Below are 57,671 nucleotides of genomic sequence, written 5' to 3' on the forward strand. Positions count from 1 at the left end.
TTTTTAGGCGAAAAAAATTAGTTATTGCTTCACAATTTTTATAAATTATGACTTAATATATTTAGTGCGACAGCCCCTTTTATTATAAATTTATGTTTTATTTTCCAGAATCGCTAGAAGTTTTTTGTGAAAGAGCATCAACTGCTTTTGACAAATTACCAGTTATAGCATTCACTAAAGCATCACTTGATTTAATGCGCCATTCTTTTTTATTATCATCCTTTACTAGCTCTATATTAACCTCATTTGATGTCATAGCTACATTTTTTGCTGAAAGACTTTTAATATAGTAATCCTCGATTAATTTTTTTTCTTTCTTTTCATCTGCATTTCCACTCATAGCATCTTCAAAAATAGTTGGCATCGTATCATTGGCCATTTTATTCGTTATCTTTACTAAATCTGGTGCTGTAATGCTTGTTTTTACTTTAGCTGTATTCCCTGAAATAGTTGAAGATATAATTTTATATCTAATTTTTGGGGAAACTTTTTTGATAATTTTGCTTCCATCTTCATTGTCATAAGAAAGCTTTTTATCATTGCTATTAAAAAATGCAGCTGCAGTTTTAAGATCATTTTTATTTAATGCATCAAAAAATCCTTTTACAGCTTCATCAGGCTTTTGCCCACCGCATGCAGTTATAGAAATAAGCAAACAAAACAAAGTTAATAACCCTATAAATTTTTTTAAAAATGATTTCATCATATGTCCCCCTTATTCTTTTAAAGTATATCACTTTACTCCTTTTATTTGCAAATTAGGGAACTTTGTTATTATTTAAGTCTATATTAAATGCCTTATCATAATAAATTTCAGTGTCATTTATAGCCTTTAAATATAAACTTCCGGCGTAACATAAATACAGTGTATAGATGGAAGAGAACAATTAACAGCTAAGCTTTAGCGGCAAGCCCATTATTTATAGTTCCACGTATGGCTCATTAAAAATCATAACTTTTTCTATTTCCCGTATAAGTTCTGGAATGGCTATTTGAATCTTTTTATAATCGGCATTTGCAACGCTTACCCTAAGCATTTTACTTGTAAAAAAATCCTTTAAATAGTACTTTTCAAAATCAGACAATTTTATATTCTTCTTTAATAAATTATTTACTACTACCTTACTTCTATTTTCATTTAAAATTTCTAAACCAGCATAAAAACCGCCATTCTTTGGAACATGCCATTTTATATAAGGTGAATGGTTACTTTTTATAATATCACTTAGATATCTCATTCTTTTTAAATACACATCTCTTATCTTTTTTACATGCACATTAAACATACCGCTTTCAATATACAGTTCAAGAGCACCCTGTGAAAGCACTGGTGTATTTATATCCATCCAGGTTTTGTAGTCCAAAAAAGCGTTGCATAAAATACTTGGCAATACTGCAACTGCAATTCTTAACCCCGGAAGAATAACCTTAGAAAAAGTCTTTACATATATTACCCTAGAAGATGTATCATACGAAAATATTGGATCTGATTTAGCATTGCTTTCTATATCACCAAGATAGTCATCCTCTACAATATAGACATCGTATTTCTCTGCCAGTGAAACCAATTTTTCTTTTTCTTCCTTGGTATAACTAAGACCAAGAGGATTACTAAATCTAGAAACCGTATAAAAAAATTTAACATTACTATTTTTAAATACATTTTCAAGCCTATTGAAGTCCAGCCCATTAAAGCTCCTATTAACTCCAATTATAGTTACATTATTTTGCTTTAAGCATTTCACCATTCCATCATAAGTTGGCTGTTCAATTGCCACATTACTTTTTCCATTAGGAAATGGCATTTTCCCTAATATGTTTAGTGTCTGCTGTGAGCCTGTAGTAATAAATATATTTTCACAATTTGAGAACACCTGATTGTTTTGAAGCTGCTTTATAAATACCATTATATATTTTTTATTAATAAATAGAAAAACCTTAAAAAACAAATACAGACTGCTTTTAAACCGCAGCCTAGATAAAAATTTAGCTTTAAAGCTTATACATTTTGGACTTCCATCAGGAATGCAAACTTTTGTTGGTACAGGTTACTTTACCCTTTTACTTCTTATAATAGGAATGACAGGGAAATTTAATTTGTCCTGTGCAAACATAGCCTTTACCATAGAAAGCATGTCCGTATGGACTGTTCAAGGAATCGGAATTGCTGTAGGTATTATAGTTGGAAATGAAATTGGAGCTAGAAGAATCAATAACACAGAAAAAATCCTAAAAAAAGGACTCACATTAGGATTTTTATTTAACATTATTCTTATTATTGTATTTAATCTTTTCCCTGATGTTTTAATTTCACTCTTTAACAGCGGCAGCAATAAAAAAATTTTAGCCTACACTATTCCACTTATAAAAATCACATCAATATGGCTTGTATTTGACACTATTCAAATTATAATAAGAAATGTTTTGCAAGCTGCCGGGGATACTGTTTTTCTCATGATTATTTTCATGACTGTTCCATTTGTATTTTATCTTGCAGTGCCATATATAATATGTGTAATATCAGGCTTAAGCATATACTGGATCTGGATAAACCTATTAATCTTTACCTTTTTCATGCTATCACTGGTATCCATAAGATTTGTTAAAGGCAATTGGAAAACTATACAGGTTATTTAGCGCCTAAAATTGCGCAGGTACTGAGAAATTTTTTCTTGTACTACCCGTTGGAGAAAAGGAACAATTTAAACAAAGCTTTATAAATCTTAGACTAAGCATTGTTACTTCGCATATATAGCAAGCTTAGTTCTATCCTTTATCTCTAATTTGCTATATATGCCACTTACATAATTTCTTACTGTCCCTCTATTAAATCACTTTATCATGTATTTCTTCGTCTTCTTCTTTAGCCTTAAGCTTTTCGTTTTTTTTACTATTGTACAACCTAAAGGCTGTTATTATAACACCAAATAAACATAAGCTTCCAGCGCATATATAAACAAATTTCATTCCGTAAATAAATACATCGTCTCTACCTCTTATATAATCAGTTACTCTATGATGAACCTTAGCACTCATTCTACTATATAAAATAAGAGTTGATACAGAAGTACCTAAAACAAATCCTAAATTTCTAATTAAAGCATTAACACTTCCTGCAATTCCAAGTTTGTTTTTAGGAACTGTAGACATAACCAAGGAATTATTAGGAGATTGGAACATTCCATTTCCTATAGTCATTATTACTATATAGGCAAGTAAAAAAATTACCGATGATTTTTCATTTAAACTACTAATTAAAAATAACCCTAAGCTTGTAAGTGAAAGTCCTATAAGTGTTAATATTTCTGAACCTATTTTATCTGATAAATATCCACTAAAAGGAGCAACAACAGATAAAACTATAGGTGATACTATCATAAATATTCCAGTCATTGCTGCTGAAAATTTTAAGGTATCTTGAAAATAAAATGGTAATATTATGTTAGATGCACTAATTGCTATAAAAGATATAAATGCACAAACTATGCTTATTGAAAATAAACTATTTGAAAAAATACTTAAATCCAAAAGCGGCATTTCTATCCTCTTTTCTGCTATAATAAACAGAACAAAGGCTATAAGAGCAACAACAAAAGCTCCTATCATAATAGGATTATTATATCCTGTAGTCTGTCCCTGAACTATTGCCCCAAAGAAAGCTACTGTAGCTATCATGAATAGTACTGCTCCTCGTCCATCAACCTTTTCATTGATAACTTTATTCGACTTAGGAAATATCTTTATAGTCGCTATAAACACAGCTATACCAATTGGTACATTTATCAAAAATATATACTCCCAACTAAATGCAGAAACAATAAATCCTCCGAGTGGTGGTCCTGCCATGGCACCAAGTGCTACGAAGGTTCCTAGAACACCAAGTGCTCTTCCTCTTTCATTCGCTGGGAAAACTTGAGTTATAATTCCCTGGTTAGTTGCCATAGTAGCTGCTGCCCCTATTGCTTGTATAACTCTTGCAATGACAAGGAACAAAAGTGAATTAGTAAATCCACATAGTAGGGAACCAATGGTAAAAAGAACAACTCCAAAGCTAAATACCTTAGTCTTTCCCTTTATGTCCCCAATTCTTCCAAATATCAAAATCGTTGCAGCAACAGTTATCAAGAAGCTAGTTACAACCCATGTAACTCCTGCCATTCCAACTTTAAGATTTATAGCCATATTAGGAAGTGCTACATTTACAATACTTCCATCTAAAGTCGCCATAAAGGTAGCTGAAAGGACTGTAAATAGTATTATCCATCGCTTTTTGTATATTTCATTTTCCTTTTTATTCAACTTACTTCCTCCTTTTACAACAGGTCGCTTTATATGCCTTACCCTTTTTCAAAACATCCTCTAAAAATTTTATTGATGTTTTTACTTCATCTTCATTATTTCCTTCAACCAAAATATTAATCCACTCCTGAACTATTTTATGAATTTCAGGTATCAAACTCTTGCCTTTATCTGTTATATATAATTTGTACGCTCTTACATCTTCCTTATTTTCTTCCTTCCTTACATACCCAAGCTCTATTAGCTTCTTCACCGTCCTAGCTGACATAGCTTTGTCTACACTTAATTCTCTACTTATATCATTTTGACTTATGCCTCTGCATTGATCAAGTACAAACAAATATGGATATGTTCCCGTTGTAAGATTAATTTCACAAAGCCTTTTATCAAGATAAACCTGAGTACATCTATATATTCCATTAGTAAGCTTAATTAGAGTTGAAGTGTTGTTATCCATAGCTCTTTCTCCTTTATACATCATAAAAATATGATATCAAAATATGGTTGATTAGTCAACTATGCTTTTAAAAAAATTGCGAAATACCAATATTTTTAAATATTAAATACCGTTAATTCGCAACTTTCACTATACTAGTCCAATTTAAATTCTCTAATTAAATCTGTTAATTTTTCAGCACCTTTAAGGTTTGCTCTAGATTCATTTGATATGGCTTCACTTTGATCTCTAACTTCATTAATACTTGCAGCAATATCTGTAGATGATTTTGCTACTTCTGTTACTGAAACTGCAACTTCTTCCATAGTAATTGCTATTTGATCAACAGAAGTTGATATAGTCTCAGAAACTTCTGCAAATTTCTCTATTATACCTTTTACCATAATGCCGTCTTTTTTGTACTCATCGCTAATTCTAATTAAGCTTTCATAATCCTTAAGAACATCCTTTTCTACAAATGCCAATATGGATTTAGATGAATCAGATAACTTTTCAACCGCTCCTAGCACTGTTTCAATTTCACCCTGTATTTGTGAAACAGCATCCGATGACTCTTCAGCAAGTTTTCTAACTTCTTCAGCAACAACTGCAAAACCTTTTCCCTGTTCTCCAGCTCTAGCCGCCTCTATAGCAGCATTCAATGCTAGCAGATTTGTTTGCTCTGCAATCCCATTTATACTTTCAGCCATTTTTGATATTTTACTTACAATTTTAACTTCTTCTAGTGAGTTTTCTAGATCCACTTTAGTTTTGCTATATATTCTTTCTGCATTTTCTTTTGAGATTAAAGAGTCATTATTTATTTTATCTGCTTTATCTTCTATATTTAAAGCTATCTTTAGGCCTTCCTTTGCCTTCTCAGTTGTAATGTTTATTTCTTCTTTTACTGTCATTGTCATTGAGGCAACCTCCTCTACAGATGCAGAAGATTGCTCCATTCCTGCTGATATTTCCTCTGTAGAAGCCGATGCCTGCTCAACCTCTCCACTTACTGTTTGTAACATTTCATCTGCTGCCTCTATACTTTTAATAGTATCTTCACTTTCGGTTCTAACCAATTTCATACTATAATTAAGCTTTTCTACAGCGTCATTTAATGCATTAATAGTCTTTCCTATTTCATCATTTGATACCACCTTCATCTTAAAATCAAAGTTTCCATTAGCTAATTTCTTCGCTCCTTCATAAACTTCCTTAACCTGATTTACAATACTTTTTCTTATGAAATATGTAAATAAAATACCAAGCAAAATACTTATTATAAGTACAACTATAATTATATTTGATGCTCCAATTGTAATATCTCTAGATAGCTCTCCTTTTACTCTAACAAGATCATCTTGAGTTCTTATCATTTTATTTATACTTAACATAAGATCATTCTGCGGCTTTTTTAAATTTGAAATAATTTTATCAAAATCTTCATTAGATATATCAATTTTCATTCCATTCTTTATTGCTTCATCAAATGCTTCAAATGCTACATCATCATTTTTATCAATTTCCTTACTTATAGCTATACCCGATGACGTATAAAGCAACTTTTTAAGTTCCTTCTTATCAGAATCGTATAGTTTTTCAGCCTTTTGAAATTCCTCCTTTTGCGTTTTCATGTAAGTAACATCGCTGGATGCACATATATTTCTCACGGCTATAGACATTTGATCTACGTCGTTTTTCATTTCATAAGAAAATTTTAATTTCTTATTTTCTTTAAAGATTAGTCCTTTAACATTACTATCAATTTGATTTAACTTAATAATTGATAAAATAGATATACTTATTATTAAAGCAATCATTAGAGAAAAACCTGTTATTAATTTGTTAGATAACTTCATCTTGCTAAAGTTCATAAGATAGACTCCCCCTCAATAATTCATCCTTAGTAAGCGTTTTAAACAGTACATGATTTTCTACAATCATCATATATCTATTTAATATTAATGTAGATTATATCATAAACTTATTTATAAATATATTAATATTTTTAAATTTATCCATGGGATATATTACTTTTAATTACATTTTATAATAAAGCCGTCTAAAAATGCGGTATAAATTAAGACGTCTTAATTCTAAACCGCATTCTCAACTGTAACCTTTTCTTTTATTAGGCTAAATATTGAACATTATTACCGTTGTCATCAACATAACTTATTAAAGTTTTATTTGTTTTCAAATCTATAAATAAACTGCAATTTTTATTATCTTTATTCCAAGCAAGTCTAATTTCATCATCAAGTGAGTCTATAACTTTGAAATCTCCGTTAAATGCATCATATTCATTTCTAAATCTAATAAGCTTTAATAATCTTTGAACTACTTCTCTTTCAACGGACTTTTCTATTTCTTCCATAGTATAATTATGACGATTAATTTCACGTCCTTCACCAGTTGCTTTTGCCTGCTCATAATCATTTGCTCCTGCAAGTAATCCTACATAATATATCTGAGGTACTCCAGGTACAAAAAGCTGAATAGCTCTTGCAGCTATGTAAGCATCATCATCACAATTTAAAGCAGAATAATATGAACATAATATCTGATGAACGTCAAAACCATCCTTATCCTTGTACTCATCTGTTAAAATACGACTTACACTTGCCCCTCTTTCTATACATATATCAACCACTTTCTTTGCCCTCTTGCTGTCAATAAGATCATCCATATCAGGCTTTACTGGAATGCCATCATGACAATCAAGTGTTGTAAACTGATTTTTAGGACGGTTCTTCAAATACTTGCAAAGATCTCTGCTTGATTTGTTTATTAAAGTGTCCAGAACCGTATATGGCAAAATAAAATCATAAATCCAGAAACCATGCTCAGCAAGTTTATACTGAGTCTCATACTGTGAATGAACCTCAGGTAAAAGTTCAATTCCTAAAGACTTTGCAAGCTCCATAATCCAATCCATGAATTTATATATTTCTGGTTCTACAAAGAAACAGCTTGTTCCAAGTTTTTTTATAACATATCCTACGGCATCTAACCTTACTATCTTAATATTATGTTTACTAAAATTAACAAAGAACTCCTTAAGTAACTGCTTTACTTTTTCAGCTTTTACATCTAAATCTATCTGTTCTGACTGTTCTCCATGTCCAAAGGTTGTCCATACCTTTTCTTCCTTGCCAGTCTCCTCTATTTTAAAAGTAGAATATGGTTGTTTTCTGCGAAGGAACATTTTATCTATATCTTCTTTAACAGGCTCTCCATCCTTCCAAACCTTATCCAAAGTAATAAATAGGTCCACATACTGAGATTTCCTGCCTTTCTTTAAAAAGTCTTGAAAATACTCTGATTGTCTAGATATATGGTTAACCATTAAATCAACTAGCACATCAAATTTTTCACCTATTGCGCTTATATCCTCCCATGTACCAAATTTAGGTTCTATTTCAAGGTAAGTTAACGGAGCAAATCCCCTGTCTCCAGATGATGGGAATGGAGGCAAAATGTGAACACCCCCACTGCAAATATCTGAAAAATACTTTGATAAAACATAATTAAGTTTTTTTAGATTCCCACCTAAAGAATCTGCATAAGTAATAAGCTGCACTTTATTTTTTACTGACATGTAATGCACCCTCCCCTTTGTAATTTGTATATTATTTTAATTGGTTAAGCCTTATTTCAATCTAAATACTTTATATTAACGGCTTGATACTTTACTTTATTCAATTATTATTTTACATCGTTTACAGATATGTGTCAACCGGTTTCATATGTAATAATCTTTGTAAAAAGTTCAAAAAAAATTTTAGATAAATGTAAAAAGTAACATTTATCTAAAACTTCTGTTATATACGTATCCCTTTTTTTATATTCATTAATATGCTAGGTTTATCCGTTATAATACCATCTACATTTAATTTAAGCATGCTGTCCATATATTTAGGTTTATCAACTGTCCAGGAATATATCCTTCTATTTGATTTATGGATTTCTATAACCAATTTTCTTGTTATAATTCTCTGCTGTACACTATAGAAATCAACCTTTAATAGTGCTAAATCTTTTCTTGGTCTACAGGCTATATATCCAGTTTTAATTCTAGGATTTAATCTCTTTACATTTAATAAAATTTTATAGTTCATTGAATGAATCATACATTGATTTTCAAAATTATTCTTTTCTATTATACTAACAACCTTCTTAGTTAAATCATTAGTATCTCCATAAGGCTTAATTTCTATAATTAGCTTTAACTTCCCCTTTGATTTCTTTACTGCCTCATCCAAGGTTGGAATCCTTTCCTCCTTATGCTGAGAAGAATAACGAGGAGCTATATTTAACTTTTCAATTTGATTAAAGTCTACAACTCCAACCGATTCATTTAATCCAGTCATCCTCTTTAAGTTCTTATCATGCATTAAAACAACTATTCCATCCTTTGTCTCCTGAACATCTATTTCTGCATAATCTACTTTATATTTTATTGAATCCTCAATGGCATGAATAGAATTTTCAGGTTCACCAAAATACCTTGCTCTATGGGAGATAACTTTTACTCTTCTTACATCAACGTTGTTATCTAAATACTTATAGGTATTGCCTGCATAATTGCTGTTTTTCTTTGCTTCAATAATCCCATATCTATTCATAACATAAAAAAATGTAATGCACATGAAAGCAGCAATAATCAAATGTATTATCTTAAATCTTTTAATTTTATCATTAATCATATTAACTATCACTCCTTCCCTCAAATATATTATTAACATTATATCTAAAAAAATAATGTTAATTATTACAATTGCATTACATTTCTTATACAAATAAGTACCCGAAAAGGGAAAAATGAAAGTTTTAATTTTATAGTCATTGTTAATACATTCTTCTATTTACAAAGCAAAAATTTCAAAATTCATAAAAATATATTGCAATGAAATACTGCTTTTAGGAAAATATGATTGTAGTACGCGTACAAATATGATAGAATATAGTTAAATTTTTTTAAATTACAAGATTATCATTGGCTATATAAAAGGTTTTTCCAAAAATTTGTACATACGTATGTGCGTTGTAAGCATACAAAATGTAAGTTTTTTCAATATTATTAAATTGTCAATAAAATTTAATTTTTCAAAAGGAGCCATCCTAATATAAATTAATTATTTGTACTAAGCGAGGAAAGTATATTATGGAATTAGACTTAGAAAGAATTAAAAAAGCTCAGCAAAATATTAAGAAAGTAGTAAGAAAAACTCCTATGTTTTATACAAGTACCTTTTCAAAAAAATGCAATTGTAATATATACTTAAAATGTGAAAACAAACAAAAAACTGGTGCTTTTAAACTAAGGGGAGCCTATAACAAATTAGTTAATCTAACAGAAGAAGAAAAAGAAAGAGGTGTTATAGCTTCTTCAGCAGGAAATCATGCTCAGGGAGTTGCCTATGCCGCAACTGTATTTAACGTTAAATCTACTATAATTATGCCATTAACTGCACCTCAAGCAAAAGTGGACGCAACAAGAGGATATGGTGCAGAAGTTATTCAAGCTGGTCAAGTATATGATGAATGCCATAATAAAGCCGTAGAAATACAAAAAGAAACAGGGGCAACCTTTTTAGAACCCTTTAACGACATAGATGTAATGGCAGGTCAAGGAACTATAGCCCTTGAAATATTAGAAGATTTACCTGATACCGATGTTATAGTAGTTCCAATTGGTGGAGGCGGTTTAATATCTGGCATTGCTGTAGCAGCAAAATCAATAAAGCCTTCCATAAGAATAATAGGTGTTGAACCAGAAATAGTACCTTCCGCTAAAACTTCTATAGAAAATAGAAAAATCACCACTGTCCCAGGTGCAAAATCTTTGGCTGACGGCATATCAGTTAGCACAATAGGAGATAAATGCTTTAAATACATTGAGAAATATGTAGATGAAATAGTTACAATAAGTGAAAATGAAATAGCCCATGCTATGTTTCAATTGATGGAAATAAGCAAACTCGTAGCTGAAGGTTCAGGTGCAGCACCCTTAGCCGCTTTATTAGCGCAAAAAATTAAAGGCATAGAAGGCAAAAAAGTTGTCCTTTTAGTTAGCGGTGGAAATGTAGATATAGCAACTACAGCAAAAATAATAGAAAGAGAATTAGTTTTAGAAAAAAGAACAATAAGATTTGAAGTAGAACTTCAAGATAAAACAGGAGCCTTAGGTTCTTTAGTATCTAAAATAGGAAACATGGGCGGAAACGTCGTTACAATAAGACAAAATAGTAACTGGAACAAAAAAGGACTTGAATATGCCGATGTATCCTTTGAAATCACAGTTCAATCTAAAAAACACGGTGAAAGTATACTAAATTGTTTAGAAAAAGACGGTTATGTAGTAAAATTAATATAAATTAAAATATTGGAGGCGTAATTTTATGGAAAAGAAAATAATAAGCACAAAAAATGCTCCAGGAGCAGTAGGACCATATTCACAAGCTATTAAGGCTGGAAACTTCGTATTTGCATCAGGTCAAATTCCATTAGATCCATCAACTGGTGAACTTATTGGTGGAGATGTAAAAAAAGCAACTGAAAGATCACTAGAAAATGTAAAAGCTATTCTTGAAGCAGCTGGAACCTCACTTGACAAGGTTGTTAAAACAACTGTATTTGTAAAAAACATGAGTGATTTTGCTGCTGTTAATGAAGTTTATGCAAAATACTTTGATAAGGATATGCCTGCAAGATCATGTGTAGAAGTAAAACTCCCTAAAGATGCTTTAGTTGAAATAGAAGTAATAGCATTAGCAGAGTAGAGAGTAGAGTAAAGGATGATTTTCTGCTACCGCAGAAAATCCTTCAATGCTTGAACAAATTCTTCTGGTCTCTCCTTTTGAGACCAATGTTTACATCCTTTCATCACATGCAGCCTACTATTTTTAATAACCTTACTTGCTGCTATTGCATATTTTACAGGAACCCCAGGATCTTTTTCACCATTTACTATTAAAACTGGCATTGCTAGGTCGCTTAAATGCGCTGCCAAATCTGTAGTCATTCCTTCCTTACCTAGCTCATAACATTGGAAAGACTCCCAGGCTTTATTACAATTAGGTTCATGAACAAGCTTATATAAATCATCAACTAACTTATCAGAAATTTTATTTTTATCTCCAAACAAGGATGAATTTATTGTCCACTTTACCAATGCTCTGCTTTTTCCAATCCATTCATATGATTTAGCATTAAACCTTGAATTTACAAACCACCTATTAAACCTATGAAATGGCATTCTGGAATACAAACCTAATGATCCTATTATAGTAAGCTTATCTACAAGCTCAGGATATTTCAAAGAAAATGCTATACTAATGCCTCCCCCCATGGATAGTCCAACTAAATTAGTCTTTTCTATATTTAGCTGCCTTAGCACATCGTATAAAAACTCCACATACATAGGGATAGAATACTGAATATCTGGCTTATCACTTTCACCAAAACCAAGCATGTCTACAGCATAAATATCATACTTATTCCCCATTAATTCAATTACTTCTTTCCAGGACATCATTGCATTATCTAGTGCTCCTCCATGAACAAATACTATTTTTTCACTTGTATCCCCCTCTTTATGATAGACTGTTATTCCGTAGGATTTATAGGTTAATTTAATTTTCTCCACTTAAAACACCTCCTTTATAAAATCCATGTTTCAATATTTTCATATACTCATAAATTTCATCTTGAAGCTCCTTCAAGTCCATCTTGCCTTCTGCCATTTTTTCCTTTATAAATCCTCCACCGATCCAAACTAACATTTTAATTGCTCTATTGATACCTTCTTTATTTTTAAACTTGGTTACATCAATGTTTTCATTTAATTTAACATAGGCATCCTTTAGAATTCTTTCATTAATTGCTTTTATTTCCTTCGAAACTGCAATATCTGTTTCATAGTATGCTCTGAGAGAAAATTCAAAAATGTGTGGACACTTCAGCATTATATTTACTCTTGCCTCTACTATTTTGGCATTCCGTTCAAAAAAATCATTTTCTTTAAGTGCTTCCAGTTCATCTATCTTTTCATATATTTTTTTGCAGCTGTACTCATACAAATAGCAATATAAATCTCTTTTATTCTTAAAATAATAAAACAAAGATCCTTTTGATATGCCAGAAGCAGCTGCTATATCCGCTGTTGAAGCTTTTTTATATGGGCTTTCAGAAAATATTTTCATAGCTGCATTTATAATTCTCATTTGTTTTTCTTTATCTATGGCATAAAAACTATCATACATTATTTTCCCTCCACTCTGACCGAATTGGTCAACCATAATTTATATTGTAGTTAATTGACCAGAATTTACAAGGCCATATAAAAAAGATGATAGATTTTTCTATCACCTAAATACATTTATTTTTAACAGCAATTCAATCCTTGCTCCAGTTGCAATTTTGCCTTATGAAGCTTTTTCTCAAATACTTCTTTAGGTGAAAGTTCCGTTATGTACTGTACAACATGAATGTCACTTTTATCCAACTCTAAAAGTTTCATAAAAAGAATTTCTAATATAACTATCCTACTTACTCAATATTCTTCTCATAGCAATAAAATTCCCCTTTTCTAAAATTTACACTTCCTACTTTTTCATATCCATTCTTTTCATACAGCCTCAAAGCTCTTTCATTTTGGGCAAATGCATCTAATCTTATAGCTTCATATCCACCCTTTACTGCAAAATCATCTGCATATTTAAGTAAATTCCTTGCAATTCCAACACCTTGAGTCCTTGGATCAACGCACAATCTATGAATGACAAGCTGTTTTCCAAAATTATATTTCCACTTTAAATCTCTGTATTCCTCTGCCTGATCTTCATTTAAAACAACAATTGCATTTATACTTCCATTCTCTACATTAGTATATAACTCACTATTAATTATATCTTCACTTATAACCTCTTCATTTGGATAAATATTATCCCATTGATGTATGTTTTTCAATTCCATATCTTTTATTGCTGATTTGATTATATTCATTATTAAAGTAATATCATGTATTTGAGCTTTTCTTATCATACTAAATTTCTCCTTTAACATAAAAAATCTATTATAATATATAATAATAAACAAAGCTGCACTTTAATTTAAGATACAGCCAATTTAACGATATTTGATTAAACTTTATTTTAAACGATCAAACTTTGTTACAAACTTACAAAAACCGCACACTCTCACAAATGTTGAGAATGCGCGGCTTACTTTATCGTTCTATATAATTTTGTCTTATACTACACATCTCGCGTATAGTATCTTTATCTCTTGAATTCTTATTGAAATTTTATTTTAGAATATCAGACTTTGTTTCAAAGTATCATACTTTATTTCAAACCAACAAATCTTCAAAACGCTTATCCAATTTTATTCAACAGTTACTGATTTGGCTAAATTTCTTGGCTTGTCAACGTCGCAGCCTTTTTCTACCGAAACATAATATGCCAATAATTGAAGTTGTATAACTGAAAGTACAGGTAAAAGTATGTCATTTACTTTTGGCACATATATCACTGAATCAACAACTTGTTCCATTCCTGTTCTACCTTCAACTGTAATTCCAAGAACTTTAGCTCCTCTTGTAGTTACTTCTTTTATATTACTAACCATTTTTTCATATAAATCATTTTGAGTTGCAAGTGCTACTACAACTGTTCCATCTTCTATTAAAGCTATAGTTCCATGCTTTAATTCTCCACCAGCATAAGCCTCAGAATGAATATATGAGATTTCTTTAAGCTTTAATGCACCTTCCATAGCTACAGCATAATCAATGCCTCTGCCTAAATAGAACATATCTTTATGCATATAGGTGTTTGCCGCAAATTTTTGAACTTTTTCTTTATTATCTAGTACTTCTTTTGCTTTTTCTGGAAGTTTCAGCATATCGGCTTTTATTTTTTCTATTTCTTCAGTAGTTAGAGTATTTTTATTTTGTGCAAAGAATAATGCCAATATATACATAGTTATAAGCTGCGTAGTATATGCTTTTGTAGATGCAACTGCAATTTCTGGTCCTGCCCAAGTATATAAAATATCATCGGCTTCTCTAGAAACTGAACTTCCAACAACATTTGTTATAGCGATAACTCTTGCTCCAAGTGACTTTGCCTCTCTTAATGCAGCCAAAGTATCGGCTGTCTCTCCTGATTGACTTAAAACTATCATTAAAGTATTCTTTGTAATTATTGGATCTCTATATCTAAATTCAGATGCTATATCTACTTCAACAGGTATTCTTGCAAATTTTTCTATAACATATTTTCCAACTATTCCAGCATGATATGCAGTTCCACAAGCTACTATATATATTTTTTCAATATTTTCTATTTGTTCTTTTGTTATATTTATATCATCTAATTTTATAGGCTGACCTTCTATAATTCTAGAAGTCATAGTATCTCTTATAGCTTTAGGTTGTTCATAAATTTCTTTTAACATGAAATGCTCATAACCACCTTTTTCAGCTGCGTTAGCATCCCACTCTATATGATTAAGCTCTTTTTCTATTTTTTCTCCTTCATTTGAGTAAAATTCCACTCCCTCAGAAGTTAAAACAGCAAACTCTTTATCTTTTAAATAATATATATCTCTAGTATGATTTAATATAGCAGGAACATCTGATGCTATAAAATTTTCATCTTTTCCAGCGCCGACTATAAGAGGACTATCTTTTCTTACTGCAACTATTTTATTAGGTTCATTTGAACAAACTACACCAAGTGCATAACTTCCTTCTACTTTTGATATAGCCTTCATAACCGCATCTAATAAATCTCCATTATAAAAATAGTCTATAAGATTAGGAATAACCTCTGTATCAGTTTCTGAAATAAATTTATATCCTTTTGATTTAAGCCATGACTTTAACTCCATATAGTTTTCTATTATACCATTATGCACTACACTTATTGTATTATCATTATTATTATGAGGATGTGCATTCACATCTGACGGCTCACCGTGTGTAGCCCATCTAGTATGTCCAATTCCTACATTTCCTTTAAGTGGACTACTCTTTAATTTATTTTCAAGATTTACAAGTCTTCCTTTACATTTTGAAACATTTATTTTTCCATCATCTAGTATAGCAACTCCTGCTGAATCGTATCCTCTATACTCAAGTTTACTTAATCCCTCAACTAAAATTGAAGAAGCCTCATTCTTACCACTATAACCTACTATTCCGCACATAAAAAATCTTCCTTTCTCATTTTTAATTCAACACTAATAACACCTAAAATAACTTCATTTTTTAAGAGATTCTAGGCATGTTAATAATTATTAAGGTTTTAACACCGGATTGATTTTGTAACAAAAATCACTTTCTGCTTTTATCAATCGTTAACGGTAGTGCGTTTACCGTGGGGCATCCGCCGAAGATTTCGATACTCCCCATCCTCGTCAACTAAAATAATTATATTATTCTAGTTCGGGCGCTTTAACTATAACTAACAATTTTTGTTTCTTTCATTCCCCCCTATACTTTATTTAATATTTATACATTGCCATTATACTATTGCTTTTATTTAACTGTCAACAAATATAAAAAAGCATTTATTGGATTTTTTACTTTTTATATAAATATATTATGCGTATCCCTGCTTTAAGTTTAATAAAGTTGGGAAAATATTTTAAATTAATATTTATTTAAAAATGCCAAACAGTAAATTTGCATTCAATATACATATGAATTAAATTTAAAATATTTTCCTCAGCTAAATTTTTTTAATATCACTATATTAATTCATAATATTATGAATATTCTGAATTTTATAGTTGCCTTTTTAGCTCTTCATACTTATTCATTATCATATTGTTCAAATATTCTCCTTCTTTTATTTGAGATATATTTGAAATGGCCTTGCTAATTCCATCATTTTCTATTATCTTCTGAATCTCTTGGGCCTTTTCATCATCTTTATAATTAAACAAGTATCCCGCTGCAACACCACATAAAATGTCTTTAAAATCTATTTTCAAATCACAGCAAAGTTTCAATGGAGTTATTAATCTGTCATTTGATGATAATTTTCTTATAGGATCACGCCCTACACGCGTCACATCATCTTTAAGATATTTATTTTCAAATCTTTTCAGAAGCTTATTTGAATATTCCTTCAAAATATTTATATCTATTTTGTGCTTAATACTAAGAGCTTGTACTGCCTCTTTATGAAAACCAACTATAACTTTTTTAATATACTCATTTTTTATAGCTTCATGTATAAACTTATAATTTTTAAGATACCCTAAGTATGCAATTGTTGCATGTGCACCATTTAAGAGGAACAATTTTCTCTCAAGATAAGGATCTAACTTTTCAACATACTCTGCACCTTTTATATTGTTATTAATTTTTATCTTATTCTTTTCTATATCCCATTCATAGAAGTCTTCTACAGCTACATCTATAGGTAATTCCTTTTCTATATTTACATTTGGTACAATTCTGTCAACTGCACAATTTGGAAAGCCTGCATACTTTTCTAAATATTCTTGAAATTTTTTATCTGCTCCATCAAATATAACTTTCTTTAATACATCAGTTGCAAACAATGCATTCTCACAAGCTATTATATCAAGCGGCTTTTTACTAACTTCTGATCTCTTTTTTAAAAAGCCTCGTAATAATTCTCCTGTGCTTTTCAAATTATTTAACCCTAGTGATGTGGTAATTAAATCTGCTTGTAAAACTTCTTTTTCAAGAGAATCGCTATCTTTTAGATTAACTGCCCTAACATTTTCAACCCCCTCTTTATTTTGAGAAGTATTTAAAGTTATTACAGTATATTTCTTATACTTATTTATATCATCCACCACTTTGCCGAATATATCGACAAAAGTGATGTCATAACCAGATTTATATAATAAATATCCAATAAATCCTCTTCCTATATTTCCTGCGCCAAAATGAACTGCTTTCATATCAGTCATCGCCTTCCTCTATTATTTTAATAATTTCTTCATTACTTTTGGCATTTTTAAGCCTTTCAACATTTTCTTCATATTGAACAGTAAGTGCTATTTTGGATAGTATAGCCATATGTTCCTCGCCTCTACCAGCAATTCCTATTACTATATAGGCTACATTACCTTCTCCAAAATCCACTCCTTCAGGGTATTGAGCTATAACTATACCAGAATTTATAATTTCCTTTTTATATTCATTCATTCCATGAGGTATAGCAACACCATTTCCCATATATGTTGTAACCTCTTCTTCTCTAGCCTTCATTCCACTTATATAATTTTTATTGACATATCCTTGAGAAACTAAAAGTCTTCCTACCCTTTCTATAGCCTCATTTTTGGATTCCGACTTTAAATTTAATAAAATATTATTCTCTTCTAAAATTTTTTTACTCATCAGTAGCTTCCTCCTTGTTTGCAATATCTATTAAACAGCTCCTAATTTTCCTGACATTACCTGTTTTCAAAGTTTCAACAAATCCTTTTCTTTCAATTAGTGAAATACTTATCTTCCCTAAAAACTGCAATATATAATTGCTTTCATTATTTCGTGCTAAAAGTACTAAAAAAGTGTTTACATTTTCTGTAGAAAAGCCTTCACTTGACATTGGAAAAGATTTATCAATATAATATACACCCACAAATGGGATAATCATTTCATCACTTCTAGTATGAAGGAGTGCCATTCCACTTTTAGGAACTACAACATTACCTTTTTCTTCTCTTTTTAATATTAATCTTTTTATTTCTTCCTTACTTTTACTTATATTATTTTTATAAATATCATCCGCAATATAGTCTATTAACTCATTAAAGGTACCAACTTTAACTTTTCTTAATTTTAAATTTTTCAAAATCTCATTAATAATCTCATATTCTTTACTTGTTGCATTAAAATTTAAACTATCTGAAGATTTCACAGTTACACTTTGATTTGCCACCTTAATTCTAAAGATAAAATTTTTTACTTCATCTATGTTTTCTTTTGTCATAAATGGCGAGACAATAATTACATTGTCTATGCCTAAATTAATTGGTACTGTTGACAAAATCAAATCATATTTATTTTTTAATAATTTGTCATAAACATCATGTATAGGACTAATATCTGTACCACCTATATCTGAGAAAAGAGCTTTTACCTTGTTATTCAATATTTTCGCAGTGCTTATCCCACTTGGGCAAACAATAAGTACATCTAATTTTCTTCCAAACATCTGCTTCCCTTGTATAGCAACCTCAATGTGCATTATAATATATCCAATTTCCTCTTCAGGTATTTTAATATTATATCTGGAAAAAATTAATTTGCATTCATTGTTTATTATGTCAAATAATTGACAATAATGTTCTTTTATTTCGTTTACTAGAGGATTTATAATATCAAGTCCTAAATTAAGCATATGAAACGTCTGTTTTAAATGATTTGATAAGTCCTTAAGCAATTTTTTGTCTTTAGTAATATCTATTCCTATTTTTTTTGACACACCAGTTATTAACTCGCTGCTAATACCCTCATAGTTAATATCTGATTCAACAATATTTCCATTATAGCTATTATAATATTTATAATCATTTAAATACAAGCATAAGTAAACTAGTTCCTCTTCCGGTAATATTATGTTGCTTTCATATAATTCATCTTGCAATAGTTTTATTTTTTCATATATTTTGCTACTTTGCATATCTCGTTTGATTTTTTCTGGTAAAGATATATTACTTTCATCCTTCGTTTTCTTTATAGCAAGAAGTGTGAGAATAAATAAATTAAAATACTGGACATCATTAACTTTAATATCTCCAAAGTCTAATTGATGAAAAGCTTTTTTAACAATATCAATTGTCGTAACTTCAAATATATCCTTAAAAAAAGCCTCTACGGTCTCATCTATCTCTTCTCCATAAAGAAATGAAAATAAATATTCAAAAGGTTTAAAGTTAAAAAACAATTCAATAAAAACATTTCTTTTATTCCATTCTGATCCATCTATTTTTATACCATAAGTTCTTTTTCTTATTAAATATAAGTTTTTAGTTAAAAGCATTTTTTCAATACTGTCTAGGTCTTGGCTTATACTTCCCATAACTACATTAAATTTATAGCTAAAATAAGGCGCCTTTAAATACCCTTTTTCTAGCAATAACTTACATACAATTGCTATCTTTCTTTGTTCCTTATTGTATAACCACAGAATAGGAATGGAATTTATTGAATTTTCCAAATATTTTACATTTTCCCTTTCTCCTGATATAATTAAATTCATATTTTCATAGTACAAAATAGTAAGTTTATACTTTTTTAAAACTTTATTTATAGATGCAATCTCTCTCAATATAGTTCTTACACTTACGGCAAGTTCATTATGAAGAGCATTAGCATTACAAGATTTTTTATTTATTAATTCGTTTAATATAAATTGCTGTCTAGGAGTTAAAGTATTCATATTGCTCACCTAGTTATCAGTTATTTTTTATCTTTTCCATAAATTCTACATATTTGGAACGATCTAAGAAATTTTTTACAGTTATTATATTAGCTTCAGGTACACACTTTCTTGCTCTTTCACTTAAACTTTCCTGTACAAACACTACATCTGCCGTTTTAGGAATACTGTCAACTGAATAATGCTCAACTTTTATACCTTGAATATTTGCATTTTTTAGTTCTTTCTTTAATATGGACTCTCCCATTGCCGACGATCCCATCCCTGCATCACAAGCAAAAACTATCAAATTAATATTTGAGATTTCTTTTGCTTCACTGTTTTGATCATTTGCAGCATTAACAACTTGATTTTTACTTTCTTTTTTCATTTCTTTCATCTTACTTTGAGCTTCTTGAAAATCATCTGTTGTTTCTTTATTAGCCTTGTCTCTCTTAAGAATAACTGATGCTACTAAAAATGATGCTACTGCTCCAATGGCAACTCCAGCTAATACAGGTAGTTCTGCACCTTTAGGGCACATTGCCATTAATGCTATTATACTTCCTGGTGAAGCTGCTGCAACTAACCCTGCATGTAATAAAACAAAAGTTAAGTCTGCACAAATTCCTCCAGTTATTACTGCTAAAAGTAAAAGAGGTTTCATCAAAACGTAAGGGAAATAAATTTCATGTATTCCACCAAGGAATTGTATTATTACTGCTCCTGGAGCAGAACTCTTAGCTGACCCTTTACCATATAGGCAATATGCTAAAAGGATTCCAAGTCCGGGACCTGGGTCTGCCTCAAGTAAGAAAAATATTGATTTTCCAAGGCTCTGCACTTGTTGAATTCCAAGAGGTGTAAATACACCATGATTAACTGCATTATTTAAAAACAATATTTTTGCTGGTTCTACGACTAATGCTATTAACGGAAGTAATCCTTTTTTAGTTATTGCTAAAGCTATTGATCCTAATCCACTTGATGCCCCAGCAACTACAGGACCAACTACCAGATATGCAATTACAGCAAGTATCCCTCCCAAAATTCCAGCTGAAAAGTTATTTACAAGCATTTCAAAACCTGTTGGAATTTTTCCTTCAACTAATTTATCGAATTTTTTTATTAGGTATCCACCTAAAGGTCCCATTATCATTGCTCCAAGAAACATTGGTATTGAAGTTCCAACTATCATACCCATAGTGGCTATTACTCCTACTACACCACCTCTGATATCATAAACAAGTTTACCACCTTGATATGCTATAAGCATTGGAAGCATATAATCAACCATAGGATTTACAAGTTTTGAAAGATTGTCATTAGGTATCCATCCAGTTTTAATAAATAATGCTGTTATCAAACCCCAAGCAATAAACGCTCCAATATTTGGCATAACCATTCCACTTAAGAAACTACCAAAACTTTGAACTGCTTTTTTTAATGAAGACGATCTTAAATTTTGTTTATCATTTTCAATTGTTTCCATACTATATCCCCCACATCATTGTAATTATTTCCTTCAAGTAAAATGATAAGGCAAAATACTATCGTTTTCAATTTATGCAAGTTCATTTTTGGTATACGTTTTCAATGACAATTTTAAAAATAAGGTATTTCTAGAATTTATATTTCATGTATATACATTTTAAATAGGCAAGAATTTACATTGAAAAAATACATCTCATATACTTTAAGAAATGAAAATAATAGCCATGATAAAATATTATCATGGCTATTATAGGTTAAGCAATTATCTCTAGGAGATATGTCTTTAAAATGCTTTTATATATATATCTTTAATTTCATTTATAAGTGGGTATCTAGGATTAGCTGTAGTACACTGATCATCATAAGCAAGCTCTGACATTTCATCTAACGTAAGATAAAAATCCTTTTTGTCTATTCCAGCTGCACTTATATTTTTAGGAATACCTAACTCCTTTTTTAACTGTGAAATGGCTTCTATTAATGCTTTAACTTTCTCATCATCATTGCTGCCCTTTAAATTTAAATAGTCTGCGATTTCAGCATATTTTTCCTTTGCATTAGGATATTTATATTGAGGAAATGCTGTTTGTTTTATTGGACAATCTGTTGCATTATATTTAATAACTTCTTCTATTAATACTGCACATGCAACCCCATGAGCAACATGATGCATTGCTCCAAGCTTATGAGCCATTGAATGACATATACCTAAGAAAGAATTTGCAAAAGCCATCCCTGCGATATTAGATGCATGTGCCATTTTTTCTCTAGCTTCTGTATCTTCTTTTCCATTTCTATAAGCTCTAGGCAAATATTTAAATATCATTTTTATAGCCCTTAAGGCTAATCCATCAGTATAGTCAGTAGCCATAACTGAAACATATGCCTCTACAGCATGAACTAATGCATCTATTCCAGTTACTGCTGTTAATCCTTTAGGCATATTCATCATTAATTCAGTATCTATTATAGCCATATTTGGTGTTAATTCATAAGAAGTCAAAGGATATTTCATTCCCGTTTCGTTATCAGTTATAACTGCAAAAGGTGTTACTTCCGAACCGGTACCAGCAGTCGTAGGTATTGCTACTGAAATTGCCTTTTTACCTAATTTAGGGAAATCACATATTCTCTTTCTTATATCCATAAATCTTATAGCCAAATTTTCAATTTCTGCCTCTGGATACTCATACAATAAGTGCATAATCTTCGCTGCATCCATTGCAGAACCACCACCGATAGATATTATAGTATCAGGTTCAAAACTAAGCATTTCTTTAGCACCTTTTTTTACCGAATCAATGGTTGGATCAGATTTAATATCTGAAAATACACTATATTCAACATTTATTTCATCTAGTACGCTTGTGATTTTATTAACATATCCAAGTTTAAAAAGATCTTTATCTGTTACTATAAATGCTCTTTTCCTATTCATATCTTTTAATTCCTTTAATGCAAATCCAAGGCAACCGTATTTAAAATATATTTTTTGTGGAACTTTGAACCAAAGCATATTCTCCCTTCTTTCAGCAACACTCTTAATATTTAATAGTTGTCTAGGCTCTACATTTTGTGATACAGAATTTCCTCCCCAAGTACCGCATCCTAACGTAAATGAGGGTGCTATTGCAAAATTGTATAAATCACCACTTGCTCCTTGCGAAGAAGGCATATTAATAAACGTTCTTGCAGTTTTCATTGTTAATCCAAATTTTTTAACCTTGTCTTTATTACTTTGTGAATTTATATATAAAGATGATGTATGTCCATTTCCTCCTAAGTGTATAAGTCTTTGTGCCTTTTCAAGAGCTTCATCAAAATCTTTAACTTTATACATAGCTAATACTGGTGATAACTTTTCATGTGAAAATAACTCGTCTCTTTCAACAGATTGTATTTCACCTATTAATATCTTTGTTGTTTCAGGAACTTTTATTCCTGCCATTTTAGCAATTGTATAAGCCGCTTTTCCCACTATACCTGCATTAATATTTCCATCCTTAAACATGATTTCTTTTACTTTAACCATCTCATTTTTATTAAGTATATATGCTCCACGCTTTATAAACTCCTCTTTGACTTTCTCGTATATTGAATTTGGAATTAACACTGATTGCTCAGAAGCGCATATTACACCATTATCATAAGTTTTTGATAAAATTATAGAACTTACTGCCATTTCTATATCTGCGCTTTCATCAATTATTGCTGGCGTGTTTCCAGCTCCAACTCCAATTGCAGGTTTTCCCGATGAGTATGCTGCTTTAACCATTGATGGTCCTCCTGTGGCCAATACTATATCCGCTTCACTCATTAATTCTTGAGAAAGTTCTATTGATGGTTCATCTATCCAACCTATTATATTTTTAGGAGCCCCAGCTTTAACAGCTGCATCTAAAATCAATTTTGCTGCAGTAATAGTTGATTTTTTTGCACGTGGATGAGGTGAAAATAAAATTGCATTCCTTGTTTTTAAAGAAATTAATGATTTAAAAATTGTTGTAGATGTTGGATTGGTAGTAGGAATTATAGCTGCAACGATACCAATTGGCTCAGCAACTTTTGCTATACCTAATGCTTCATCATGTTCTATTATTCCACAGGTTTTTTCATCTTTATATTTGTTATATATATACTCCGCTGCAAAATGATTTTTTATAATTTTATCCTCTACAAAACCTATTGCTGTTTCTTCTACTGCCAGCTTGGATAATTTTATTCTCTCCTTAGCTGCTGCTATAGCGCACTGCTTAAAAATTTTATCAACTTGTTCCTGAGTATATGTTGCAAACTTTTTTTGTGCCTCCCTTAATTCATTTAACTTTTGTTTTAGCTCTTTTGAATTTGTGACTTTCATTGATATACACCCCTTCTATGAAATTCATAATTAGTTTGATATTTAACAAACTATTGTAAGCAAAACTCATTGTATTATATAACACATCTTAGTAACTTATAAATTGTGAAATGCAACTTACTTATGTTTTACCCTGTAAAAATTGCAAATCGTTTATATTCCTATATCTCCGGCATTTTTTCTTCCACAATATGGTCATAGAACAATTTTATTATTATAGAGCTATTATATAACAGCATTTTATTATTGTCAAATATTTAACAATCTTAATTACTTGAAATTACAAAAAGTAACTTTGTCTTAAATAAACGTTGATTTTTACACTTATTTAAGACAAGACTAAAAAAAAGACCCAAAGGTCTTTTTAAGCTTCTTTTTTTATTTTCTGAAATAAATTTTTGTAAAGATAATTTATTATATCGCTTCTCTTTATTATCCCTATAAATACATTATTGTCATCTGTTACAGGTACAAAATTTTGATTTACAGCCATGGACACTAAATCCTCTATATCAGAATCTATGTGCACCGCCTTATTTATAATATGTCTTGGAATATCACCTATTAAAACCTTGTTTGTGTTTTTAAAATCAAGTCCAGGTGTATTTTTCATCATCCAAAGCAAATCACCTTCAGTTAATGTACCTACATATCCACCTTTGTCATCCAATATTGGAATTGCTGTATATCTATGATACTCCATTCTTTCAAGAGCTTGTCTCATCGTTGAAGTTATCTGCTCACAAATCACTTCATTCTTTGGAGTTAAAAAAAATGCTATATTCATAAGTCTATTGGCCCCTTTTCATTCTTAACTATTATTTAGTGAAACTAGCGCAACTGCAAACTATATGTGCACCATAATCCCTTGAAGATTGGTATTTTGGTACATAAATAGTTTAATTTGGCGGTGTTTTCACTTCAGAAATAAACCACCTGAAATTAGCATTTAATAATAAACATTCTTTGTTTTCCAAATGGCATTTCTTTGTGCCCTCATAAATATTATATAATTTCTTTTTTTCAATGCCATTAACTAACTTTTAACTTTCTGTAAATTACATAGTTCTTATTGAGTAAACGTATACAGACACATTATACATGTTTTTTTTTAATTAATCAATTTATTATTTCAAATTTAAAATTTTAGTGTATAATAAAAAACAAGGGCTATCCACATTATGTTAGGGGTTTAGGTAGTTAAAGAAACTACAAATTAAAATTTTCCATGAGTTTACAAATAAAGTTTACAAATAAAATTTACAAATTACTAGCCTGTGCTTTTTGGATAGCCCTCAACTGGGTATTTATAAATTTAATAATGTTCATCAAGTTTTTTTATTAAATTTATATTACAATTTGATTTTATCATTATTATGTTAAAAATCAATACTTATTTTAAAAAAATAATTATTTTTACTTAAGTCCCTCCAATTTATGTGTTAATTTTAAGTTTTCACTATAATCAACGCAGCAATCAATAACACTTGGCACCTCTTGCTTAAATGCTTCCTCTAAAGTTGGAAGTAATTCCTTAGCTTTAGTAATTCTGTATCCTTTAAGCCCCATACTTTCTGCTAACATCTTAAAGTCAGGATTAGTAAAATCTACACATGCGCTTTCTCCATATCTTTCTTCTTGCTTCCACTTTATAAGCCCGTAGCTGCTGTCATTAAATATTAAAGTTACAAATGGAGTTCCCACTCTTCTTGCAGTTTCAAGTTCCTGTGAGTTCATCATAAATCCACCATCTCCTGTAACTGCAATAACCTTCTTATCAGGATTTATAAGCTTTGCAGCAAGAGCTCCTGGTATTGCTATACCCATAGATGCAAAACCATTGGATATTATACATGTATTTGGCTTCAAGCAGTGATAATGTCTTGCTATCCACATTTTATGTGCACCAACATCTGAAATAACAATATCATCCTCGCCCATTACTTTTCTCAAATCAAATAAGATTTTTTGAGGTTTCATTGGGAATGCATCATCATTAGCATATTCTTCATAATCCTTTTTCATATCTTCCCTAACTTTTAATACCTGCTTAGGAGTTTCTAGTCTAGTTGAACGCCTTACTATTTCATATACTGAATCTGAAATATCACCTATAACCTCAACTTCTGGAATATAGCATCTATTAATTTCAGATTTCTCCTCGCTTATGTGAATTATCTTTATATCACCTTTTGCATTCCACTTTTTAGGTGAATATTCTATAATATCATAACCTATAGTTATTACTAAATCGGTCTTTTCAAATATACGGTTAACATAATCCTTTTGAGCTAAACCCATACTCCATATTGATAATGGATTTGTATATGGTATTATTCCTTTTCCCATAAAAGTATTTGCTACTGGAATATTTAATCTTTCTGCCATCTCAAGCACAGCTCTGCTTGCATTAGAACGTATTGCACCATTTCCCGCAAGTATTAAAGGATTTTTTGCTCTTGATATTGCCACGGAGGCCTTTTCTATGCTGCTGTAAGACGCAAAACTTTTTTCACATGATACATGTCTTAATGGCTTAGCATCTGCTGGCATACTTGCAATATTTTGAGGCAAATCTATATGGCAAGCTCCTGGTTTTTCTGTTGTTGCTGTTTTAAATGCTTTTCTAACGATTTCTGCTGCTGTATCTGGTCTTACAATTTGCTTGTTCCACTTTGTAACTGGAGCGAACATTGCAACCAAATCCAAGTTTTGATGTGATTCTATGTGCATTCTATCTGTTCCTACTTGTCCAGTTATTGCTACTAGTGGCGCTCCATCAAGATTTGCATCAGCAACACCTGTCATTAAATTTGTTGCACCTGGTCCTAATGTAGATAAGCAAACTCCTGGCTTTCCTGTAAGTCTTCCATATACGTCAGCCATAAATGCAGCCCCCTGCTCATGACGAGTAGTTATAAACTTAATAGAAGATTTTTTAAGAGCGTTTACTAACGCTAAATTTTCTTCTCCTGGTATTCCAAATATGTACTTTACACCTTCGTTTTCAAGGCATTCAACTACAAGTTCTGCTGTAGTTACAACTTTAGAAGCTTCACCTTCTATATTTTGTTCACTCTTAACTGTCATGTCTTTATTCATTTAACTTCCTCCTAAAAAATGATAATTATATTTTTTCCCCTAAATTTATAATAGTATTTTATATAATAGATTACAATAAAAAATGAATAATTTCTAGTCATTTCTGCAAATTTTACGAAGAAAATAAATCACTTTTTCTAATAATTTCTTTCATTTTTACACAAATTTTATCTGTTTTTGCATAATTTTAGTTTTAGACTTTCATATTGTTTATATGTATGCATAATTATTTTCATGTATTTCATCAAGAGTATAAAAAAATAGGATTTAGTCTTAAATTCAAATATATTTTCTAACTAAATCCCATAGTTTTGCAAGTATTTAAAACTCAGTTGCATTTAATTCTTTTTTTATGCTATTTTTATATTATTTAATTCTGTAATTTTATTTTAAATAAGTTACCTTATTTACACTTATTTAAAACGTAAATTATCCATTCTTTATAATATCTATTGGATTTAACTTTGAAGAATTTCTAGCTGGTACTATTGCTGCGATTGATCCTGATATTATGTCAACTAAAGCTGAAAATGCTATGAATTTGTAGCTTATGTACAATGGTATTAAAGGCGTGCCATCAGGGTTAAGCGCAAATTTTGTAAAAAAGTACGTCCAGCACAAACCAAGAAAAATACCCACTGTAGTTCCCATAACTCCAAGCAGCATCCCTTCAAATAGGAATATAAAACTTGAAGTTCCATCCTTTATTCCCATTGCCTTAAGTATTCCTATTTGTTTTGATTTCTGAATTACTGTTATAGCAAGTGTACTAGTTATTCCTAAAATTACTGATATCAGCACAAATACTTGAATCATTATACTAGAAGCATTATGTCCACTAAGAGCACTTAGTAAGGATGAGTTTGCTTCTTTCCAATTTGTAATTTTAAGGCTATTATCTTTTAATTTGTATTTTACATCCATTAAAATATTATCAACCTTAAAAGCATCCTTTACCTGCATTTCAATTGAAGTTGCTTTATCTCCAAAATTAAAAACATTTTGGGCTGTTTTCATATTTGTTAATATCCAGGACTTATTAATACTCGCTGATTTCAAATCATAAAATCCTGTTATTATAACATCTTTTTTAACACCTTGAGGTGTAAATATAGTAATGCAGTCTCCCAGTTTAGCGTCTGTTTCCTTCTGTAAATCAGTTCCCATAAGCACCTCATTATCAAACTCAGGTTCCTTCCCATCAATTAAATTATCATTAACCTTATAAATGAGATCTGCATTTTTAAAATTAAAACCTCTTAATAAAATTGGATATGTCTTAGTCCTACCATATATCTTAACAAAGGCCGAAAAGTCAATTACAGCTGAAACATTCTTAACCTCATCATGAATTTCTTTAATTTTTGCAACTTTATTCTCCCACGAGGCTATTGCTTTATCATCATTTTTTGAAGTTATTGTTATTTGAGAAGAACTTCCTATAGTCTTATTTACAAGATTATTTTGAACCCCTCTAATTAATGTGCCTATAAATACTTGAACAGACACACCTATAGCAATTCCTAAAATAATTAACATAGTCTGAACTTTACTGTATTTTAAAAATCTCATTGCAATCTTAAACGCTAATCTCATTTTCTTCCCCCCAATTAAGCTCATATTTAAATTTATTGCTGCTTAATGGCAAGTATACTTACTTTAAGTTTATGAAAATAAAAAAATGCTGCACTAATTTTCTTAGTACAACATTTAATATACTCTCTATACGCTTGTTTCTATTCTTTTTACGCTTGCTACAATGAAGAATAAAATTATAAATATAACTATGATTCCCATTTCCTTGCCCACATTCATAATTGAATTTCCACTTATAATTTTGCCTGCAGCTTCCATCGCCCAGGTTGTTGGCACAAAATCGCCTATTCTTTGAACTATAGTTGGTGTAATTTCTCTGGGCCAATAACATCCACCAAGCATTAACATAGGAGTACTTACAAGCATTACTAATGTATTTGCCTGTTTTAAATTTTTTGATCTGTTAGAAATTGCAACACCTAATGCCACACAGCAAATTCCAAATATGAAGAGTACAATAAATAAATTAAGCATTGACGGTCCTAAATAAATATTTAATGCATATTTCATTATTAATAATATTGCTGCTATTTGTATAAAGGCTACTGTAATAAAACTTAATATACACTGCCCCATATACCTAAAAGATCTTACTCCAGAAGCAAACATTCTTTTATAAACACCATATTTTTTATCTTCAAGAATAAGTGTAGTTACCATAGTACTTAAATATACAACTCCCATTATCAAAAACCCAACTAAAGTCGAGGACGTTTCCTCCTTACTTTTTTGATCACTCGTATATTTAACTTCTGATGAAAAATTTCCTTTTTGATATTCCTTAATTCCTGCATAAAATTTATCACTGTCACCGTTAACTGTCTTTCCTATATTTTTTGCAGCATTTGTAAAACTATTGATATAATATTTTACATAAGAATCATTAGTCACTCTACTTATTCCGTACATTTGAATCTTTGCATCACTAGAATTATTCATTGCATTCTCTGCAAAATCCTTTGGAATAACAATTGCGGTATCAATTTTCTTATTTATAATATCATCTTTGATTTCGCTTTTCGAAATGATTTTAATTTCGTCTTTATCAGCTTTAAGTTTATTTTTTATAATTGAAGTAAGCTTTGAGTTATCATTGTCAACTAAACCTATAGTAATTCCAAAACTTGATGAACTACTTAAAAGACTTCCTATACCTACAATGAAGGCTATAGGCAGCACAAACATAACTACTAAATTAGCTTTTTTTCTAAATATTCTCTTTATATTATTAAAAAATATTGTCATGCTAGTTTCCTCCTTGCAAAGAATGAAGATGCAGCCAAAATCACTGCTGCCATTATAAGAATTATTGCTACTGATTGCCACGCATCAGATGTGGAACCTCCATAAACTGAATTAAATAAAGCCGATTGTGCAAGCCCATTTGGAATACATTTTGCAATTACACCATCTGAAAGTCCTGGTATTTTAAAATATCCACCTGATATAACTGTAAGTATAGGAGTTACAACGCCTATAAGTGCCGTAGCTTTTTTATCATCTCCTGTGAAGGCCATAAACAAAATTCCCATAGCAGTTGAGAATATTGACATTGCTGCCATTACCCCTATTATAATAAGTGGATTATCTCCCCAATTTGCCCCGTAGACATACTTTGTGAATAGTACAAGAACTAAGGCTTGAATTAGTAAAGTAAAAACAACCCCCAAAACAACTCCAACTAAATGCTCAAAGGTTTTTGTGCCTGTACTTTTAATTCTTTTTCCAATATGATCATAGAATAGATTTTGAATTTCTGTAGCTCCATAGTTAGCTCCATACATTAATATGAGTACAAGCATTGTTACTGAATAATAATCTATGGCCCTTGGACTTTTTCCTTCTACACTTATATAATTTTCATTTACATTATTGCTTTCTACATAACTTGTTCTTCCTTTTGTTAACTTTGCTGTGGTCATAATAGTGTTGGCTGCATCATTATAGCTGTCTATTACACTTTTTACAATTCCATTTCTTACAGTGCTTTTTTCATTTTGATAAATTTTAATTTTGCTCTTTTTATTGTTTTTATAATTCTCTGTATAACTATCATCAATATATATCATTGCTGTAACCTTATCATCATTTACAAGTTTTTTGCCTTCACTGTATGTCTTTACATTTTTCACTTCTAATATCTTTTTTATTTCTTTGTTTTTTAAAAATTCATCAAAACTTTTAGAAGCCTCTTTGTTGTCACTATTTAAATAACATACTGTAGTCTTACCTAAGTCTTTAACCGAAAAGGAACTTTTAAGTGCACTTCCCAAAATGAGTATTAAAATCATTGGAAAAAGCATCATGGATAAAAGAACTTTTTTATCTCTAAAGTTTATTTTAATAACATTTAAAGCTATATAAATTGCATTCATTACTTTTCCTCCTTAATCTCTAAGCTTTCTTCCAGTTAAAGTTAAAAATACACCTTCAAGTGTAGGCTTTTCAACATTTATTGAAACTATCTTACTTTTAAACTCAGCTATCTTGGATGTAATTCCACTTATATTTTCACTATTCTTCTCCGAAATAACTTCTAACATATTGCCTGTAAGCTCACATTTTTTAACACCTTTTACCTCTTTAATCGCCTTCAATAAATCATCATTAGTATTGGATACTTCAATTTGTACTCTTTCTTCATGTGAAATTAGCTCTTTTAATTCTTCATTTGTTCCTGTTGCTATTTCTTTTCCATGATCCATTATTGTTATTTTAGTGCACAGTGTCTCTATCTCCTCCATATAATGTGAGGTATATATTATTGTTGACCCCATTTCGTTGAGCTTTTTAACCGATTCAAGTATATGGTTTCTTGATTGAGGGTCTATTCCAACCGTTGGTTCATCCATTATTATTAGTTTTGGATGATGCACTATAGCACAAGCAATGTTAAGTCTTCTCTGCATACCGCCTGAATACTGCCCTGGCTTATCTTTTCTTCTGTCCCAAAGCTCTGTAAAATCAAGAGCTTCTTTAATTCTCTCCTTAAGAAGTGATCCTCTAAGTCCACTTAATTTTCCGAAAAACTCAATATTTTCATAAGCTGAAAGATCTTCAAAAACTGCAATGTCCTGTGGAACAACCCCTATATTTCTCTTTATTTCATTTTCATTAGTTTTAAAATCCTTGCCGAATATAGTTATTTGTCCACCATCTATTTTAGTTAATCCTGTTATAGCATTTATTGTCGTGGACTTTCCTGCACCATTTGGTCCTAAAAGTCCATAAACTTCTCCCTCTTCTATCTTCAAGTTTAAATTATCCACCGCTACAAAATCTTTATATTTCTTTTTAAGATTTTTAATTTCTAATATCATACTTTTTTCCTCCAACTACATATTTATCTTTATACATTTATAATACTAATTTTAGATGTTATGAAATAGTGAGTTTTAACACTTTGTACCATGACATTTGTCACAAAAAATGATGCGAAGCAACAGTATGATAGAATATTAAATAAATTTTATTTAATATTTTCTCCATTCTGTTACTTCGCTAAAATAAAAATATCATAACAATTCTTTTTAAAAGTTCTTTAGGTAAAATATTGCAAGCTGAGTTCTATCCCTAAGCTCTAACTTCTCCAATAAACTAGTAACATAATTTCTTATAGTTCCTTCTCCCAGATGAATTTTCGCTGCTATTTCTTTATTTGAAAGACCCTCTCCTATAAGTTTTAATATGTCCATTTCCCTATCAGTTAAATTGTATTTATCTATGCCTTTTTTATTGTCCTCCTTGATTAAAGAGGATAAAGTTCTAGCCACGTTCTTTTCAAAAACCATGTTTCCTTTTATAACCGTTTTAAGGCTGTCAACTATGCTGTCAGAGGATTGATTTTTAAGTATATATCCTTCTGCCCCATTTTTAATTGCTTCTTTTATATATTCATCATCCTTGAAAGTTGTTAATATAACAACCTTTATATCCTTAAAGCTTGACTTTATAAGCTTCGTACCTAAAACTCCATCCATAATTGGCATTCTTACATCCATAAGCACAATATCTGGATTAACTTCTTTGCACTTATCAAAAGCTTCCTGCCCATTTGAAGCTGCCCCAACAACTTCTATCCCTTCATCCAGCCCAAGCAATATACTTAAACTTTCCCGTATTAATGCATCGTCATCAACTACTAATATTTTCAAAAATTTTACCCCCTCTAACATCATGTGGAATTATAAAAACTATTAAGAAACCATCTTCAGCGCTTATATTTAAACTTCCCCCAAAGTTTCGCACTCTTTCTCTCATACCGCTTATACCAAATCCCTCTTTAAGGTTCTTAATTCCAACGCCATTGTCTTTAATATATGTCCTTGTGTAATTATCAGTTATATCTATTGAAATTTTAATTTTTGTTGCATTGGAATATTTTGAAGCATTTGTTAAGGCTTCTTTGATATTTACTGCTATAAGTTCCATATGCTCTGGCAAAAGCAAATTAAGATTTCCACTATAATTAAATTCAACATTACAAAACTTAAACTCATCAATTATATTTACTATATATTGTATTCCAAGCTCCTCTTTTGGTTTTATATTATGTACAGTATCTCTAAGTACATTTAATGAATTAGAAAGTCCTTCTATGCTTTTTTTTAATATTTCTTTAGCTTTGCTTGCATCCTTATCATAGAGTTTATCTACCACCTGAAGCTGCATATATATTCCTGCAATGCTGTGTCCTATATTATCATGTATGTTCCTTGCAATCCTATTTCTTTCATTAACCTCAGCTATACGAGCAGTTTCTTTAGCCGAGTTCAAAAGTTTAATTTTTGTCCCTTCAAGTTCATATCTAAGGCGTCTTTCACTATCGAGAATTTTTTTATAATTTTCTTTGTTAACTTTCATACTTTTAGATACATAAGCTAATATTCCTATTAAAATATAAAACACAAATATATTGACATTTTGGTATCCTAAAAAGTATATTGTTCCTGCAAATATCAAAACAATTCCAAGATAAATTTTATCGTATATAAAATCAAATAATACTACAGTATATAAAAATATAAATTTAGTATTTATACACACTTCTAAGGAAATAACTATGAATTCAAGTATGCTCATGTACTTAGAAATATAGAATCTTTCCCTCAGAGTGCAAACCGCCGCACCGATTAAAATTAGTACTACAATAGTATAATCTTGAACATTATTAATACTTAATTGAATTATGACATAGACGAAAAATACTATTTTTATAATATAAGAAACTACTTTATTCATAATATCTCCTTCATTAATTTACTATGTCTTTTTTAGTAAATACCCCAAGCATTAAAAATACCACGGAAAACAATAAAAGTATGCCTAAATCAGTTCCCCAAACCGTATAGCTTTTATCTTTGAGCACCCCATAAGTTCCATTTACAATCCACGTTGTAGGAACAAATTGAGCAATAAATTGAAAGCCTTTTGGAACCATATTTATATTCCAAAAGCATCCACCAAGCATGCATATTGGCACTACAAGTATATGAGAGATAAAATCTCTTTTTACATACTTTTTAGTTATATAATTCATAAATAGAGCTAATGAAATAGCTGTAGTTGAATAAACACTGTATAACAAAAGAAGCTTCCAAAGATAGCTTATTATAACCAGCTTATACTGAATAATTAATACTATAAAAATTATAATTACTTGCACCAGTTCTAATAAAAATAATGTAAGTATTGTTTGAAGCATATAACTTTTTATAGTTATTGGTGCTGCAAAGGTTCTAATCATTTCCTTTTTATTATTTATAACTTTAGCTGTCATATTAATTGCACAATATAGCATAAGCATTACTAAAAAGTTAAGTGTTAACATTATATATTGTTTTGAGCTTGATTCAACTTCAAAATATTTAACTTTATTTTCTGATATAAATAAATCTAATTTATCATAAAACATTTTAGAATTCTTATTATATTTTAAAGCCATACTACTAGACTTTTGGATAAATGCTGATATATTTGCATCTACCAGCTTATGCAAATCACTTTCACTATTATAAAAAACTTTCATATTTGGCATTTGTCCATTTATTATTGATTTTGAAAATCCCTTATCTATAATAATTGCATAATCTATTTCCTGATTTGAAATTTTATCGTTAATTTGAGTTCTATCTACACTTTCAATTTCATAACTATCACTCAAATCTTTTATAAATTTATTAGCTAAATATGTATTGTCATAATTGAGCACAGCTATCTTTAGCTTGGGTAGTTCAAAATTTATTTGTCCTACTATAAGTGAAATTATAATAGGAATAATATACACTGTTAAAATATCTCTCTTTCTATTAAATACTCTTTTTATATTAAATATGAATACAGTCATTTTTTCGCCTTCTTCCCAAAAATACTGTAATTCCAAATACCAATAAAGTTAAAATTATAATTTCTAAATAAAACATACCCACATTTTCTTTATATCTATAAATAATTTTAAACAAAATACTTTGTTCTGCGTAACTAGGCGATAAAATGCTCATCCTTTTAAGTTTATCACTAAAAAGAAATGTATTTACATATCCTCCTCCAACAAAGGTAGAAATTACTATCAATATTTCAATAATATACGAGGCTGTTCCTCTATCCTTAAACATGAGACAAATAGCTGACCCTAAATTCACAGAGAAAAGTGAAAATAGAATAATCATAAGCATTAATGAAATATAGTTATTCCCCCAATAGGCTTTGTATATAAATTTAGAAAATACAATTATAATAGTCGCTACAATAAACATCATTGTAACAGTTCCAAGATTTTTACCAACAATAATATCTTCTTCTCTCATTGGAAGACTTACGGTTTTATCTATCATTTTCTTATCATCGCTTATATTATCTGCTCCATACTCCGCTCCATATAGAATTATCATCACAAGCATTGTAATAGAATAATAATCCGTAGAGTTTCTTTTCCTCTCTGCACTTACAGCAATATTTTTTATATTCCTATCATTAATAATCTTATTTCCCGAGAAATTATATGCCTTTACAAATGACTTAACTAGAGATGTATCCAAAGTATTAGCTCTTTTAATATATATTTTCATGCTTTTTTTACTTTCAATATCAATAACTCCATCACATTGATTCTTTTTTAGTAACTCGATAGCCTTTTCTTTTTGCTCTACTTTAACAATTTTCATTTCATCTTTAATATTTTTGTTTTTCTCAACAAAACTTTCTATAGCTTTAATATCCTTAGCATCTCTTGAATACACTGCTAAAACTCCATCATATCCTGAAGGATTATATAATAATTTTAATGAATAACCTAGAATTAATATAAGTACTAAAGGAAGCACTATCATCTGTGGAATACAGTCTTTAAAATTTCTTTTAAAGGTATAATATGCTATATGTAATATTCTCATTTTTTTGCTTCCTTTCTAATTTCTAAGTGATCTTCCTGTAAGGGTTAAAAATACAGTTTCAATATTAGGTTTATCTATAGCTATATCCATAATTTCAATACCTGAACCTACAAGCATGTCTATTATTTTTCCAAGATTCTTACTTCCCTTTTTTGAAATTATATCAATGTACTCTTCATTTATGTTACATTCCTTTACGCCATATATTTGTTTTATTTTATCAATCATGGTGTAATTTAAGCTTGATGTCTTTATCCTTACTTTTTCCTCCGTGGACACCATACTCTTTAGCTCATCCTTATTCCCTTTTGCAATTATTCTTCCTTGATCAAGTATTATTATATTGCTACACAGCCTCTCTACCTCTTCCATGTAGTGTGAAGTATATATAACCGTGACTCCTTCTTTATTGAGCTTTTCAATACCGCCTAAAATATGACTTCTAGACTTCGGATCTATACCTGCTGTTGGCTCATCCATAATAATAAGTTTTGGTTTATGTACAATACCACAAGCTATATTAAGCCTTCTAAGCATTCCTCCTGAAAAAGCTTCTGGTGACTTTTTTCTATCCCCCCAAAGCCCAACAAAATTTAATATTTCCTCTGCACATTCTTTTAAATACTTTCCTCTAAGTCCATATATTCCACCAAAATACATTACATTATCATAAGCATTTAAATCATAGTACAGAGAAATTTTTTGAGTAACCAGTCCAATAGACTTTTTTATACTAAGTTCATTGCTTTTTAAGTCTTTTCCAAACACCTTGATGCTTCCTGAGTCAATATTATTAAGTCCAATTATACAATTTATAATAGTAGTTTTTCCTGCTCCGTTTGGTCCGAGGAGTCCAAGTATTTCTCCTTCTTTTATGCTAAAGCTGACATTATCAACTGCTAAAAACTCATCATAGCGCTTTACCAAGTTTTTTATTTCCAATAGCATTTCTATATCACCCCCTACTTCATTATACTAAAAAATCAACATTTATTATTTAATATGCTAATAATAAATGTTGATTTTAATTTAAGTAAATTATTTATAACTAAAAAACCGCGAATTATATTTTTCTGTATGCCAATACTATTATTAATTGAAATAAATTAATACAATTGGAGGTACTGAAATATGAACGGTCAATTTTATTTAAACTTTCCAAAATCAGTTCCAGAACAACATCAAAATAAACAACCTGGAATAGAAGCTCAAATGAATCCAAAGCCAATTTTTGAAGACCCAGCATGCAATGGTTCTGGTAAATTAAAAGATAAAGTTGCTTTAATCACAGGAGGAGACAGCGGAATAGGAAAAGCTGCTTCTATAGCTTTTGCAAAGGAAGGTGCAGATGTAGCAATAGTATATTATGACGAAAAAGAAGACGCAGAAGAAACCAAGAAGATTATAGAACAGCATAAAAGAAGATGCATTCTCATTCCAGGTGACATAACTGACGACAACTTTTGTAAAAATGCAATTCAAACTACCATAAATGACTTAAAGAAAATAGATATAGTGGTAAACAACGCTGCTGTTCAATTTGCCCAAAATAGCATTGAAGATATAACAAATGAACAACTTGAAAAAACCTTTAGAACAAATATATTCAGCATGTTTTATATAACAAGAGCAGCACTTGCCCACTTAAAGCCTGGAGCCTCCATAATAAACACTGCTTCCATTACAGCCTACAAGGGTAACGAAAGATTAATAGATTACTCATCAACAAAAGGTGCCGTTGTTGCCTTTACTCGTTCACTTTCGCAATCTCTACTTACTAGACAAATAAGAGTAAATGCTGTTGCACCCGGTCCTGTATGGACTCCACTTATTCCATCTTCTTTTAGTCCACAAGAAGTCGGAAAATTCGGTTCGAATTCTGCCATGGGCAGACCAGCTCAACCTGTAGAACTTGCTCCAGCTTATGTTTTTCTCGCTTCACCAGAAAGCTCATATGTTACAGGCGAAATAATACATGTAAATGGTGGGGACTTCATAGGCGGCTAAAATAAATACGGCGAAGCAGCAGCATTTTGAAACATTAAATACTATTGCTTCGCCTAACCTAAAACCAAGAAACATTTTTTAACATATCCTTTTTTAAGTAAGATCTCCAGAATCAATTTCATGCTGAAGAATTTCATTAATACGCTTTTCAATCTTTTCTAAATCAAATCCAGCCTCTTTTTTGATACTTTTTCTAAGCATTGGACCAATTTGCTGTATATCATCGCTAATATCGTATAATAATTCCAAAGCCGCCGCAGCCTCTAACTTATCTCTTGGTACTTCTACCATATTTGCTAAAATGGAATTTTCAGTTCTAGATGCTACCATAGGCGATCTTATATCTTCAACATATACAAGCGTTCTTCTTCCTGGACCTCTTTCATCTTCAATACGCTCCAACGTTATAATTTTATCTGATCTAACAAATTTACCATATCCAAGTGGAATCATAAGACCTTCCCTGATTTCCATGACTTTTTATCACCACCTTATAATCTTTATACCATAGTAACTTTAATATAAGTTTTTGCTTTTATTAAACAAGTTATGCAATGAATTTTAAGCTTCTATTTAAATTAAATGATACAGTTATAAGAACCAATATGTTTGCAATATTTGTGATAAAGAATTTGATAATGGTGAGATTTTTAAAATTGACAAAGGAATTTAACGAAATCTTAGATAATGTTCATATCTTTAATGATAGATGTCTTCTAAGAAGAGAGTTATTCAATAAAGATTTTATTGGACAATTAAATGATGGTTCTAAATATTGACTTGAAGAAAAGCAGCCTAAATTAGAAGATTTTAATTCTAACAAATACAATTAAGAGTTCTAAATTTTATATAAAAAAATTTAGAACTCTTAATATAAGTGTAATATTCCCTCTAAAAAAATACTATTTAAACTTTATCCTGTATCTATTTATAAAAAGGATTTTCTGTTTTATAAAGTATACCTTTAGGCTGGTTAAATCCTACTTCTTTAACCCCTAAATATCTAAATAAATCAAAAACTGCTTTTCCAAAATGTCCAAATGCAACGGCTCCATGATGTGGGAAGTTATTTTGAACTAGTACGTGACGATAAAATCTTCCCATCTCAGGAATTGCAAATACTCCAATAGCTCCAAAAGAACGTGTTGCAACTGGTAAAATTTCACCTTCTGCTACATAAGCTGTTAGCTCTGCTGCTGCATTACTTTGTAGTCTAAAGAACGTAATATCCCCAGGCACAATATCTCCTTCCAAAGTTCCTCTAGTTATGTTTGGTTCTTGATCTGGCTCCAATGCTCTTGCCATAATCTTTTGATTTTTCATAGTGCAACTTGTTAACTTGCAAGCTGCTGTATTACCACAGTGGAAACCCATAAATGTATCCTTTAGTGTATAATCATATTTACCCTTAATTTCTGATTCATACATATCTTTTGGGACTGTATTGTTTATATCAAGTAAAGTTACAACATCTTGACTTACGCAAGTTCCAATAAACTCACTTAATGCACCATAAATATCGACTTCACAAGCTACTGGAATTCCCCTAGATGTTAAACGGCTATTTACATAGCAAGGAACACAGCCAAATTGTGTTTGAAAAGCTGGCCAGCATTTATTTGCAAATACAACGTATTCTCTTGAACCTTTATGTGCTTCTGCCCAATCTAATAATGTAAGTTCATATTGAGCAAGCTTTGGTAAAATACCAGGCATCTTGTTGCCTTCTCCTAATTCCTTTTCCATATCAGCTACTACTGTTGGAATTCTTGAATCATTTGCATGTTCATTGAAGAAAGCAAATAAATCAAGTTCTGAATTTTCTTCTATTTCAACGCCTAAATTATATAACTGTTTTATAGGTGCATTACAAGCTAAGAAGTCTTGAGGTCTTGGTCCAAAAGAAATGATTTTTAAATTCTTTAATCCAAGTAATGCTGTAGCAACTGGCACAAAATCAGAAATCATATCTGCAACTTCTGGAGCCGTTCCTACTGGATATTCAGGGATATATGCTTTTATGTTACGAAGTGCTAAATTATAGCTTGCATTTAGCATTCCACAATATGCATCTCCACGTCCATCAGATAAATTATCTCCACTTTCTTCGGCTGCAGCTGCAAACATAACTGGTCCATCAAATTCTTTAGCAATTAAAGTTTCTGGGCTTTCAGGTCCAAAGTTACCTAAATATACAACTAAAGCATTTATTCCTGCTGCCTTAACGTCTTTTAAAGCTTTTCTCATATCATTTTCATTTTCTATGACTATTTTACATTCATAAATATCTCCATGAGCTTCTTTGTAATCTTCTACTACTGCTTTTCTTCTATTTGATGATAACTCCATCGGAAAACAGTCTCTACTTACGGCAACAATTCCTAATTTTACTTTTGGTATATTATTCATTTTAAATTCCTCCATATCATATTATTATTTTATTGAAATATTCTTTCCTAATAAACCTATGAAAGCTCCTTGATCACCCAAATCTGTTTCTTTATGACCAATTAGCCATTTATTTTTAGCAAAAAGCAGTGTATCTTCTCCTACCTTTTTAGGCTTATTTTCTAAAGGTAAATTTGTGCCCTTTGGTAAAACTACAACACATTTAAATCCATCTTTATTTACATTACAAGGTGCATAATGAAGGGTAGTTGCATAAACCTCAATTATAGTACCTGCTGGAACTTTAAAAGCCTCAATTTTAGAAGTATCATATGAATAATCATCTTCAATATCCTGCTGCATACCCAAAAGTAATATAAAATCAGTTACTGCTATGTTTATTTCAGATGAACGGTGATATTCAATTGCATTTAATAAATAGTTATTTCCATTACAGTATCCTATTTGTATTTGCAATCCACCGTATTCTCTATCTTCTAGCTCTTTATAAATTTTTAATTCTTCAAGTTCTTTAATTGATGGTTCATATATTACATCACTTGGAAGTGGTGTATTTTTCATTTTTTCTATTATTTCTTTACAATCATAGTTTTTTAATACTCGTCCATATTTTTTAAATTCTTTATCAGTTACAGTTTTAATAATCATACTAATCTTCTATCTCCTTTCTTTTATATCATTTACTTACCTACCACCTTAAGAGCTTTATCAACAACATTTTCTACAGTAAATCCAAATTGCTTAAATAATTGTTCTGCTTTACCTGATGCTCCGAAAGTATCTAGTGAAATAATTTCTCCATCAAGCCCCACATATTTATGCCATCCAAAAGATGTTAATGCTTCAACTGCAACTCTTGCACAAACTTTATTTGGCATTACTGATTCTTTATAAGCTTGATCTTGAGCTTCAAATACTTCAAAGCTTGGTATGCTTATTACCCTTGCATCTATTCCTTTAGCTTCTAGTTCATCTGCTGCTTTATAAATCAATTCAACTTCTGAGCCAGATGTCATTAATAGTACATCTGGAGTTTCTTTCTTAGAATCTTTAAGAATGTATCCTCCTTTTAATGCTCTCTTTGGGCATCCACCATATAGTGGTAACTTTTGCCTTGTTAATACTAATGATGTTGGTGTAGTTCCATTAGTTACAGCATAATACCAAGCTGCTGCTGTTTCTTTAGAATCCGCCGGTCTAAATACTGTCATATTTGGCATACTCCTAAGTGCTGCCAATTGTTCAATAGGTTCATGAGTTGGTCCATCTTCTCCTACTCCAATACTATCATGTGTTAATACATAAGTTACTGGAAGTTTCATAAGAAATGCATCTTTATCAATTTCGCCACTCATCCACTTAGTATATTCTTTAGCTAGTTCTGGATAAGCTTTTTCGTATTTTTTAAATAAGTTCTTCCAGGTTTCTTCCTTAGAAATGCCTTTTTCTATATATTTATTCATATTGGAATATACTTCATCTGGTACATAAAATTCAGGTTCTATCTTCCAACCTAGGTTTTCCTTCATTGCTTTTATATTTTCAGCTCCCAGCGGCTCACCATGAGCTGATGCTTTTCCTTGCTTTGCAGGACACCCAAAACCAATTTGATTTTTAACTATTATAATAGATGGCTTTGATGTTTCTTCTTTAGCTTCTTCTATAGCGCTTTCAGCCGAATTTATATCATTTCCATCAGCGATTTTTAACACTTGCCACCCATAAGCTTCATATCTTTTAGCTACATCTTCTCTAAACGCTATATCTGTGCTTCCTTCAATTGAAATATTGTTTCAATCATATAATACAATTAATTTTCCAAGTCCTAATGTTCCTGCAAGCGATGATGCTTCTCCTGAAATTCCTTCCATAAGACAGCCGTCCCCAGCTATAGCATAAGTATAATGATCAACTATACTATAATTTGGTGTATTGAACTTTTCAGCGAGATATGCTTCTGCCATAGCCAAATAAATGTAGTAATGAATATTCAAGCATTGATACATAATTTATCTAATTCTCTATTCATATATTTCCTCCTACTTTCCAAACGCTGCTGCCCAATCTGCTTTGAATTTTTCTAATCCTTGGTCAGTTAATGGATGTTTTATCATCTGCATTACTAAATTATATGGCACGGTTGCTATATCCGCTCCTGCTTTTGCTGCTTCTATTACATGAATTGGATTTCTTACACTAGCAGCAATTATTTTTGTACTTATTCCATGTAATGAAAAAATTTCTGATATATCTCTTACTAAATCCATTCCCACCATTGATATATCATCTATTCTTCCAAGGAAAGGACTTACATAGGTAGCTCCTGCATTTGCTGCAAGTAGTGCTTGATTTGCTGAGAATATTAAAGTTACATTTGTTTTGATTCCTTCGCTGGCTAAAACTTTAGTTGCCTTAAGCCCTTCTGCTGTCATTGGAATCTTTACAATCATATTTTTATGAATTGCTGCAATTTTTCTTCCTTCTTTAATCATTCCTTCTGAATCTTCACTAACAACCTCTCCACTTATTGGTCCATCAACTATTTGTGTAATCTCTTTTATGACTTCATTAAAATCTCGTCCTTCCTTCGCTATCAATGATGGATTAGTTGTAACTCCACATATAACTCCCATTTTTTCTGCTTCTCTAATGTGATCTACATTTGCTGTGTCTAAAAAAAATCTCATTTTTTAACTCCCCTTCTTTTTTTATAACTTTTAAAAATTTGTTTAATAAGTTTTTAAAAATAATAGAGCAGTTTATACCACTCAATTATTTAATTTCTAAAAATTCTTCTATAGGCATCATTGCTGCCCCTAGTAAATAAGCTTCTCTAAAGCTTGCAATACTAATATTGCAGCTATTTCCATTAGTAAATAAATTATCCTTATAAACTTTCTTTTTCAAAATATCAATTTTATCTTTTAACAAATTATTTATGTCTCCGCCTATAACTATACTGTTGGGATCCAGAAGCATAGTTAAATTCGATATTCCTAAAGACAATATATTTAAATACTTATCTAGTACCTCTTGAGCAATTTTATCATTTAAAATATATCTTTCTTCAAATTCATCTATATCTACAATATTAAGATTGGTCTCTTCATTATAACTATCAATCAAACAATTCATAGAGGTATATGCTTCTAAACAACCTTTAGCACCGCACTTACATCTCCTTCCATCAATTGATATCTTGGTATGTCCTAGTTCACCTGCTGAATTATTGCAACCTCTATATATCGTACCATTTATTATTATTCCTAAGCCTAGACCATCTGTTATTGAAATATAAAGTAAATTTTCTATTTTATCTTTTCTATTTAAAAATTCATAATAAGCTGATAAATTAGCCTCATTTTCTACATATATTGGTACATCTAAATATTCAAATTCTTCTTTTAAATTAAAATCTTTAACCCCAAGGAGATATGCATATTTTATTATGCCTTCTTTAAAATCTACCGTTCCAGGAATAGAAAAAGCAACTCCTAGCAATTTTATGGGATTCAAATCGTGCTTCTTCATTATTAAATCTAGATTTTGTTTAATAATAGTTATAATATTTTCTATTCCATCATTGTTATGTCTAATTCTTATATTTTCAATAACTTTTCTTTTTAAATTAACTAGTGATATTTTAATATGTTTTGGAGTTAATGCAACTCCAATTGAATACTTGCAGTTTTCATCTAATTTTATAGCAATTGCCTTTCTTCCACCAGTTGATTCCAATGATCTTACATCTTCTACAATACCTTTTTTTTTCAATTCAGCAATATTGGTAGAAACTGTAGTTATGCTTATATCTAGGATTCTAGAAATATCTAATTTGGTAATTTCATTCTTTTCTAATAATAATGTTATTATTTTTTTTCTATTTGTTTCTTTTATTTTACTATGATTTATCTCTATCAAATTGATAATACCCCTCTCATCTATCAAATGTAGAATAATAGCTTCCTTAAATAATATCACTACTATTATTCTGGGTAAAGACATAGATATGATTCAATACTATGCTGCATATTACCAACGTAGATACTAAAGATTCTTAATCTTAGGGTAAACTGAGTTATATTTTTCATATTAAATAACTTTTTAAAATTACTTTAATAACTATATTGTACTTACTTTATCAGTTTTAGTCAATATGCTTAGTTAAACTTTTTCATAAGCATATGTAGCTTGTTTTTATAAAATCCTTATGATATTCTACTGAAATAGGCACCGATAAATAAAATTAATATTCAATATTTCAAAAAACAATTATATATTTAAAATAATTACTAATAAAAATTAAGGGTTACAAATTTTAATAACTTGTAACCCTTAATTTTTTGGTGCTCCAGATAGGATTTGAACCTACGACCAACTGATTACGAATCCGTGTATATGGGTTTTATTTAGTTATTTATGGTTATATGATGTTATATTTTATCTATGTTCATAGACTTTTTTATTATATTATGTACTATACAATTATATTATTATTAATTGTATTAGGTGTATAAATAGGTGTATTTTTATAGCTTTAATATGCCTATATTAATTGGTTTTATACTTAATTTTCACTTTAAAAATTTGCAATTAGTATTAATATCTAATATATCAATTAAATCGTCTTTATTAATTTTTTTATCCAACCCTATTTTAAATGTATTTTTACCTGAATAATAAACATCCAGATGATTTAATGGATGTACTATTGGATCTTGTCTTTCTAAATCATAATCATACCTTAAATATCCGGGTTCAAATGATAATAAATACAAAAGTATTTCCCAACACAATTCGTTATAAATTCCACTTTCAACTTCATATTCTTTCATAGTATTATAATATACTTCAGCCATAGATTCTAAGGATTCATTAAATTCAATTTGATGATTAAATATATCAGCTAGAATTGTAGTAATTTTACTGTCTAATTCATATTTATCGTAATATACTTTTAATTTCTTATCTTCCTCTAAAATTGAAAACGGAAATTGAACTGTATGCATTTTTTCATCCTGACAATAAAATATTCTGCTCATTTTATTTACATATATAATTACTGTAATATCATTTTCAAGCCTAGAGTGTAAATCATCTAGTGTTACCGAGCTAATATATTTAATAGTGCCTATCAACAGTTTTATAACATCAACTTTTTCTCTAATAGCTGTACTACCACCGATCAAATACTCATTCACTTTGAATTGATATGATTTCATAGTATTAATCCCCCAAAATAACTTTTATCATTCCTCTTGTTTTAGTTATAACCTCTTCTTCAGATTCATTTTCAATAATAGTTGGTATAGTGTTATACAGCATTATTACATATTTACGTGATAATTTGGGATAATCTTCTTTACATACTTGATTTATTATATCCTCAACAGATTTCTTTTTAGCTTGAGCCATAATTTTAATTTTTTCTTCCTGCTCCTCTTTTTCTTTCTTATCTGGTTCCCTTAACTTCATAAAGCCATCTTTATTAATATTATCAATTGCATTTTTATATATTTCTATAAATTCAGTATTATCACTATTCACAATAAAATATGACGTTAAAAATGAACGAGTTAGAATCATATATATGGAATTTCTTTGATGTATACGATCTGTTATTTTACTTGTTTCTACACAAATTACAAATGGAAATTCTAAACCTTTTATATTATTAGTATTACTTACAAATAATTGATCTTTTACTTTAGTCTTTGTTATATATCCCTTATTAATTTCCCAATTATATTTTTTATCTATTTCAACCATCAAACTATCTGCTATTTCATAATTATTTTTTGTATTACCTACAAAAACCACCGCAATATCATCAGGTGAAACAGTAGAATTATTTTGTCTTATTTCATCAATGCATGTTAAAATTTCTTCCGTAAAATAATCAATGGAGCAACCTCTAAGTTGTATACTATTTATGGATTCAACATCCTCAAACCGCCTAATTGGTGTTCTGCTAAGTATAAATTTTCCATTCTTTCTTTCGTATTCGTACCCACAAGATTCCCATTCTCTATCTTCCAACCAACGTATTACAGGTTTTTCATACAATCCCATACCTATGGAATGAGCAAACATTAAAGTTTTAGGATCTGTACGATAACATTTATTAAGTAAATAATCACATTCTACAGAATTTTCAATATTCATATCAAAAATATTTTGAAATATATCTCCTGCAATATAAATTCTTACTTTTGTTACTAAGCTACATAAATCAAAAAAGCTCTGTGAGAAATCTTGACTTTCATCAATAAAAATATAATCAAAACAAGGTTCAAGGTTTTCTATCAACTTAAGTTGTTCGCAAGCATCCTCACATACCTTGTCAAAAGTATTAATATAAGAAAATCTTTTGAATTGCAAACCATATTTTGAACATATATAACTATATAGTCCTGAATTTGGTACACTCTGTGACCCCCAACTTGAAAAAACCCAAAGGCGACTATCCCATTCAATCTGCTCCTCAACCTTCATAAAATTAAAAAATCTAGGAATTCTATTTTTCATATCATCTGCTAAAACTTTATTAAAACAAGTAAACACAATTCTACTGTTTTTAATTTTAATATATGTTTCTCGTAATTTATGTAATAGCAATTCGGTTTTTCCAGTACCCGCTAATCCCTGTATTATTACCTGTGATTTATCAACTTTTTCATAAATAAATCTACTTTGCATACCATCAAATAATATAATCTTCTTTTTTACTTTGTCCAATAAAGTTTCAGGATTTTCTAATCCTAATTTTTCTATATCATTTATACTTCCTATTAATAAAGATATAAGAAGATCTATTTTTCTTTCATCAGCAGATTCTACTGACTTATCTTTCAAAAAATCTGAAATATCGGCAACCATACCATCATGAAAGACTTCACTTATAATTAATTTTTGCCATTCTCTTGGACGTCCCAATATTTTTTTATAACTAAATTTATCTGATAAATATCCTAAATCTTGCGTAAAGTCTTCCAAAAAATGCTCAAAATTTTTACTATCACCTATGCCATAATTAATTACAATAATTTTATGCTTTGGAACTAAAATAATTGCTTCATCATCGTAATCATAATCATAATCATTAGTTGTTCCTAAAGCTTTTTTTATTATGTATACTTGTTTTGATTCCTTTTGAGAGTACTCCTTAAATGCTGAAATAAACTCTGATATTTTACTACCATTTTCTATATCACAATAAAATAAACTATCTGACATATACAATTTCTCCTTCTTACTAAATTTTAAAATTCTAATTAAATATTACATATTCTAATTAACAATTTTTGTGTATAATGATAATCGAATTCCATCATTTCTTTTTAATTTTACCATAAACTTTTTTACAAATTTCTAAAAGCACATTATTAAAAATCCTAATACCATTTAATATTTATTTTTCTCAATCATATGTTGTATTTTTAAGTCTATTACAAATACTTGGCATCTCATTTCTATACGGCTTTAATCTCTTTGCTGTTTGATATTTACTATTATTTACAAAAATATTGATTTAAAACATTTTTCTGTCGTTTATATAATAAAATTTATTTCTGTTACTCCCTTAACAATTTTATATATCACGAAATTTATCTTTATTTGTAACTTTTACCACTATAAAAAAGGAATAAAAAAAATATTATAGAATTTAATATTAATTACATTGAAAGTAGGTGATATTTACTATGGATGATTTTGATACAATCGGAGAAGAGGTTGAATCTTTTTTCACGTTTTGCAATAATATCTCTTAGCCATAATGGTCGTCATATTGAAAAATGTTCTAAAACTCCATATCAATCCATATAAAAGTGAGTGGTAAAGCTATTAGTTCTAATTTAATAGCTTTAAATCCACTCATCTCACGTAATTATACTTTACCTTATTAAATTAAACTTATTTTACTTTTTTCTTATGATATTCCAATTCGTTTATATGATACACTTCAACTTTATTGCACTTAAAATTCTTTTCACTAAAAATAGCAAAATTATTTCCATCAGAACTAAGAGTACTTTTATATTTTATTCCATCATATCCTAAATGTTTAACAAAGTCACTTATATATTGAGTTGGCAAATAATCCAAAATACTATCCTGTCTTCTAAGAGGCTTGGCTATTTCTCTTCCAATCTTCTTCAAATGTTCTATATTTACCGCTACCCATGTAAGAGCATATTCAGTTGAAAATGGGCTAAAGCTTTCCAAAGAACTTAAATCAACTACTTTAATATTTTTTTTAAGTTCAAAGCTTCCTATTGATATATAATCTAAGTCACGTGCTCTTATTTCATGAATTGTTGTATTAATATTATCAGACAAATACAAACAACATATTCCTTCTGAATTTGCTCGTCCTGCCGATGTTAATCTAGGAGGAGGTGCCCCCATATCTTTTGATTCATATCCATTTTCATCAGAAATTCTTGCCCTATATAATATAGTTCCCTTTTTATATTCTGAATACATATTGCTAAATAATTTGCTTAAAACTTCTGTATTAATATGGTTTGAATGAAATCTATTTACATTAGTTATTGTGTATTTAAAATCTTCCCATTGATAAGTTTTTAATATGCAGTTATTTTTTAAGTAATCATTATCATATAATTCTAATATACCTACAGGCTCAGTGAACAATTTTGATTCTAAATTATATTTTTCTTTGCATATATTTATAATTAGTTCTCTTACTCTTTCTTCTGATATATTAAACAAGCTCCATCTTTGAATAAGCTCCTTACCAAGATTACTTAATAATTTTTCTGGATAACCATATGGTAGTCTTTCTTTACAAGTATACACATCTAATAACTCATCTAAATATTCCATCAAATAAGTATCCATTTCGGTATCATAAATATATACATCTTTAGCCCCACAAATTTGGCAATTTCCTTTTTTGCCAGAAGAAGAAATCATTGATTTTAACTCCGTGTCCTTAAAACATTCAATACAGCATATCATAGTTTATATTTCTCCCTCTAAATATTTATTTACCAATTCAATATGATGCATTATTGATAATTTTTTTACTGTGCCCAATCCTGGATACTTACCCGTATGATAAAGCTCCTTAAACTGCTTTAATGCTTCTGTTAAAGGAATATCATTATCATCTACCCACAAAACTAATTTTCTCAGAGCCTCTCCAAACTTTCCTGCTGGATCTTTAATATCTTCATTAGAATCTGATACAAAATGCCTTATTCTTAAAATTTTTTTATTATCAAAATAAACTATGTGAATAGCAACAGCTAAAGGTGCAAATCCTGAATCATTAAATTCTTGTCCTACTACTGAATAATCAGAAAATCCCTTATATCCATCCTCACTAAAAAACAAATGATCATCTGAAAAAAATTCATCATCTTCTTTTATATAATCTACATTTCTTTCTCTCTTTTTAAATCTATCTGAAAATAACACTTTACCATTCTCTACACTTCTCTTAAAGATTCTATCATCTGGAATCAATGTAAACATTGGAAATGCATCGCTATATACATCCAAATAGTAATCTATAGCATCCCTATCATAATTTATTATAATAAATTTATCCCTGTTCTCTTTAGATTTTAATTTTTGTGATATTTTACCTGTCATAATATATGCTTTAATAACATTTTCTTTCTTCATACTATCAGATAACAATTTCACAATATTATTATCTTTATCATCTTCTCGCATTTTCCTTAAATCTGCTGCAAACTTACCAACTTTAGGATTCATAATTATTGCTAAATTTCTTTTGTTTACTGTGTATAATTTAAGTGTCTTTATTAGCGTTGATGTAGGTTTTATAGGCTCAATAATAGGTATAATTTTATTGCCAATTAGTTTCTTTTCTAAAAGCTCTCTTAGAGCAAGTAATTCAAACTGTCTTGCTCTTAAATATGGTAAATACATAAATTCATCCCCCAAATTCACTTTGTAAAAATATTTTTAGATTTTGATAGTCTTTCTTTTTATATTGTGAGAAATAAATTAAAAATTTTAATTCATAAGGCACATAATTTTTATAATCTTGAATGTCAATATTTATTCTCTTTTTTAATTCATCTAGCATACTCTTATGTATAACTTCTATACTTATCTCTTCAAATAATTTGTAGCATTCATTATAGTATTTAAATTGAGAGGTTTCAGGCAAATATCCAATATTATTAAAAATAATTTTCTCATATTCTTTCTTTCTTAACACTTTAAAAATTACTTTTTTATCTAAAAAAGACTCTTCCTCTTCTGGTTCTTTTTTTACACTAATTGTATTTCTCTTAGTTAAAATGTAAATTCCTACTTTTGTATCTAATAATTTTTCTCTTAATTTTTCATAATGCTCTTCACATGTAACAACACATACATATTTAAAAACTTTATAATAATCTTGTATCTGATTTTCAAGCCTTTCCAAAGTATCTAATTCAGTCTTTATTTCATAAACAATACCTTTTCCATTAATCATTACAAAATCAGCTTTAGATTTACCTATAGCTAACTCTGTTAATGCAGTCGTGGTTTTCAAACTATGTTTTCCCAATAATAACTTGTTTAACAACGTATTTTTATAGAAATATTCCATTCTGTATTGCTTTCCTGATAATTTATATATTTTAGAAATTAAATCATTATATTTTTTGGCTTTAGTTTCATTCAGATAGCGATTAATAGCATATGTGAATGTATCATTTTTTCTGTTTTTTATAAGATTATTTATGGTATTTTTAGTAAATAATCTCTTTAAAACTAAATTATTCTCATACTCCATTTTATCACCAACCTGTACTTTTTATAATAAAATTTATTTAAATTATACCATAATATATTATATCCCAATTGCTTTTGTTATTAAACTAAAAATAAAAGTTATATTCAGCTAGATAGAGAATAATTAATTCTCTATTACTTATCCATATCTTAGAATTAATCGTCTTTCTTAAAAATTTCAAATATATATTATATCCTTGGATACCAATAAAAATTATTAAATATATTTGAAAGGAATGATTGAAACATGTCAAAATCTCTATATTGTATAGGAAAACAAATAGGGCATCAAATGATAATGGAGGTATGTAATAAACTTAATAGCACTACTCCCGCAAAAAGAATAAGTATAGTATCAATAAAAATGATAAGAGAAGGTAGTATTTTATATAATACAAGAAAAATACTTTCACCTTCGGATGCAGTAAACTTAGGAAAATATTTTCTTGAAGATGCCGATAGAGAAAAGTTAATCGCTTGCTGCATGGATACAAAAAATCAACCTATATCTATTAATATAGTAAGTATTGGATCATTAAATAGCTCTATAGTTCATCCAAGAGAAGTATTTAAAGTCGCCATACTATCCAATGCCGCAAGTATATTAATATTCCATAACCATCCTTCTGGAAATACTGAACCTTCACAAGAAGATATAAATATTACTAAAAGATTAAAAGAAGCAGGTAATTTACTCGGAATAGAATTACTTGATCATATTATAATTGGATCGGAAGGTAAATACTGTAGCTTAAAAGAAAATGGAACACTATAAAAAAATAATTGGAGAGGTATATAAAATGAATGATATAAAAACATCTATAACCATTAATATAACTATAGATAATATTGAGCTTATATCAGAAGTAAATACTATATGTGATGAACTTTCATTATCTTTGGAACAATTTATAAGTTATTCAATAAATAAGCTAATTTATGATATACGTTTTGTACATGCTATTAGGAATATTGAGAACAAAGAACTCTGATTTACTTTTCATCAAAATGTGAAAACATTACCTTTAAAACATCCAATGCCATTTGTTTCTGATTAATATTTCTACCATCAAGCAATTGTTTTAACTGATCTAGAAAATTATCATTTTCAAGTTCTATTGATTCTTTTAAAAGATAATCAATGGTTACGCCTAATCGTTTTGCTATTTTAACTAAGGTTTCAAGCGTGACACTTCTTTCCCCTCTTTCTATTAGTCCAATATACGAATTACTTACATCAATACTTTCTGCAAGCTGCTCTTGTGTTAAGTTTAATTTTAACCTTTCTTCCCTAATTCTTTTACCTAAAGCTAAGTAATTCATATATTATCAACCTCCACTTATTAATGTATATATAAAGTGGATATTTTGTAATGCACTATTAGTTGTTTTTATATTGACTAATAGTATCTTTAAGGTATAGAATTTTACAAGAAGGTAAATTATTTATAAAATATTTATAAATTTTCATAAATTCGATAAGGAGTGATATTATGTCAAAAATGAAAGTATGCAAATCTTGTTCAAAAAAGATTGCAAAATCAGCCAAGATTTGTCCATATTGTGGTGCTAATTTAAAAATGAGATCAATTAAAAAGATTCTTATAATATTAGCTGTATTTGCAATTCTTGCTATAATAGTTTCATTTATTTCACCTGACTATTGGAGTATGTAATTTCTATGCTTTAAGTAAATAAATTAATCTTAAATATAAGATTTTGTAGAGAAATAAATTATTAAAAGTATATACAAACTTTAATAAAGCTCGATAAGGAGTGATACTATGTCAAAAGTAAAAGTATGCAAATCTTGTTCAAAAGAGATTGCAAAATCAGCAAAATTTTGTCCTTATTGCGGTGCCAAATTAAAAATGGGAATACTAAAAAAAGTTTTTTTAAGTATAGCAACTATATTTGTACTTCTTTTTATAATAGGTTTATTAACTCCAGATGATTCCAAAACTACAAATACATCTAAAACAAATAAAAGCTCCACTACTACATCCAATGCTAGTAAACAAAAAACTACCGCCAATAATACAAAAAATAAACAAAAAAAAGTAGTTTCTAAAACTTCAGCCAGCAATGTAAATTCAAATAACTCTCCATGGTTTGTTTTTAATAAAGAAAAAGAAGAATTATCTGACAGTACTATACAATCACTTTATAATAAAAAAATGAATTATGTTAATTTAAAAAATAAGCTGTTTTCCCCTAACTACTATAAACTCACAATGGATCAATCAAATTACATTTATTATGGTGATCTAAAAGATAATAAACCTAATGGTAAAGGAATACTTCTTGAAAAAGTTACATCTATCGGTTACTTATACGTACCACTTTACATTGGCTATTTCAAAGATGGGAACTTTAATGGATTTGGTTATGAATATAAACAAGCCTGTGAGAATAATATTGTAAATAATATATTTAGTGACTTTACTGATGAATTCAAGCATATAGGTGCTGTTTATAAATCATATGAGGGATATTTTAAAGACGGAAAATTTGATGGTAACGGAAATTCACTTCAAATTGATTTTGGCTCTGATTTAAGTAATCTTTCCCCTAAAACCTTAGAAAATACAACTTCAAATACGACTTTCAACAAATACTTAACTGACAATAAAGCTGAAATTGATAAATTAGAAAGCGACGTCCAACATAGAACATCTGATTCCCAATTTTTAATTAGCAAGCTTGCCCCTTTAAATTCATTAATTGATTATTCTGGTAGTTTTTCTAAAGATAAACTTAATGGAAAAGGTAAGGGATTCGGCAGAAATAATGCAATAATATATGACGGCAACTTTTCTAAAGATGAATATGATGGTACTGGTAAGCTATATTACAATGACGGGAAATTAAAGTACAATGGTAACTTTTCTAAAGGCAAATATAATGGTAAAGGTACCTTATACAATGAAGACGGAAGCATTAAGTATTCAGGTGAATGGTCTGATGGTGATATTAAATAATAACAACAAAATTTGCATATGAAAGGATGCTTTTAAAGATGATAATTTTAATATATCTAATCGTAGCGTACTGTTGCCTTACATCTCTGCAAAAAAAACTAGGTATTTTTTATTTTGGTACACTTAGCAACTACTTTTTCAGTAAAGTATGTATTGCACTGTTTCTGGGATGGCTCATCATTCCAATATGGATTATAGCCAAATTAATTGGCAAATTAGTATAAATAGCCACATAACTAAATTTATTAAATATATAAGCAATTTTTATTATTGAAAGGATCGATAATATGTTTTGTACAAACTGTGGAAAGCAAAATTCTGATGAAGCAAAATTCTGTTATAGTTGCGGAGGTAATTTAGACAAGTCTAATCACAATAAACAAGATATTAAAAAGCAAAATGAAATTAATTTTAATAACAATAGTGAACCATCTATTAATAAAAAAACTTTGGAGAATAATGACACTTGCTCAATTCCATTAGACACCGATTATGAAAAAGAATTTATATTCAAGTCATTTAAAGCTGGTGGAGCGGCAAGATTCTCTAGCCTAACGCAGATAATATGTAACAAAGATCTTATAAAAGTAACAAGAAATTATAGACCAATTTTAAAAAAGGAGCCTGATGAATTAATAAATACTCAAGAAGTTAAAAGTGTTAATTATAAGCTAAATCTAAGCATAATATCCATAATACTTATAATATTTGTTTTCATTGCAGCATTAATATATATAGGTTTTCTATATGCAATTATGGCTTTAATTTTAATGATAGTATTGGATCTTCAAACCAAAATATCTATTGTTACCACAGACAAAAAATATATAGTATTTTGTGGTACTTTTGGTGGAAGAGCTCAAGCTAAAGAACTAGCTAATTTCATCACTAATAAATTAAATAAAAACTAAATAGTCCTTGATTTGATTTTTGAAACTTAAATAATTACTTTTTGAGTAAAGTTTGTGATCCACTTTTTTAGTGGATCATAATTTTTTATGAACTAATTTGTATCTTAATAATATAAATAGCTTTTATTTTTTAAAAAAAATTATTTCTAAGCTCCTGCATAAATGTTTGTGATGCACTCACAACATGTATATACATTTATATAATATATATCTAGTTATTTTGCTGTTAACTATTTTCTTTATAATATTTAAATAATCAACATAAATATAAACATAATTTATTAAGGAGGTAGTACATTTTGTTTAATGACTATAGTGATCTATTAAACGTAGACGAGCTTTGTGATATTTTATCAATTGGCAAAAATACTGCTTATGAAATATTAAACAATGGTGATATGAAGGCTTTTAAAACAGGTAGAGTATGGAAAATACCAAAGTTATCAGTAGAAAATTATATATTAGAAAAAAGTAACTTAGTAAAACATTAATTAATTTATTGCTTTATTATTTTTTAATATATTTTATCAATATTTATTTATACTACTTTATGATTATCTTTGATTATAAAGCGTTATATATTTTTAACTTTACTAACATATAAGTAATACTTAATAGTAAGTAGAGGCGAAAGCCTCTACTTTTTAGGGGAGGAAGGGAAAATATAGCTGAGAATCTTTACTGATTCTCAGCTTTCCCTTCCTCCCCTAAAACCCCTCTATTCCTTCTTGATCTTACTTTTTAAATACATCAAGTATTCATTATTTATAGGAAAGTCTATTACATATTTATTTACCTTAAGCCATAAATTTTGAACTTGTGATGGTAAAGACATTTCTGAATCCATATTTTTCATTGTATCAAATATATCAAAATTCAAATCAATATTTTCCCTACTATATTGAAAATTATAAATTTTATTTGTTACATTAATTTGTAATGCTTTTGAGTATTCATCATCTTTAAATTTATCTAAAACGTTTGAAGCAATTTCCTCATAATTATATTCTTCAAAATTATTATTTATATAATTAGTTAAAGTATTATATATGAAATTATGGCTTTTATTTTGAGTAATTACTGTATATGTAAATAGCAAATAGTAATATACTCTAGTCATCAGTGGAATTAAATATAAATTCAAATAGTATAAAGAATTTAAAAACTTATCATATGAAATACAAAAATCCACTTTTGTATTTATATATTGTGCATTAAATATATCTATATACTTATTCCTAGAAAAGATCATTGGTATACTTGCTATCTCCGATAATAAAAGCAATCTTTTAGCTTGTTTTTGCCTAGCTATACTTTCCTCTTCTCCATTTTTTATATCATTATCATATTTACTATTGATAAACTTTGTTAATCTATCCAAAAACGAAACATTAAAAAATCTTTCTATATAGAACATTTTTGAAATCCTAACAATTGTTTCCGAGCCATTATATTCTTCTTTACTAACTTCATTATTATTATATTTTTCATACATAAATATATCATCATTTTCTTTTAAGTAATCTTCAAATACAGAATAAAATACTTTTAATTCATGAAAATCCATACCAAATTCATTTTTTCTATTAAAAGGGCATTTATCCCAGTTTTTAATTACTTCATAAAAAATCTTATAATCCATATATACTTTATAATCTTCTTTTCCTTTATTTTTATACAAAAAACAATTATATAAATCAGAACCAATAAATGAATCATTAGATATAGCGTTATTAGTAAACTCTTCAAATGTATCTTTAAACTTACTACTAAAATAACCTGGGTATTTTTTCTCTTCGTTATAATCATAATATAGATCAGCAACTTCTTCTAAACTTTTTCCTTCTATATCCTTATTTTTGATTGATAGATATATTGTTAATATACTATGTACTCTAATATCATTAAGTAAATCATTTGTATTTATACCTAGATATTCAATCCACTTGTTGTTAATATATTCTTGACATACTTCCGTAGA

51 protein-coding genes and 1 pseudogene (1 of these 52 running past the window's edge) are annotated in these 57,671 nt (G+C 29.3%); 11 read left to right on the forward strand and 41 right to left on the reverse strand.

Annotated elements, in window-relative coordinates:
- Positions 1-97: 97 nt before the first annotated feature.
- A complete protein-coding gene (locus LQK79_RS09025; protein WP_231016280.1) occupies positions 98-703 on the reverse strand; it encodes a DUF4878 domain-containing protein in 606 nt (201 codons plus the stop codon).
- A 217-nt stretch (positions 704-920) separates the two neighbouring features.
- The gene (locus LQK79_RS09030) at positions 921-1,907 is read right to left on the reverse strand and encodes an aminotransferase-like domain-containing protein (protein ID WP_231016281.1); all 987 of its coding nucleotides are present in this window, start codon (positions 1,905-1,907) and stop codon (positions 921-923) included.
- A gap of 118 nt (positions 1,908-2,025) precedes the next feature.
- Here LQK79_RS09030 and LQK79_RS09035 point away from each other — a divergent pair, with 118 nt between their 5' ends.
- Positions 2,026-2,637 (forward strand): MATE family efflux transporter, encoded by a 612-nt coding sequence (locus tag LQK79_RS09035; RefSeq protein WP_231016282.1) that lies wholly within the window; start codon positions 2,026-2,028, stop codon positions 2,635-2,637.
- A gap of 189 nt (positions 2,638-2,826) precedes the next feature.
- Here LQK79_RS09035 and LQK79_RS09040 read toward each other — a convergent pair whose 3' ends face one another.
- The 5 genes from LQK79_RS09040 to LQK79_RS09060 all read right to left on the reverse strand — a co-directional run bounded on the left by LQK79_RS09040 (position 2,827) and on the right by LQK79_RS09060 (position 9,444).
- A complete protein-coding gene (locus LQK79_RS09040; RefSeq protein ID WP_231016283.1) occupies positions 2,827-4,299 on the reverse strand; it encodes an MFS transporter in 1,473 nt (490 codons plus the stop codon).
- A 1-nt stretch (position 4,300) separates the two neighbouring features.
- Positions 4,301-4,756: a MarR family winged helix-turn-helix transcriptional regulator gene (locus tag LQK79_RS09045; protein ID WP_053243519.1), complete on the reverse strand. Its 456-nt coding sequence runs from the start codon at positions 4,754-4,756 to the stop codon at positions 4,301-4,303.
- Between the two features lie 134 nt (positions 4,757-4,890).
- On the reverse strand, positions 4,891-6,609 hold the full coding sequence (locus LQK79_RS09050; RefSeq protein ID WP_231016284.1) for a methyl-accepting chemotaxis protein: 1,719 nt from the start codon (positions 6,607-6,609) through the stop codon (positions 4,891-4,893).
- A 257-nt stretch (positions 6,610-6,866) separates the two neighbouring features.
- On the reverse strand, positions 6,867-8,336 hold the full coding sequence (gene gtfA, locus LQK79_RS09055; protein WP_053240683.1) for a sucrose phosphorylase: 1,470 nt from the start codon (positions 8,334-8,336) through the stop codon (positions 6,867-6,869).
- 223 nt (positions 8,337-8,559) lie between these two features.
- Entirely contained in the window at positions 8,560-9,444 is an 885-nt protein-coding gene (locus tag LQK79_RS09060) for a glycerophosphodiester phosphodiesterase family protein (RefSeq protein ID WP_084756815.1), read from the reverse strand.
- A gap of 458 nt (positions 9,445-9,902) precedes the next feature.
- Between LQK79_RS09060 and ilvA the strand changes: the two genes are divergently transcribed.
- Together ilvA and LQK79_RS09070 are read left to right on the forward strand one after the other, a co-directional pair.
- Positions 9,903-11,114, forward strand: a complete 1,212-nt coding sequence (ilvA, locus tag LQK79_RS09065; RefSeq protein ID WP_053240684.1) for a threonine ammonia-lyase — start codon at positions 9,903-9,905, stop codon at positions 11,112-11,114.
- 25 nt (positions 11,115-11,139) lie between these two features.
- Positions 11,140-11,520: a RidA family protein gene (locus tag LQK79_RS09070; protein WP_053240685.1), complete on the forward strand. Its 381-nt coding sequence runs from the start codon at positions 11,140-11,142 to the stop codon at positions 11,518-11,520.
- Positions 11,521-11,546: 26 nt separating this feature from the next.
- Here LQK79_RS09070 and LQK79_RS09075 read toward each other — a convergent pair whose 3' ends face one another.
- The 21 genes from LQK79_RS09075 to LQK79_RS09170 all read right to left on the reverse strand — a co-directional run bounded on the left by LQK79_RS09075 (position 11,547) and on the right by LQK79_RS09170 (position 37,545).
- A complete protein-coding gene (locus tag LQK79_RS09075) occupies positions 11,547-12,386 on the reverse strand; it encodes an alpha/beta fold hydrolase (protein ID WP_231016285.1) in 840 nt (279 codons plus the stop codon).
- Positions 12,373-13,002, reverse strand: a complete 630-nt coding sequence (locus LQK79_RS09080) for a TetR/AcrR family transcriptional regulator (protein ID WP_231016286.1) — start codon at positions 13,000-13,002, stop codon at positions 12,373-12,375. The genes LQK79_RS09075 and LQK79_RS09080 overlap by 14 nt, the downstream gene beginning before the upstream one ends.
- Positions 13,003-13,124: 122 nt before the next feature.
- The gene (locus tag LQK79_RS20865; RefSeq protein ID WP_269144097.1) at positions 13,125-13,259 is read right to left on the reverse strand and encodes a hypothetical protein; all 135 of its coding nucleotides are present in this window, start codon (positions 13,257-13,259) and stop codon (positions 13,125-13,127) included.
- A gap of 29 nt (positions 13,260-13,288) precedes the next feature.
- Entirely contained in the window at positions 13,289-13,783 is a 495-nt protein-coding gene (locus LQK79_RS09085) for a GNAT family N-acetyltransferase (protein ID WP_053240688.1), read from the reverse strand.
- A gap of 342 nt (positions 13,784-14,125) precedes the next feature.
- Positions 14,126-15,952: a glutamine--fructose-6-phosphate transaminase (isomerizing) gene (gene glmS / locus LQK79_RS09090; RefSeq protein ID WP_231016287.1), complete on the reverse strand. Its 1,827-nt coding sequence runs from the start codon at positions 15,950-15,952 to the stop codon at positions 14,126-14,128.
- 579 nt (positions 15,953-16,531) lie between these two features.
- Positions 16,532-17,686: a mannitol-1-phosphate 5-dehydrogenase gene (locus LQK79_RS09095; RefSeq protein ID WP_231016348.1), complete on the reverse strand. Its 1,155-nt coding sequence runs from the start codon at positions 17,684-17,686 to the stop codon at positions 16,532-16,534.
- Position 17,687: 1 nt separating this feature from the next.
- Positions 17,688-18,128, reverse strand: coding sequence for a PTS sugar transporter subunit IIA (locus tag LQK79_RS09100; RefSeq protein WP_231016288.1), 441 nt, complete (start codon positions 18,126-18,128; stop codon positions 17,688-17,690).
- Positions 18,121-20,175 carry a BglG family transcription antiterminator gene (locus LQK79_RS09105; protein ID WP_231016289.1) on the reverse strand — a complete coding sequence of 685 codons (2,055 nt, stop codon included), beginning with the start codon at positions 20,173-20,175 and terminating at the stop codon, positions 18,121-18,123. Before LQK79_RS09105 ends, LQK79_RS09100 begins: the two co-directional genes overlap by 8 nt.
- Positions 20,176-20,191: 16 nt before the next feature.
- Positions 20,192-21,646, reverse strand: a complete 1,455-nt coding sequence (locus LQK79_RS09110) for a PTS mannitol transporter subunit IICB (protein ID WP_231016290.1) — start codon at positions 21,644-21,646, stop codon at positions 20,192-20,194.
- 285 nt (positions 21,647-21,931) lie between these two features.
- Complete coding sequence (adhE, locus tag LQK79_RS09115; protein WP_231016291.1) at positions 21,932-24,508, reverse strand: bifunctional acetaldehyde-CoA/alcohol dehydrogenase; 2,577 nt, start codon at positions 24,506-24,508, stop codon at positions 21,932-21,934.
- Between the two features lie 364 nt (positions 24,509-24,872).
- Positions 24,873-25,295, reverse strand: coding sequence for a CBS domain-containing protein (locus tag LQK79_RS09120; RefSeq protein WP_231016292.1), 423 nt, complete (start codon positions 25,293-25,295; stop codon positions 24,873-24,875).
- A 629-nt stretch (positions 25,296-25,924) separates the two neighbouring features.
- Positions 25,925-27,598 carry an acetolactate synthase large subunit gene (locus LQK79_RS09125; RefSeq protein WP_231016349.1) on the reverse strand — a complete coding sequence of 558 codons (1,674 nt, stop codon included), beginning with the start codon at positions 27,596-27,598 and terminating at the stop codon, positions 25,925-25,927.
- A 441-nt stretch (positions 27,599-28,039) separates the two neighbouring features.
- The gene (locus tag LQK79_RS09130; protein WP_231016293.1) at positions 28,040-29,206 is read right to left on the reverse strand and encodes an ABC transporter permease; all 1,167 of its coding nucleotides are present in this window, start codon (positions 29,204-29,206) and stop codon (positions 28,040-28,042) included.
- Positions 29,207-29,332: 126 nt separating this feature from the next.
- A complete protein-coding gene (locus tag LQK79_RS09135; protein WP_231016294.1) occupies positions 29,333-30,451 on the reverse strand; it encodes an ABC transporter permease in 1,119 nt (372 codons plus the stop codon).
- Positions 30,448-31,581 carry an ABC transporter permease gene (locus LQK79_RS09140; protein ID WP_231016295.1) on the reverse strand — a complete coding sequence of 378 codons (1,134 nt, stop codon included), beginning with the start codon at positions 31,579-31,581 and terminating at the stop codon, positions 30,448-30,450. Before LQK79_RS09140 ends, LQK79_RS09135 begins: the two co-directional genes overlap by 4 nt.
- 12 nt (positions 31,582-31,593) lie before the next feature.
- Positions 31,594-32,526 carry an ABC transporter ATP-binding protein gene (locus tag LQK79_RS09145; RefSeq protein ID WP_231016296.1) on the reverse strand — a complete coding sequence of 311 codons (933 nt, stop codon included), beginning with the start codon at positions 32,524-32,526 and terminating at the stop codon, positions 31,594-31,596.
- A gap of 210 nt (positions 32,527-32,736) precedes the next feature.
- Positions 32,737-33,360: a response regulator transcription factor gene (locus tag LQK79_RS09150; protein WP_231016297.1), complete on the reverse strand. Its 624-nt coding sequence runs from the start codon at positions 33,358-33,360 to the stop codon at positions 32,737-32,739.
- Entirely contained in the window at positions 33,341-34,447 is a 1,107-nt protein-coding gene (locus tag LQK79_RS09155; RefSeq protein ID WP_231016298.1) for a sensor histidine kinase, read from the reverse strand. Before LQK79_RS09155 ends, LQK79_RS09150 begins: the two co-directional genes overlap by 20 nt.
- 13 nt (positions 34,448-34,460) lie before the next feature.
- The gene (locus LQK79_RS09160) at positions 34,461-35,552 is read right to left on the reverse strand and encodes an ABC transporter permease (protein ID WP_231016299.1); all 1,092 of its coding nucleotides are present in this window, start codon (positions 35,550-35,552) and stop codon (positions 34,461-34,463) included.
- On the reverse strand, positions 35,533-36,597 hold the full coding sequence (locus tag LQK79_RS09165; RefSeq protein WP_231016300.1) for an ABC transporter permease: 1,065 nt from the start codon (positions 36,595-36,597) through the stop codon (positions 35,533-35,535). Before LQK79_RS09165 ends, LQK79_RS09160 begins: the two co-directional genes overlap by 20 nt.
- A gap of 15 nt (positions 36,598-36,612) precedes the next feature.
- Positions 36,613-37,545, reverse strand: coding sequence for an ABC transporter ATP-binding protein (locus LQK79_RS09170; RefSeq protein WP_231016301.1), 933 nt, complete (start codon positions 37,543-37,545; stop codon positions 36,613-36,615).
- Between the two features lie 183 nt (positions 37,546-37,728).
- On the opposite strand from LQK79_RS09170, the gene LQK79_RS09175 reads away from it, so the two are divergent.
- Positions 37,729-38,604, forward strand: a complete 876-nt coding sequence (locus LQK79_RS09175) for an SDR family oxidoreductase (RefSeq protein WP_231016302.1) — start codon at positions 37,729-37,731, stop codon at positions 38,602-38,604.
- 93 nt (positions 38,605-38,697) lie between these two features.
- Here LQK79_RS09175 and LQK79_RS09180 read toward each other — a convergent pair whose 3' ends face one another.
- Positions 38,698-39,078 carry a hypothetical protein gene (locus tag LQK79_RS09180; RefSeq protein ID WP_231016303.1) on the reverse strand — a complete coding sequence of 127 codons (381 nt, stop codon included), beginning with the start codon at positions 39,076-39,078 and terminating at the stop codon, positions 38,698-38,700.
- Between the two features lie 80 nt (positions 39,079-39,158).
- Here LQK79_RS09180 and LQK79_RS09185 point away from each other — a divergent pair, with 80 nt between their 5' ends.
- Positions 39,159-39,383: a DUF2087 domain-containing protein gene (locus tag LQK79_RS09185; RefSeq protein ID WP_231016304.1), complete on the forward strand. Its 225-nt coding sequence runs from the start codon at positions 39,159-39,161 to the stop codon at positions 39,381-39,383.
- Between the two features lie 145 nt (positions 39,384-39,528).
- Here LQK79_RS09185 and LQK79_RS09190 read toward each other — a convergent pair whose 3' ends face one another.
- From LQK79_RS09190 to LQK79_RS09235, 10 genes and pseudogenes are all read right to left on the reverse strand, one after another.
- Complete coding sequence (locus LQK79_RS09190) at positions 39,529-41,013, reverse strand: L-fucose/L-arabinose isomerase family protein (protein ID WP_231016305.1); 1,485 nt, start codon at positions 41,011-41,013, stop codon at positions 39,529-39,531.
- Between the two features lie 24 nt (positions 41,014-41,037).
- Complete coding sequence (locus LQK79_RS09195) at positions 41,038-41,661, reverse strand: DUF4867 family protein (protein WP_231016306.1); 624 nt, start codon at positions 41,659-41,661, stop codon at positions 41,038-41,040.
- Positions 41,662-41,693: 32 nt separating this feature from the next.
- Positions 41,694-42,983: pseudogene (locus LQK79_RS09200) on the reverse strand (transketolase-like TK C-terminal-containing protein); the annotation flags it as partial.
- A 69-nt stretch (positions 42,984-43,052) separates the two neighbouring features.
- Complete coding sequence (gene fsa / locus LQK79_RS09205; protein WP_231016307.1) at positions 43,053-43,700, reverse strand: fructose-6-phosphate aldolase; 648 nt, start codon at positions 43,698-43,700, stop codon at positions 43,053-43,055.
- A gap of 85 nt (positions 43,701-43,785) precedes the next feature.
- On the reverse strand, positions 43,786-44,934 hold the full coding sequence (locus LQK79_RS09210; protein WP_231016308.1) for an ROK family transcriptional regulator: 1,149 nt from the start codon (positions 44,932-44,934) through the stop codon (positions 43,786-43,788).
- A 653-nt stretch (positions 44,935-45,587) separates the two neighbouring features.
- Complete coding sequence (locus LQK79_RS09215) at positions 45,588-46,235, reverse strand: hypothetical protein (protein ID WP_231016309.1); 648 nt, start codon at positions 46,233-46,235, stop codon at positions 45,588-45,590.
- Between the two features lie 4 nt (positions 46,236-46,239).
- A complete protein-coding gene (locus tag LQK79_RS09220; protein ID WP_231016310.1) occupies positions 46,240-48,249 on the reverse strand; it encodes a DEAD/DEAH box helicase in 2,010 nt (669 codons plus the stop codon).
- Positions 48,250-48,927: 678 nt separating this feature from the next.
- Positions 48,928-49,998 carry an RES family NAD+ phosphorylase gene (locus LQK79_RS09225; RefSeq protein WP_231016311.1) on the reverse strand — a complete coding sequence of 357 codons (1,071 nt, stop codon included), beginning with the start codon at positions 49,996-49,998 and terminating at the stop codon, positions 48,928-48,930.
- A 3-nt stretch (positions 49,999-50,001) separates the two neighbouring features.
- Positions 50,002-50,940, reverse strand: a complete 939-nt coding sequence (locus tag LQK79_RS09230) for a sce7725 family protein (protein ID WP_231016312.1) — start codon at positions 50,938-50,940, stop codon at positions 50,002-50,004.
- Positions 50,941-50,944: 4 nt separating this feature from the next.
- Positions 50,945-51,799: a sce7726 family protein gene (locus tag LQK79_RS09235; protein WP_231016313.1), complete on the reverse strand. Its 855-nt coding sequence runs from the start codon at positions 51,797-51,799 to the stop codon at positions 50,945-50,947.
- Positions 51,800-52,045: 246 nt separating this feature from the next.
- Here LQK79_RS09235 and LQK79_RS09240 point away from each other — a divergent pair, with 246 nt between their 5' ends.
- A complete protein-coding gene (locus LQK79_RS09240) occupies positions 52,046-52,573 on the forward strand; it encodes a JAB domain-containing protein (RefSeq protein WP_407928529.1) in 528 nt (175 codons plus the stop codon).
- Between the two features lie 25 nt (positions 52,574-52,598).
- Entirely contained in the window at positions 52,599-52,790 is a 192-nt protein-coding gene (locus tag LQK79_RS09245; protein WP_231016314.1) for a hypothetical protein, read from the forward strand.
- A gap of 1 nt (position 52,791) precedes the next feature.
- On the opposite strand, the gene LQK79_RS09250 is transcribed toward LQK79_RS09245, so the two are convergent.
- Positions 52,792-53,121 (reverse strand): helix-turn-helix domain-containing protein, encoded by a 330-nt coding sequence (locus tag LQK79_RS09250; RefSeq protein ID WP_231016315.1) that lies wholly within the window; start codon positions 53,119-53,121, stop codon positions 52,792-52,794.
- A gap of 170 nt (positions 53,122-53,291) precedes the next feature.
- Between LQK79_RS09250 and LQK79_RS09255 the strand changes: the two genes are divergently transcribed.
- From LQK79_RS09255 to LQK79_RS09270, 4 genes are all read left to right on the forward strand, one after another.
- The gene (locus LQK79_RS09255; protein ID WP_231016316.1) at positions 53,292-53,474 is read left to right on the forward strand and encodes a zinc-ribbon domain-containing protein; all 183 of its coding nucleotides are present in this window, start codon (positions 53,292-53,294) and stop codon (positions 53,472-53,474) included.
- Between the two features lie 108 nt (positions 53,475-53,582).
- Entirely contained in the window at positions 53,583-54,779 is a 1,197-nt protein-coding gene (locus LQK79_RS09260) for a zinc-ribbon domain-containing protein (protein WP_231016317.1), read from the forward strand.
- Positions 54,780-55,066: 287 nt separating this feature from the next.
- The gene (locus LQK79_RS09265) at positions 55,067-55,690 is read left to right on the forward strand and encodes a zinc ribbon domain-containing protein (protein WP_231016318.1); all 624 of its coding nucleotides are present in this window, start codon (positions 55,067-55,069) and stop codon (positions 55,688-55,690) included.
- Between the two features lie 299 nt (positions 55,691-55,989).
- The gene (locus LQK79_RS09270) at positions 55,990-56,181 is read left to right on the forward strand and encodes a helix-turn-helix domain-containing protein (RefSeq protein ID WP_231016319.1); all 192 of its coding nucleotides are present in this window, start codon (positions 55,990-55,992) and stop codon (positions 56,179-56,181) included.
- A 227-nt stretch (positions 56,182-56,408) separates the two neighbouring features.
- On the opposite strand, the gene LQK79_RS09275 is transcribed toward LQK79_RS09270, so the two are convergent.
- On the reverse strand, positions 56,409-57,671 hold the 3' portion of the coding sequence (locus LQK79_RS09275) for a hypothetical protein (protein WP_231016320.1). The gene runs 153 nt beyond the window's last position; only the last 1,263 of its 1,416 coding nucleotides appear in the window; its start codon lies off the right edge, out of view — the gene reads right to left on this strand; the stop codon is at positions 56,409-56,411.

It is taken from the genome of Clostridium guangxiense (genome assembly GCF_021043395.1).
Classification (GTDB): domain Bacteria; phylum Bacillota; class Clostridia; order Clostridiales; family Clostridiaceae; genus Clostridium_S; species Clostridium_S guangxiense.

Excerpts from the sequence above, each read along its gene's own strand:
- LQK79_RS09240 (WP_407928529.1), top strand. The coding sequence starts at position 52,046 with ATGTCAAAATCTCTATATTGTATAGGAAAACAAATAGGGCATCAAATG.
- gtfA (WP_053240683.1), bottom strand. The coding sequence starts at position 8,336 with ATGTCAGTAAAAAATAAAGTGCAGCTTATTACTTATGCAGATTCTTTA.
- LQK79_RS09265 (WP_231016318.1), top strand. The coding sequence starts at position 55,067 with ATGTTTTGTACAAACTGTGGAAAGCAAAATTCTGATGAAGCAAAATTC.
- LQK79_RS09180 (WP_231016303.1), bottom strand. The coding sequence starts at position 39,078 with ATGGAAATCAGGGAAGGTCTTATGATTCCACTTGGATATGGTAAATTT.
- LQK79_RS09100 (WP_231016288.1), bottom strand. The coding sequence starts at position 18,128 with ATGAGTAAAAAAATTTTAGAAGAGAATAATATTTTATTAAATTTAAAG.
- LQK79_RS09130 (WP_231016293.1), bottom strand. The coding sequence starts at position 29,206 with ATGAGATTAGCGTTTAAGATTGCAATGAGATTTTTAAAATACAGTAAA.
- LQK79_RS09140 (WP_231016295.1), bottom strand. The coding sequence starts at position 31,581 with ATGAATGCAATTTATATAGCTTTAAATGTTATTAAAATAAACTTTAGA.
- LQK79_RS09035 (WP_231016282.1), top strand. The coding sequence starts at position 2,026 with ATGCAAACTTTTGTTGGTACAGGTTACTTTACCCTTTTACTTCTTATA.
- LQK79_RS09030 (WP_231016281.1), bottom strand. The coding sequence starts at position 1,907 with ATGGTATTTATAAAGCAGCTTCAAAACAATCAGGTGTTCTCAAATTGT.
- LQK79_RS09145 (WP_231016296.1), bottom strand. The coding sequence starts at position 32,526 with ATGATATTAGAAATTAAAAATCTTAAAAAGAAATATAAAGATTTTGTA.
- LQK79_RS09050 (WP_231016284.1), bottom strand. The coding sequence starts at position 6,609 with ATGAACTTTAGCAAGATGAAGTTATCTAACAAATTAATAACAGGTTTT.
- LQK79_RS09070 (WP_053240685.1), top strand. The coding sequence starts at position 11,140 with ATGGAAAAGAAAATAATAAGCACAAAAAATGCTCCAGGAGCAGTAGGA.
- LQK79_RS09060 (WP_084756815.1), bottom strand. The coding sequence starts at position 9,444 with ATGATTAATGATAAAATTAAAAGATTTAAGATAATACATTTGATTATT.
- LQK79_RS09185 (WP_231016304.1), top strand. The coding sequence starts at position 39,159 with ATGAATTTTAAGCTTCTATTTAAATTAAATGATACAGTTATAAGAACC.
- LQK79_RS09170 (WP_231016301.1), bottom strand. The coding sequence starts at position 37,545 with ATGCTATTGGAAATAAAAAACTTGGTAAAGCGCTATGATGAGTTTTTA.
- LQK79_RS09120 (WP_231016292.1), bottom strand. The coding sequence starts at position 25,295 with ATGAATATAGCATTTTTTTTAACTCCAAAGAATGAAGTGATTTGTGAG.
- LQK79_RS09095 (WP_231016348.1), bottom strand. The coding sequence starts at position 17,686 with ATGAAAGCAGTTCATTTTGGCGCAGGAAATATAGGAAGAGGATTTATT.
- LQK79_RS09125 (WP_231016349.1), bottom strand. The coding sequence starts at position 27,598 with ATGACAGTTAAGAGTGAACAAAATATAGAAGGTGAAGCTTCTAAAGTT.
- LQK79_RS09230 (WP_231016312.1), bottom strand. The coding sequence starts at position 50,940 with ATGTATTTACCATATTTAAGAGCAAGACAGTTTGAATTACTTGCTCTA.
- LQK79_RS09110 (WP_231016290.1), bottom strand. The coding sequence starts at position 21,646 with ATGGAAACAATTGAAAATGATAAACAAAATTTAAGATCGTCTTCATTA.
- LQK79_RS20865 (WP_269144097.1), bottom strand. The coding sequence starts at position 13,259 with ATGAAACTTTTAGAGTTGGATAAAAGTGACATTCATGTTGTACAGTAC.
- LQK79_RS09155 (WP_231016298.1), bottom strand. The coding sequence starts at position 34,447 with ATGAATAAAGTAGTTTCTTATATTATAAAAATAGTATTTTTCGTCTAT.
- LQK79_RS09225 (WP_231016311.1), bottom strand. The coding sequence starts at position 49,998 with ATGATATGCTGTATTGAATGTTTTAAGGACACGGAGTTAAAATCAATG.
- LQK79_RS09235 (WP_231016313.1), bottom strand. The coding sequence starts at position 51,799 with ATGGAGTATGAGAATAATTTAGTTTTAAAGAGATTATTTACTAAAAAT.
- LQK79_RS09045 (WP_053243519.1), bottom strand. The coding sequence starts at position 4,756 with ATGGATAACAACACTTCAACTCTAATTAAGCTTACTAATGGAATATAT.
- LQK79_RS09215 (WP_231016309.1), bottom strand. The coding sequence starts at position 46,235 with ATGAAATCATATCAATTCAAAGTGAATGAGTATTTGATCGGTGGTAGT.
- LQK79_RS09175 (WP_231016302.1), top strand. The coding sequence starts at position 37,729 with ATGAACGGTCAATTTTATTTAAACTTTCCAAAATCAGTTCCAGAACAA.
- adhE (WP_231016291.1), bottom strand. The coding sequence starts at position 24,508 with ATGAAAGTCACAAATTCAAAAGAGCTAAAACAAAAGTTAAATGAATTA.
- LQK79_RS09135 (WP_231016294.1), bottom strand. The coding sequence starts at position 30,451 with ATGACAATATTTTTTAATAATATAAAGAGAATATTTAGAAAAAAAGCT.
- glmS (WP_231016287.1), bottom strand. The coding sequence starts at position 15,952 with ATGTGCGGAATAGTAGGTTATAGTGGTAAGAATGAGGCTTCTTCAATT.
- LQK79_RS09190 (WP_231016305.1), bottom strand. The coding sequence starts at position 41,013 with ATGAATAATATACCAAAAGTAAAATTAGGAATTGTTGCCGTAAGTAGA.
- LQK79_RS09160 (WP_231016299.1), bottom strand. The coding sequence starts at position 35,552 with ATGACTGTATTCATATTTAATATAAAAAGAGTATTTAATAGAAAGAGA.
- LQK79_RS09080 (WP_231016286.1), bottom strand. The coding sequence starts at position 13,002 with ATGTATGATAGTTTTTATGCCATAGATAAAGAAAAACAAATGAGAATT.
- LQK79_RS09165 (WP_231016300.1), bottom strand. The coding sequence starts at position 36,597 with ATGAGAATATTACATATAGCATATTATACCTTTAAAAGAAATTTTAAA.
- LQK79_RS09085 (WP_053240688.1), bottom strand. The coding sequence starts at position 13,783 with ATGATAAGAAAAGCTCAAATACATGATATTACTTTAATAATGAATATA.
- LQK79_RS09105 (WP_231016289.1), bottom strand. The coding sequence starts at position 20,175 with ATGAATACTTTAACTCCTAGACAGCAATTTATATTAAACGAATTAATA.
- LQK79_RS09245 (WP_231016314.1), top strand. The coding sequence starts at position 52,599 with ATGAATGATATAAAAACATCTATAACCATTAATATAACTATAGATAAT.
- LQK79_RS09220 (WP_231016310.1), bottom strand. The coding sequence starts at position 48,249 with ATGTCAGATAGTTTATTTTATTGTGATATAGAAAATGGTAGTAAAATA.
- ilvA (WP_053240684.1), top strand. The coding sequence starts at position 9,903 with ATGGAATTAGACTTAGAAAGAATTAAAAAAGCTCAGCAAAATATTAAG.
- LQK79_RS09260 (WP_231016317.1), top strand. The coding sequence starts at position 53,583 with ATGTCAAAAGTAAAAGTATGCAAATCTTGTTCAAAAGAGATTGCAAAA.
- LQK79_RS09025 (WP_231016280.1), bottom strand. The coding sequence starts at position 703 with ATGAAATCATTTTTAAAAAAATTTATAGGGTTATTAACTTTGTTTTGT.
- LQK79_RS09195 (WP_231016306.1), bottom strand. The coding sequence starts at position 41,661 with ATGATTATTAAAACTGTAACTGATAAAGAATTTAAAAAATATGGACGA.
- LQK79_RS09255 (WP_231016316.1), top strand. The coding sequence starts at position 53,292 with ATGTCAAAAATGAAAGTATGCAAATCTTGTTCAAAAAAGATTGCAAAA.
- LQK79_RS09250 (WP_231016315.1), bottom strand. The coding sequence starts at position 53,121 with ATGAATTACTTAGCTTTAGGTAAAAGAATTAGGGAAGAAAGGTTAAAA.
- fsa (WP_231016307.1), bottom strand. The coding sequence starts at position 43,700 with ATGAGATTTTTTTTAGACACAGCAAATGTAGATCACATTAGAGAAGCA.